We start from the raw sequence: 46090 nt of genomic DNA on the forward strand, positions 1-46090 counted from the left end.
CAAGGAAAAAAGAGAAAAGCGGTAGCGCCGACCCATGGTCGGCGAGCGCAGCGGGCCCTTGGCGGGAACATTCCGCCGACCATGGGTCGGCGCTACCGATGCCCGCAGGTTCCAAGGCCCCCATGGACCCGCCCCGCCAGCAAGCAGCCCTGCGGCTCTTGAGGTTGAAGTGGCTTCGGCTTGAAAACACAACCGCCGGGCGCAGCCCGGGCCACCCCTGCCATCAGTTGGTGACGCAGACCGCTTGCACTCTGAATCTGTGGTGTTATAGTTGACTACAACACCAGTCACCTGAGACAGGGGGAGCCGATGAATACGTCAGTCCAACGTCGCATGACCCGTACGGCCGCCAGCGCGGCGGGCCTGCTGCTCCTGTCTTTGTGGTTCGGTGCGGCGCACGGCGGCGCCGACCAAAGCGAAGCCGCCTCCGCCCTCGACAGCCTGCAGGACGCAGGCGTGCCGGACGCTGGGAATGCACCGCCGGCACCCTCCACCCCGCGGCGGCTGAACAGCTCGTTGTCCATGCCGTATTTTTCTTTCGCACAGTCGCTGAATCCCCGGAGCTGACCATGAGCGATATCCAGTGGAGCGATGGCGCCCCCATCTACCGTCAGCTGAAGGAGCGCGTGATTGCCATGATGCTTGATGGAATCATCAAGCCGGGCGATGCCCTGCCCTCGGTCCGCCAGGTGGCGGCCGATTACCAGCTCAACCCCATTACCGTGTCCCGTGCCTACCAGGAGCTGGCCGATGAAGGCCTGGTCGAAAAGCGCCGCGGCCTGGGCATGTTCATGACCGAAGAAGCGGCAACACAGCTGCGCAGCAGCGAGCGCGATCGCTTCCTCAACGAAGAATGGCCGGCCGTGCTCGAGCGCATCCAGCGCCTGGGCCTGGACGTGAACGAACTGTTGACCCAAGGGAGACTCTCATGAACGGCGCAGCACACCAGGATGTGATCACCGCGCGGGGCCTGCGCAAGGCCTACAAGCGCACCCTCGCGCTGGACAACACCAGCTTCAGCATTCCGGCCGGCCGCATCGTCGGGCTGATAGGCCCGAACGGGGCCGGCAAGACCACCGCGCTCAAGGCGCTGCTGGGCCTGACCTCGGTGGAAGGCGAGCTGAGCGTGCTCGGCAAGGACCCGCGCAGCCACCGCGATGAGCTGATGAACGACATCTGCTTCATCGCCGACGTGGCCGTGCTGCCGCGCTGGCTGAAGGTCCGCGAAGCTATCGATTTCGTTGCCGGGGTGCATCCGCGCTTCGACCGCGCCCGCTGCGAGCGCTTCCTGTCCACCACCAAACTGCAGCCCAGGCAGCGCGTGCGCGAGCTGTCCAAGGGCATGATCGTGCAGCTGCACCTCGCCCTGGTGATGGCCATCGACGCCCGCGTGCTGGTGCTGGACGAGCCCACCCTGGGGCTGGACATCCTGTACCGCAAGGAGTTCTACCAGCGCCTGCTGGAAGACTACTTCGACGAGCAGAAGACGATCATCGTCACCACCCACCAGGTGGAGGAGATCGAGCACATCCTGACCGACGTCATGTTCATCCGTGACGGCAAGGTCGTGCTCAGTGCCGAAATGGACGAGGTCGGCGAGCGCTACACCGAAGTGCTGGTCAACGCCGACCAGCTCGATACCGCCCGCGCGCTCAAGCCGATCGACGAACGCAGCCTGCCCTTCGGCAAATCCGTGCTGCTGTTCGACAACTTGCCGCGCAGCCAGCTGGCAACGCTCGGCGAAACCCGCAACCCCGGCCTGGCCGACCTGTTCGTCGCCATCATGAAGGGAACCTACGCATGAACGCCGTGAACCATCCGATCAGCAAGGCCGGCACGCTGCGCTGGCTGCTCAAGCGCGAATACTGGGAAAACCGCGGCGGTTTCCTGTATGCCCCGATCATCGCCGGCGTCGCCTCGCTGGTGATGAGCACCATCGGCATCATCATCGGCCTGTTCGTGCTGCGCCGCGCCGCCTCGCAGGGCGACCTGCACATCAACGACAGCGATATCCAGGTCAACGGCCTGGACCTGGACCTGCTGACCCGCCAACTGGATCCCAAGGACCTGGTGGACCTCGGCAACGGCCTGGATGCAACGCTGGCGCTGAGCTCGGCGTGGCCGTTCGTGGTGATGGCCTTCGTTGTGTTCTTCTACTGCCTGGGCGCGCTGTATGACGACCGCCGTGACCGCAGCATCCTGTTCTGGAAGTCGTTGCCGCTGTCGGACACCCAGACCGTGCTGTCCAAGGTGCTCAGCGCGATCGTGATCGCTCCGCTGATCGCGGTGGCCGCTTCGATACTGACCATGCTGTGCTTCCTGGGCGTCATTTCCATCGTCGCCCTGACCCACGGCGGCGACCCGATGTCGCTGATCTGGGGGCCGTCCAGCCCGCTGCTGCTGGCCGCTGGCCACCTGAGCTGGATCCCGGTGTTCGCCCTGTGGTCGCTGCCGACCGTCGGCTGGCTGCTGCTGTGCTCGTCGTGGGCCAAGAGCAAGCCGTTCCTGTGGGCGGTGATGCTGCCGCTGTTTGCCGGCATCGTGGTCAGCACCACCAAGGTGATGGGCCTGCTGGACATGACCAGCGGATGGTTCTGGCAGCACATCGTCGGCCGCCTGTTGCTGGGCACCGTGCCCGGCGTCGAACTGGCCTACCGCTCCGGTGTGGCCAGGGAATCCGGGTCCATCGTCCAGCTGCTGTCGCCGTCCAACCAGCTCGGTGCACTGGCCATGCCGGACCTCTGGATCGGCGCCGCGGTCGGCATCGTCTTCATCTTCCTCGCCATCCGCCTGCGCCGCCGCGCCGGCGAAATCTGAGCCACAAGGAGCCTGCCGCCATGCGTACCCTGCTTGCCTGCGCCACCCTGATGCTGCTGCCGCTGTCCGCCCTGGCCAACGACGCGCCCTGCAAGTTCACCGAGAGCCGAGACCTGAAGCTCGATCTGGCCGGCGCAAAAACCGTCGTACTGGAGGTCAACCAGCACGACCTGCACGTGGTCGCCGGCAGCGGTCCGGCGCAGTTGTCCGGCCGGGCCTGCGCGTCCAGTGCCGACTGGCTGCGCGACCTGACCCTGACCCAGCAGCGCAGCGGCGACAAGCTGGTGGTCAGCCTGCGCCGCGAGGGCAAGCAGGGCATCGTGATCGGCGACAACTACGCGTGGCTGGACATCCGTGGCAGCGTGCCGTCCGATGTCATGGTGCAGCTGAAGGTCGGTTCCGGTGATGCACATGTGGAAGGCGCGCGCTCGCTCAGCGTGGACGTGGGCTCCGGCGACGCGGATGTGCTGCGCACCCAGGGCAGCGTGCATGCCGCAGTCGGCTCCGGTGACCTGCTGGTCGACGGCGCCGACAGCCTGAACCTGCTGTCGGTGGGCTCCGGCGATGCGAAGGTATCCAACATCCGCCGCGACGTAACCGTTGGCAGCATCGGCTCAGGCGACCTGGAGCTGCGCGATGTCGGTGGCAACGTTGCCATCCGCACCATCGGTTCCGGAGACGCCGACGCCCGCCAGGTGCGCGGTAATGTGGAAATCGGCGTGCTCGGATCGGGCGATGTCGAGCTGCGTGATGTCGGCGGCAACCTGCTGGTCGGCAGCCACGGCTCGGGCGGGATCAAGGCCGACGGCGTGGGCGGCAACCTGACCGTCCAGCGCAGCGGCAGTGGCGATGTCCGCCACAGCGGCGTGCGCGGCACCGTCACCCTGCCGCGCGGCAAGTAACCCGACCGACACACGGAAGAATCGACCATGAAGATGCGAACCCTGCTGCCCACCCTGTTGCTGGCCCTGCCATTGGCGGCCTGTACCGACCATGGCACCGACGCGGCCAAGTCCATCAGCGATACCGGCAGCAGCATCGGCCGTTCGGTACAGCAAGCCACCGACAAAGCCCGCAAGGAGATGAGCACCGGCAACTTCAAACTGTCGGTCGATGGCCTGCCAACCGCCGAAATCACCCCCGCCGGCGCCCTGCTGATCGAGGGCAAGGACGTCGTGACCACACCCGCCCAACGCGCCCAGCTGCTGGAGTACCGCCACCAGGTGGAAGGTATCGCAATGGCCGGCATGGACATCGGCGTGGCCGGCGCGAACCTGGGCGTCAAGGCCGCTGGCGAGGCGCTCAAAGGCGTGTTTTCCGGGCAGACCGAGGGCATCGAACAGCGTGTCAATGCCGAGGCGGACAAGCTGAAGGTCCAGGCCAAGGGGCTGTGTGACAAGCTGCCGGCCATGCTGGCGACCCAGCAGGCACTGGCGGCCTCGCTGCCTGCCTTCGCCCCGTACGCGACGATGGACCAGACCGACGTGGACGGCTGCGACGAATGAGCGCACCCGGCCGTCGCCTGCGATCTGGCGGCGGCCGGCCCGCGCTGCGGGGATTACACTAACGCGTTCCCCCTTTCCCGTGGACCGCCATGAAGAAGCTGTTCCTGCTGCTGGCCGCCCTGTCCTGCCTCGTGCTTGCCGGCTGCGACCAGGAGTACCGCAACCACCGCGTCGAACGCAGCAAGCCGAAGATCACCGTCAGCGACAGCATGGTCACCGTGCGCCGCGCGCCTGCGCCGAACATCATCATCCTGGCCAACGGTCATATGAAGGTCGATGAGATCGAAATACCGCTGCGGGCCGACCAGCAGCAGATGCTGCAGCAGATGTTCGGCCACCTGCAGGTGCTGCGCCAGAACACCCTGGTCGACGCCCCGGCCGACCCGGACAGGAAGCCGGTGAAGATCGTGCCGCCGGCGGGAAGCAACCCGATCCCGGCCGACCTGGTGCAGGTGATCCCGGAGTTCAAGGACTACACCGAAACCTTCGGCAACCTGCAGGCTGATCGTCGCTGAGGATCATGGGTAGCGACGGCCGCTGGCCGTCGGTCCCTTGCCCTGGTGGGTGACGACCGTTGGTCGTCACGCAGATCCGTCGAGGCGGGGCATCAGCCGCCGCTGCCGCCGCCTGCGTGGATGCCACCGGCGGTGAGCGCCTTCGGATCCAGCAGCCGGCGCAGTTCGGCCTCGGCCAGGCCGCTGTCCTCCAGTGCGATCTCCAGCACCGGGCGCTGTTCCTTGTAGGCACGCTTGGCGATCGCCGCGGCCTTCTCATAGCCGATGATCGGGTTCAGCGCCGTCACCAGGATCGGGTTGCGGTCCAGCGCCTCGCGCACCCTGTCCTGGCGCACCTTCAGCCCGTCGATGGCGCTGTCTGCCAGCAGCCGCGATACATTGGCAAGCAGGGTGATGCTGTCCAGCAGGTTCACCGCGATCAGCGGCAGGGTGACGTTCAACTGGAAATTGCCGGTCTGCCCGGCCACGGTAATCGCGGTGTGGTGACCGATCACCTGTGCGCAGGCCATCACCGTCGCCTCCGGGATCACCGGGTTGACCTTGCCCGGCATGATCGAACTGCCCGGCTGCAGCGCCGGCAGTTCGATCTCACCCAGCCCGGCCAGCGGACCGGCGTTCATCCAGCGCAGGTCGTTGGCGATCTTGATCAGTGCCACCGCCAGCGCGTTGAGCTGGCCGGAAATCTCCACCGCATCATCCTGCGCCGCCAACCCTTCGAACTTGTTGGCGGCACTTTCGAACCTGACCCCGGTCGATGCCTTCAGCGCCTTGGCCACGCGTTCGCCGAAGCGCGGATCGGCGTTGATGCCGGTGCCGATCGCCGTGCCCCCCAGCGGCAGGCGACGCAGGCGCTTGAGGCTGTCATCGAAGCGCTGCTGCGCCGAGGCCAGCTGCGCCGACCATGCCGAAAACTCCTGCTCGAAGGTCAGCGGCATCGCGTCCATCAAGTGCGTGCGCCCGGTCTTCACCACCTTGCGCAGGCTGCGCCCTTTGCGGTCGATGACCTTGCGCAGGTGCGCCAGCGCCGGCAGCAGGTCTTCCTGCGCGGCCAGCGCCGCCGACACGCGCAGGGCGGTCGGGATCACGTCGTTGGAGCTCTGGCCCTGGTTGACGTGGTCGTTGGGATGCACCGGCGTGCGCCCGGCCTTGCCGCCGCGGTTGGCCAGCGTGGCGATGACCTCGTTGGCGTTCATGTTCGAAGAAGTGCCAGAGCCGGTCTGGTAGACGTCGATCGGGAAATGCGCGTCCCACTCACCGGCGGCCACTTCGGCGGCCGCGCCCTGCACCGCCTTGGCGATGTTCCTGGGCAGGTGGCCGAGTTCTGCATTGACCCCGGCCGCCGCGCCCTTGACCAGGCCGAGCGCGCGGATGAAGCCACGCGGCATGCGCTGGCCGGACACCGGGAAATTGTCCACCGCACGCTGGGTCTGCGCGCCCCACAGCGCATCGGCAGGCACCTGCAGCTCGCCCATGCTGTCACGTTCGGTCCGGAAACCGGGGGTGGAATTCGTGCTGGAACGCTTGCTCATCCGATCAACTCCGCATGCTTTCAGGGGGAAAGGGAAACTGCGGCTGGCATCGGGCAGGTTCCCCAGGCTGGCATCTGGTTTCAGGATACAGGGTCGGAACGGCCGCCGACGGCCACCTCGCCGCCGCTGCCGGTGTTTTCGACAGTCGAGCAGGCACGCCCCTACAATATGGCCCCCGCCGTCTCACAGCTGCCTGCCGACATGTCCGAATCCGCCCTGCTCGCCCTGTCCCCGCTCGATGGCCGTTATGCCGGCAAGGTCGATGCGCTGCGCCCGATTTTCTCCGAGTACGGGCTGATCAAGGCCCGCATCACGGTGGAAGTGGAATGGTTGCTGGCCCTGGGCGCGGAGCCCGGCGTGATCGAGCTGCCGGCCTTCTCTGCCTCCGCCACGGCGCGCCTGCGCGCGCTGGCCAAGGGCTTCAGCCCGGCCCAGGCCGCGCGGGTGAAGGAGATCGAGCGCACCACCAACCATGACGTCAAGGCGGTGGAGTACTTCATCAAGGAACAGCTGAAGGACGATGCCGAACTCGCCCCCGCGCTGGAGTTCGTGCATTTCGCCTGCACCAGCGAAGACATCAACAACCTCAGTTACGGGCTGATGCTGGAACAGGCCCGCCGCGAGGTGCTGCTGCCTACCCTGGATGGCATCGTCGCGTCCCTGCGCTCGCTGGCCCACGCACAGGCAGCCCAGCCGATGCTGTCGCGCACCCACGGCCAGACCGCCTCGCCGACCACCCTGGGCAAGGAGCTGGCCAACGTGGTCGCCCGCCTGGAGCGCCAGCGCCGCCAACTGGCTGCGGTGGAGCTGACCGGCAAGATCAACGGTGCGGTGGGCAACTACAACGCGCACGTTTCCAGCTATCCGGACGTGGACTGGCCGACCTTCGCCGAGCGCTTCGTCGAGGGCCTGGGACTGGTGTTCAACCCGTACACCACCCAGATCGAACCGCACGACAACATCGCCGAGATCGGCGATGCCGCGCGCCGCGCCAACACCATCCTGATCGACCTGTCGCGCGATATCTGGGGCTACATTTCGCTGGGTTACTTCAAGCAGCGCCTGAAGGAAGGCGAAGTGGGTTCCTCGACCATGCCGCACAAGGTCAACCCGATCGACTTCGAGAACGCAGAGGGCAACTTCGGCATCGCCAACGCTTTGTTCGAACATTTCAGCGCCAAGCTGCCGATCAGCCGTTGGCAGCGCGACCTGACCGATTCGACGGTGCTGCGTGCACTGGGCACGGCGTTCGGCCACACCCAGGTGGCGCTGGATTCGCTGGCCAAGGGCATCGGCAAGCTGGAAGTGAACCCGCAGCGGCTGGATGCCGACCTGGACGCAGCATGGGAAGTGCTGGCCGAAGCCGTGCAGACGGTGATGCGCCGCCATGGTCTGCCCAATCCGTATGAGCAGCTGAAGGCGTTGACCCGCGGCCAGGGCATCACCGCCGAGTCGATGCGCGCCTTCGTCGAATCGCTGGAGCTGCCGGCCGATGCCAAGCAGCGCCTGCGTGAGCTGACCCCGGGTGGCTACGTCGGCCTGGCAGCCGAGCTCGCCCGCGCGGTGTAAGGAGGGTGGCCGGGCTGCGCCCGGCACCTGCTTTTTCAAGCCGGAGCAACAGCACGAGCAGAAGCTGCAGGGCTGCCTGGTTGGCGGGTCCATGGGGGCCACAGAACCTTCGGTAGCGCCGACCCATGGTCGGCGGAATGTGCCAGCCAACGGCCCGCTGCGCTCGCCGACCATGGGTCGGCGCTACCGCTTTTTCTCTTTTTCATACGCGGGGGGCGGTGGGGCTGGGCGGGGGCGTTGAGCGCCATGGATGGCGCGAAACGAGGCCCGCATGGATGCAGTTTTTGCCGTCCCCCAACCAGCCTCCCCGCCCGGCCCACCCCAGATGCGGCTCTAGATCCCAGAGACACCCGCGAGGGGGTCCCACCGGTTCGACACCACCCCGTCCGAACGCGGACAATAGGCCATCAGCGGCTGCACAGGCCGCGCCCTGTCTCCGTTGCAAGGACCTCCCCCATGGCCGCACGCAAATCCCCTTCCACCGCCAAGACCTTCGCCATCGAAGTCCATGCCACCCCCGCCAAGCCGCTGGGCATGGCCCCGGCAACCTTCCTGCGCGACTACTGGCAGAAGCGCCCGCTGCTGATCCGCAACGCCTTCGCCGGCTTCCAGAGCCCCGTGCAGCCCGAAGACCTCGCCGGCCTGGCCTGCGAAAACGGCGTGCTGGCGCGTCTGATCGAACATGACCGCAGCACTGACGGCTGGCGCGTGCGCACCGGCCCGTTCCAGGAGTCGGTGTTCCCCGCCCTGCCGGAAAAAGACTGGACCCTGCTGGTGCAGGACGTGGACAAGTGGGACCCGGACGTGCGCGCGCTCATCGCCCACTTCGATTTCCTGCCGCGCTGGCGGATGGACGATGTGATGATCAGCTTCGCCGCCACCGGCGGCTCGGTCGGTGCCCACGTGGACCAGTACGACGTGTTCCTGCTGCAGGGCCAGGGCCATCGCCGTTGGCAGATCGATGCCAGCGAATCGACCAGGGGCAAGCGTCCGCCGCTGGATTTCCGCCCGGACATCGAGCTCAAGCAGCTCACGAAATTCAAGCCCAGCCATGATTGGGTGCTGGCGCCGGGTGACATGCTGTACCTGCCGCCGAACGTGCCGCACAACGGCGTGGCCGAAGATGCCTGCCTGACCTTCTCCTTCGGCATGCGCGCACCGGCATCGGCCGAACTGATCAGTGATTACCTGGACACCCTGGTGGTGGATGCCGATGAGGGCATCCGCTACCAGGACCCCGACCTGAAGCTGCCGGAGGATCCGAACGAGATCGACGTGGCGGCGATGAACCGCGTCGTGGCCGCGCTCAATGCCATCCGCATGAACGACCCGGACAAGCTGGGCGACTGGTTCGGCCGATTCATCACCACCTACCGCGCCGCTGGCGAAGTCATGCCGAGCGGCCCGGCGCCGTCGCTGGACGAGGTCGACCACGCCCTGGCCAACGGTCTGTTGCTGGAACGCCATCCCTGGGCCCGTCTGGCCTGGCGGCGTGCCAAGCGTGGCGCGAGCCTGTACTGCAGCGGGCTGGACCTGGCGGTGTCGGTCAAGGACGCCCAGCGCATCGCCGCCGCCGAGCGGCTTGACCTCGCCGCATGGAACGGCCTGACCGCCAAGGGTCGGCAGGCCCTGCAGGAACTGATGGTGCTGGGCTTCTACCAGCTGACCGATCCCGCTTTCGAAGACCAGGTGGAAGAGGTGCTGGACGCCGACGCGGAGATCGTGGTCGCGCGGGATACCGTGGACACCATCGAGGTTGACGATTTTTCCGATGACGTGCGCGAAGTGAACGTGCATGAGGATGGCGTGGAAGTGGTGGTCAGCTTCGACGAGGAGGACGAAGAGGACGAGCCGGAGGACGGCGCCGGCCAGCGCCGCCACTGAACATGGCCGCCTTCAGTGTCCAGCGGGCCGACCACGCCGCGCACCACGCGGCCATCCACGGCGTCCGCCAGCAGGTATTCGTGGTCGAACAGGGCGTGCCGGCCGAGCTCGAGCGCGATGCGTTGGATCCGGTCTGCACCCACGTGCTGGCACGCGATGCAGACGGGGCGCCGATCGGTACCGGACGGCTGTTGCCCGATGGCCGCATCGGGCGCATGGCGGTGCTGGCGGCATGGCGCAGCCGGGGCGTCGGCGAGGCCATGCTGGAGCAGCTGGTACGTGCCGCCACGGCGGCCGGGCTGCCGCACGTGCATCTGCATGCCCAGTTGCCGGCAGCTGATTTCTACGCACGTCAAGGCTTCATTCCCGAAGGCGGACACTTCGAAGAAGCCGGCATTGCGCACCTGCAGATGCACCGCACGCTCGGGGCCGCCGCGGCCATCGAAGGCCTGCAGCCGGCCGTGGCGGTGACCACCGCGGTCATCCACCGGGCGCGCCGCCGGCTGTGGATCCACAGCCGCCAGCTGGATCCCGGCCTGTTGGACGCCGCTCCCGTGCAGGCGGCCCTGCGCCGCTTCGCCACCCGTGCGCACGACAAGCAGCTGCGGGTCATCGTGCATGATGCGGCGGCGGTCCAGGCCGCAGGTGCGCCGCTGCTGGCCCTGCTGCAGCGCCTGCCCAGCGTGGTCCAGGTCCGCGAGGTGAGCGATCCGGTTGACCGGGCGCTGGCCTCGGCCTGCATCGCCAACGACGGCGGCGACTACTACTTTCGTCTGATGGGGCATCGGCTCGAGGGCGAAGCCGGCATCGCACTGCCTTCACGTTCGCAGCCGCTGGAGCAGCAATTGCAGCGCGTCTGGGACCGTTCGCGTGACTGCAGCGAGCTGCGCGCCCTCGGCATCTGAGCCCGGCGGCGCCGCGCAACCTGTCTGGCAGCGACACCGGGGGGCCTGATCGCGTCGCTGCAACGCCCCTTCCCCGGCGGATGGGGGTACAATTTGGGTGTTTGAACGCGCCCGTGCATGGCTATTCATCCAGTCGGCCGGGTACTTCCAGAGCCCTACCCCACAAAGCGAATAATCACTCTCCATCGTGGACAATCTACTGAAGCAGTTTGCGCAGTCATCGCAGCTCGCCGGCGGCAACGCCTCCTATGTCGAGGACCTGTACGAGCAGTACCTCGTCTCCCCGGACAGTGTCGATCCCAAATGGAAGGCCTACTTCGACGGCTTCCAGGGCCGTGAAGCGGGTGACATTCCGCACTCGGGCGTCATTGCGCACATCGCTGACGCCGCCAAGGGCGCGCTGAAGAGTGGCACCGGCGAAGGGGCCGGCGACGAGCGCGAGCGCAATGTCGGCCGCCTGATCACCGCCTACCGTTCGCGCGGTCACCTCGGTGCCCGCCTGGATCCGCTCGGCCTTGCCGAACCGACCAACCCGCCGGACCTGGGCCTGCCGTTCCACAGCCTGTCCGATGCCGATCTGAACGCCGAGTTCAGCACCGGCGGCGTGGGTGGCCAGCCGCGCATGAAGCTGCGCGACCTGCTGGCGCGCCTGAAGGCGACCTACACCGGATCGATCGGCGCGGAGTTCATGCACATCTCCGAAGTCGAGCAGCGCCAGTGGATCTACAGGAAGCTCGAACTCGCCGGTGGCGACTACGCGCTGGATGCAGATACCAAGCGCCGCACGCTGGAGCGCCTGACCGCAGCCGAAGGCCTGGAACGCTACCTGCACACCAAGTACGTGGGCCAGAAGCGCTTCTCGCTGGAAGGCGGCGATTCGCTGATCCCGATGATGGACACCATCATCCGTGACGCCGGCAAGGACGGGGTCAAGGACGTGGTGATCGGCATGGCCCACCGCGGCCGCCTCAACGTGCTGGTCAATACGCTGGGCAAGAATCCGCGCAAGCTGTTCGACGAGTTCGAAGGCAAGTTCGAGCACGACAACCACGCCTCCGCAGGCGATGTGAAGTACCACATGGGCTTCTCGGCCGACGTCAGCACCGACGGCGGCCCGGTGCACCTGGCGCTGGCCTTCAATCCCTCGCACCTTGAAATCGCCGACCCGGTGGTTGCCGGTTCGGTGCGCTCGCGCCAGGAGCGCCGCAGCGATACCGCGCGCAAGCAGGTGATGCCGATCCTGATCCACGGCGATGCGGCCTTCGCCGGCCAGGGCGTGGTGATGGAGCTGTTCCAGATGTCGCAGGCGCGCGGTTTCGCCGTCGGCGGCACGGTGCACATCGTGGTCAACAACCAGGTCGGCTTCACCACGTCCAATCCGGAAGACTCGCGCTCCACGCTGTACTGCACCGACGTGGCCAAGATGATCGCCGCGCCGGTGTTCCATGTGAACGGCGATGACCCGGAAGCCGTGGTGTTCGCCGCCAAGCTGGCCTTCGAGTTCCGGCAGAAGTTCGCCAAGGACGTGGTCATCGACCTGATGTGCTACCGCCGCTGGGGCCACAACGAGGCCGACGAACCGGCGATCACCCAGCCGCTGATGTACCAGGTGATCCGCAAGCACAAGACCACCCGCGAAATGTACGCCGAGCAGCTTGAACAGGCCGGCGTGATCGAATCCGGTGCCGGCAAGGCACTGGTGGATGGCTACCGCGTGAAGCTGGACAGCGGCGAGTACACCACCGAGCTGGCCACCGTGGAAAAGACCCCGCCGACCAGCCCGCTGTTCGTGGATTGGCCGAAGCTGCTGGACGGCAAGCTGTCGGACACGATCAGCACCGCCGTCGGCATGGAAAAGCTGACCGCGCTGGCCAGGCAGATCACCACCATTCCGGACACCGTGCAGGTGCATTCGCGCGTGGCAAAGGTGTATGAGGACCGCCGCAAGATGGCGGCCGGCGAAATTCCGGGCGACTGGGGCTTTGCCGAGAACCTCGCCTACGCCACCCTGCTGGACGAAGGCCACCGCCTGCGCCTGGTGGGCCAGGACGTCGGCCGCGGTACGTTCACCCATCGCCACGCGATCCTGCACGACCAGAACACCGACCAGTACTACCTGCCGCTGCGCGAGCTGGTGGATTCGCCGGAGAAGGCCACCATCATCGATTCGCTGCTCAGCGAAGAAGCAGTGATGGCCTTCGAGTACGGCTTCTCCACCACCGACCCGGGCACCCTGTGCATCTGGGAAGGCCAGTTCGGCGACTTCGCCAACGGCGCCCAGGTGGTCATCGACCAGTTCATCGCCGCCGGTGAAGCCAAGTGGGGCCGCCTGACCGGGCTGACCCTGCTGCTGCCGCACGGTTACGAAGGCCAGGGTCCGGAACACAGCTCGGCGCGCCTTGAGCGCTTCCTGCAGCTGTGCGCGCTGGAGAACATGCTGGTGGTCGTCCCGTCCACCCCGGCGCAGGCGTTCCACATGCTGCGTCGCCAGCAGCACCTGACCACCCGCAAGCCGCTGGTGGTGATGTCGCCGAAGTCGCTGCTGCGCCACAAGCTGGCCGTGTCGACGCTGGAAGAGCTGGCCAATGGCGAGTTCCAGCACCTGATCGGCGACGCCAAGGCCGACCCGAAGAAGGTCAAGCGCGTGGTGCTGTGCTCGGGCAAGGTGTACTACGACCTGCTGGAAGACCAGACCAAGCGTGGCCAGGAAGACGTGGCGATCATCCGCGTGGAGCAGCTGTATCCGTTCCCGCGCGCGCTGTTGGCTGCCGAACTGAAGAAGTACGGCAAGGCCACCGACGTGGTGTGGACCCAGGAAGAGCCGCAGAACCAGGGCGCGTGGTACCAGATCCGCCACCACCTGCAGTTCTGCGTCGCCGATGGCCAGAACCTCCATTACGCGGGTCGCGCGCGCTCGGCATCGCCGGCCGCCGGCCACATGGCTGACCATGTCATCGAGCAGCAGAAGCTGGTCGCCGATGCCCTGGTCAACCCGTTCGACGACTCGGTCGCCGAATAACCCTCCCCTATTCCAGAAATACGAACCCAGGAAGCTCCCGCATGGCCACCGAAGTCAAAGTCCCGGTTTTGCCCGAATCCGTCTCCGACGGCACCATCGCCACCTGGCACAAGAAGGTCGGCGACGCCGTCAAGCGTGACGAGAATCTGGTCGACCTGGAGACCGACAAGGTCGTTCTGGAAGTCCCGTCGACCGTCGACGGCGTGCTGAAGGAAATCAAGTTCCAGGAAGGCGACACGGTCACCAGCGCCCAGGTGCTGGCGATCATCGAGGAAGGCGCGGTGGCTGAAGCTGCTGCACCGGCCCCGGCCGCTGAAGAGAAGAAGGCTGAAGCCGTACCGGCGCAGGCCACCGAGGCACCGAAGGCCGCTGCGGCTGCCCCGGCCGCATCGAAGTCGGCTGCCGATTCGCTGCCCCCGGGCGCCCGCTTCTCGGCGATCACCGAAGGCGTGAACCCGGCCGACGTGGACGGGACCGGCCGTCGCGGCGCGGTGACCAAGGAAGACATCGTCAACTACGCCCGCAACGGCGGCGCCGGCAAGGCCGGTGGTGCGCGTCCGGAAGAGCGCGTGCCGATGACCCGCATGCGCAAGCGCATCGCCGACCGCCTGATGGAGTCCAAGAACAGCACCGCGATGCTGACCACCTTCAACGAGGTCAACCTCGCCAAGGTGTCGGCTGCGCGCAAGGAGCTGCAGGAAGAGTTCCAGAAGGCCCACGGGATCAAGCTCGGCTTCATGAGCTTCTTCGTCAAGGCCGCTGCCAACGCGCTGCAGCGCTTCCCGCTGGTCAATGCCTCGGTCGACGGCAGCGACGTGATCTATCACGGCTACTCGGACATCTCCATCGCTGTGTCCACCGACAAGGGCCTGGTGACGCCGGTGCTGCGCAACGTCGAACGCCAGTCGTTCGCCGACATCGAAAAGGGCATCGCCGACTACGCCAAGAAGGCGCGTGACGGCAAGCTGGGCCTGGACGACCTGCAGGGCGGCACCTTCACCGTGACCAACGGCGGCACCTTCGGTTCACTGCTGTCCACCCCGATCATCAACCCGCCGCAGAGCGCCATCCTGGGCATGCACGCGATCAAGGAACGTCCGATCGCCGAGAACGGCCAGGTCGTGATCGCGCCGATGATGTACCTGGCGCTGTCCTACGACCACCGCATCATCGACGGCAAGGATTCGGTGCAGTTCCTGGTGGACATCAAGAACCAGCTGGAAAACCCGGGCCGCATGCTGTTCGGCCTGTAAGACCCGCCGACCCCTCCCGCCTGCGGGAGGGGTCTGTCGTTCCGGGGCACGGCCAACGGCCCTGCCCGCCTCCCGGCGCACTGCGCCACCGGCCCGCTCGCACGGGTCGAGGAATGCATCAAGGACTTTCAAATGGCTGAACAATTCGACGTCGTCGTCATCGGTGCCGGCCCGGCCGGCTACCACGCCGCCATCCGTGCCGCGCAGCTGGGCCTGAAGACGGCCTGCATCGACGCCGCGCTGGGCAAGGACGGCAAGCCCGCCCTCGGCGGCACCTGCCTGCGCGTGGGCTGCATCCCGTCCAAGGCGCTGCTGGATTCCTCGCGCCAGTACTGGAACATGGGCCACATCTTCGGCGACCACGGCATCAGCTTCAAGGACGCCAAGATGGACGTCGAAGCGATGGTTGGCCGCAAGGACAAGATCGTCAAGCAGTTCACCGGCGGCATCGCCATGCTGTTCAAGGCGAACAAGGTGGCTGCGTATTACGGCTTCGGCGAACTGCAGAAGGACAACGTGGTCAAGGTGACCCAGCACGATGGTTCGATCATCGAGCTGAAGGGCACCAACGTGATCATCGCCGCCGGTTCGGATTCGATCGAACTGCCGTTCGCCAGGTTCGACGGTGAGACCATCGTCGACAACGTCGGCGGCCTGGACTTCACCGAAGTTCCCAAGCGCCTGGCCGTGATCGGCGCCGGCGTCATCGGCCTGGAACTGGGCAGCGTGTGGAAGCGCCTCGGCGCCGAAGTCACCATCCTGGAAGCACTGCCGGACTTCCTGGCCGCCGCCGATGCCGAAGTGGGCAAGGTCGCGCTGAAGGAGTTCAAGAAGCAGGGCCTGGACATCAAGCTGGGCGCCAAGGTGTCCAAGGCCGAAGTCACCGGCAAGGGCAAGAAGGCCGAAGTCGCGCTGACCTACACCGACGGCGAAGGCGAGAAGTCGCTGGTCGTGGACAAGCTGCTGGTGGCCGTCGGCCGTCGCGCCGCGACCAAGGGCCTGCTGGCCGAAGGCACCGGCGTCAAGATCAACGAGCGTGGCCAGATCGAAGTGGACGCGCATTGCCACACCGGCGTCAACGGCGTGTGGGCGGTCGGTGACTGCGTGCGCGGCCCGATGCTGGCGCACAAGGGTTTCGAGGAAGGCATCGCGGTTGCCGAGCTGATCGCCGGCCTGCCGGGCCACGTCAACTTCGACACCATTCCGTGGGTCATCTACACCGAGCCGGAGCTGGCCTGGGTCGGCAAGACCGAGCAGCAGCTGAAGGCCGAAGGCATTCCGTACAAGGCCGGCAGCTTCCCGTTCGCCGCCAACGGTCGTGCGGTGGCAATGATCGAGCCGAGCGGCTTCGTCAAGGTGCTGGCACACGCCGAAACCGATCGCATCCTGGGCATGCACCTGGTGGGCGCCAACGTGTCCGAACTGGTGCACGAAGGCGTGCTGACCATGGAGTTCAGCGGTTCGGCCGATGACCTGGCACGCATCTGCCACGCGCATCCGTCGCTGTCCGAAGTGGTGCACGACGCGGCCATGGCCGTGAGCAAGCGCGCGATCCACAAGGCGAACTGATATCGCCCTGCGGTAGTGACGGCTGCTGGCCGTCACGCCTGCAACCGAAAAACCCCGCCAAGGCGGGGTTTTTTGTTGCGCCGTTGCTTCATGCGGTCTGCGGCCGCCCTCCTCCCAGCAGCCTGGCCGGCAGCATCAACACTGCGCCGAGGAAAGCAAACAACGCCGAGAAGGTTACCCCGACCAGGCGGAACGGCAGGCTCAGCAGCCACACGAACGGCCATGCCAGCAGGGCGAGGATCGCCAATGGCCAGCACAGAACGAACAGCAGGCACCACACGCCCAGCGCGAACAAGGTCTTCATGACAGGTCTCCCTGGCGGCACCGTGCCGCCCTGGGGTCATCCTTGCTGCCGGACTGCAGCACCGCAACCGGTGTGCGACGAAACCCGGGATGGGCCGACGAACAGGGTTTGCGGGGGGAGAGCGTGACGACCAACGGTCGTCACCCACCATCGGTAGCGCCGAGCCATGCTCGGCGGGCGATCCGGTGTTACTCGAATGAACCCACCGAGTCGTGCGACAGGTTGTCGAAGCGGGTGTACTCGCCGAAGAACTTCAGCTTGCACGAGCCGGTAGGGCCACCACGGTGCTTGCCGATGATGATCTCGGCCAGGCCCTTGTCCGGTGAGTTTTCCTTGTTGTAATAATCGTCGCGGTAGATGAAGACGATCATGTCCGCGTCCTGCTCGATAGCGCCGGATTCGCGAAGATCGGCCATCACCGGGCGCTTGTCGGTACGCGTTTCCAGCGAGCGGTTGAGCTGGGAAAGCGCGATCACCGGCACGTTCAGTTCCTTGGCCAGGCCCTTCAGGCCACGCGAGATCTCGGAGATTTCCGTGGCGCGGTTTTCGCTGTTGCCCGGCACGCTCATCAGCTGCAGGTAGTCGATCACGATCAGGCCCAGGTCGTGCTCGCGCTTCAGGCGGCGGCACTTGGAACGCAGGATCTCCGGCGACACGCCCGGCGTATCGTCGATGAAGATCTTGGTTTCCTTCAGCATGCGGATCGCGCCGGTGACCCGGCTCCAGTCCTCGTCTTCCAGCTGGCCGGTACGCAGCCGCTGTGCGTTGATGCGGCCATTGGAGGAGATCAAGCGCATCGCCAGCTGCGAGGCCGACATTTCCATCGAGAAGATCGCCACGCCCTTCTTCGACTTGATCGCCGCGTACTCGGCGATGTTCAGCGCAAGCGTGGTCTTGCCCATCGCCGGACGGGCCGCCAGGATGATCAGATCGGTCGGCTGCAGGCCGGCGGTCATCGCATCGAAATCGTTGTAGCCGGTCGGCAGGCCGGTGATGTTGCCGCCGTTCTCGAAACGGTTGCGCAGCTCTTCGAAGGCATCCTTCAAGGCACCGGGCATCGCCACGAAATCGGTGCGCCCGCGCGCGCCCTGTTCGGCGATGGCGAACACCGATTTTTCCGCACTGGCGAGCAGTTCGCTGCTCTCGCGTCCTTCGGGCTGGAAGCCGTCGTTGACGATGTCCGTGCCGACCTGGATCAACTGGCGCAGCACCGCCTTGTCACGCACGATTTCCGCATAGGCCACGATGTTCGCCGCCGACGGCGTGGTGCTGGCCAGCTCGATCAGGTACGCACCATCGCCGACCAGCTCCATCTTCCCCTGCGATTCGAACCATTCGCCCAGGGTCACCGCATCGAACGGACGATCACGCTCGGACAGCTCGCGGATCGCGCGGTAGATCATCTGGTGGTCGCGACGGTAGAAATCGACGTCGTTCAACTGGTCGTTGACGCGGTCGAACGCGTCCGGTGCCAGCATCAGCCCGCCCAGCACCGCCTGCTCGGCTTCGACCGAATGCGGCGGCACGCGCAGGGAATCAATGCGCGATTCATCGCGTTCGAAGCGATCGGAACGCTCCCTGCGGTCGGACTTGAAGCCGGAACGAGCAGCCATGCGGCGGAATTTCCTACAGAAGTGGCGAGATCAGTGTAGGCATGCGGGCCACCCTGCCGCCATGGACAAGCCTGTGGATAAGCCGTGGAGAAACGGGGTATATCCGCCAATGCCCGGCCAGCGTGGCGCGGAGGCGTCGCACTACCTGCGACAGGCGCCATTGCGGCGCCTGCAGGACCATTATCGCAGATCGCAGGGGTCGGTCGCCCGCGCGGCAGCAGCCAGTTCAGGCGCCCTTGGCGTGCACCGCCACCAAGGTCAGGAAACGGTCGACGAAGCCCTGCAGGAACTCCTGCGTGCCAGCGTTGCTGATGCTGCCCGCTTCGTCGATCAGCCCTTCCTTGAAGTGCAGGAAGGCCTCCGGTTGGCCCAGCACCTGCATGTCCAGGTAGGCCAGGATGTTGCGCAAATGCTGCTGCGCCAACGCGGTGCCGATCACTCCGATGGACGCACCGATCACCGCTGCCGGCTTGCCGGCGAAGGCGCTGTCGCCGTACGGACGCGAGCCGATATCGATGGCGTTCTTCAACACGCCCGGCACCGAGCGGTTGTATTCGGGGGTGACGAACAGCACCGCATCGGCACTGCGGATCTGCTGCTTCAGCCGTGTGCCCTGCGCCGGATAGTCGGCGTCGAAGTCCTGGTCGTACAGTGGCAGGTCACCGATCTCCACGAAATCGAAGCGTGCCTTGCCCGCGGCGAGTTTCTCCAGCGCGCGCGCCAGCCGGCGGTTGATCGACGCCTTGCGCAGGCTGCCAACCAGCACGGCAATGGTGTACTCGGCCATGTGATCACCTCATCGTTCGGGGGCAGGCCAGACTAGACCCGGCGGCCTTCGGCGCCGGTGAAGGCCCGTTGCCGTGGCGCAGTCTGGCAAGCGCACGCGGCCTGCCAGGCGTATCACCGGCTCCGCCGCGCCTGCCACGCGGCACGGCTCTGTCCCCACACTTCCACCGGTTTGCCGGCATGCGGCGGCGGCAGTTCGTCGATCCGCAGCAGCGTGCTGCCCAGCTTGGTGGCCACTGTTTTCGAATTGACGTTGTCCGGGGCGATGGTGTGGATGACCTCCTCCCACCCCAGGCTGGCGAAGGCCCAGTCGATCGCCGCCGTCGCCGCTTCCGGGGCGTAGCCCAGGCCCCAGCTCTGGCGGCGGATGCTCCAGCCCACCTCCGTACCGGGCCAGTCCAGCGGCTGCCACGGCCCGAGCCGCCCCACCCACTGCCCCGTGGATTTTTCGATGACGCTGAACATCGACACGCCAAACAGGTGCCAGGCGCCGGACAGCGCGCAGAAGCTGCGCCAGGCCACCGATCGCGGCTGCACACCGCCCAGGTGGGACATCACCGCCTCGTCGGCACTGAAGTCGAGGTATGGCTGCAAATCGGCCGCCTGTGGTGGCCGCAGGATCAGGCGCTCGGTTTCAAGGCGGAGATCGAAGATGCTCATGCAAGTTCCTGGCCGCACAAAAGAGAACAGGCCGGCTTGCGCCGACCTGTCCTTGTACCGCACTCACGCGCGTTCGATGTTACTGGCGGGTAGTGCCCACATCGGCCGCGGCGGTCTGGGTGACCAGCTGCCCGTCGACCACCGGCAGGCGATCGCTGGCCGGCTTGTCGTTCATGCGGATGGTCTTCTCGGCACCGTCGTAACGGTAGGTCACGTCGTAACCCTTGACCACGTCGGTGTTGCCCATGGCGATCCGGTTGCCCGGCTTGCTGTCCATGCGCATGGTGCCGGTGGTGCCGTCTTCGTTGCGGTAGGTGACGTTGTAGCCGGTCACCTGGCTCGACTCGGAGGTCGTGGTTTCGGTATGGCACTGGCGCTCGGTACGGTTGACCACGCGGCCACCGACGTGGCGCTTGTCCACGTTGTTGCCGATCATGCCGCCGGCTACCGCGCCGGCCGCAGTGGCGACCTTGCGACCATTGCCGCCGCCGACCTGGTTGCCCAGCAGGCCACCGATGACCGCGCCGGCGACCGTGCCGCCGACGTTGCCGTCGCGCTCGGGCAGGCGTTCCTGCACCACCACGTCCTCGCACACTTCATGCGGAGTCTGCGTGCTGGAGGTCTGGCGTACCGCCTCGGTACCGATGACCGTGGCGTAGGCCTTCTCTTTCTGGGTGATCGGCGCGACCTTCAGCACGTCGGCATATTCCAGGCCGCGCCGGGCATTGACATCCAGCGCGTCGGTGCGCGCACCGTCATCAGCCACGCTGCCATCTGGCAGCAGCGTGCCGTCGGCGGCGGTCACGTAACCAGGAGAAGTGTCACCGCTTTTCATGAAGGCGGCGGTGGCGATGCCACCGACCAGCAGCGCGCCGGCGGCGACCAGGACAGTAGTAGTAGTTGATTTCATGACCTGCTCCTTGCGGACCACCCGCAACGTTCACGATGTGGATTGCAGCATGCGCTGCCTGAACGGAATATCGACAGAACCTTTAGATCCTGACTCCCATTCAGGAAACTGCCGGCCAAGGCCCATGGTAGCGTCTGCACTTGTCCGCACGGAACCCCACGATGGCCAATCCCATGCTGCTGCCCCTGCTCAACTGGGCGCGCCGACTGCGCTTCCCCACCCTGTTCAAACTCACCGCCGGCCTGTTCGCAATCACCCTGGTGGTCCCGGACCCGATTCTCTTCGTCGATGAACTGCTGCTCGGCATGGGAACGCTGCTGCTGGCCAGCTGGAAGACCCGGCAACCGCCCAAGCCCCCGCTGGAGCTGCGCTGACCGTGCTGGTGGACAGCCACTGCCACCTGGATGCAGGTGAGTTCGACCCGGACCGGGCGCAGGTGATCGCGCGCGCACGCGCAGCCGGCGTGCTGGCGCAGGTGGTGCCGGCCGTCACTGCGGCGAGCTGGCCGAAACTGCGCGAGGTATGCCTGCAGGCTCCGGGGCTGTATCCCGCTTACGGGCTGCACCCGGTGTTCCTGGCCGAGCACGCACGCGGACACGTGGACGGATTACGGGAGTGGATCGAACGCGAGCGTCCCTGCGCGATCGGCGAATGTGGCCTGGACTTCTTCCTCCAAGACCTCGACCGCGACCTGCAGCAGCACTATTTCGTGGCGCAGCTGGAGCTGGCACGGGAGTTCGACCTGCCGGTGATCGTGCATGCCCGGCGTGCGGTGGATGCAGTGATCGCTGCAGTGCGCCGGGTGGGCGGACTGCGCGGGGTCGTCCACAGTTTCTCAGGCAGCCCCGAACAGGCCGCACAGCTGCACAAGGCGGGTTTCCTGCTGGGACTGGGCGGGCCGGTCACCTACGACCGCGCGCAGCGACTGCATCGCCTGGTGCAGGCCATGCCGCTGGAACAACTGCTGCTGGAAACCGATGCCCCCGACCAGCCGGATGCGGGCATCCGTGGCCAGCGCAACGAACCGGCGCGGCTGCATAATATCGCCACGCACATCGCCGGACGGCGTGGCATCAGCCTGCAGGCGCTTGCCGAGGCGACCACCGTCAACGCGCAGCGGCTGTTCGGCCTGCCTGCCACGGCGGCTTGACCCCCCCCCTCGCCAGCAGGCCGGGCCCACGGGCCGGTCAGGTGGCCGTTCCAGCCGGCGGTTTCTTCGGCGCAAGCAGCATCTCCAGTGCCTTGGCCACCGCAGCGAAAGCGAACGCGCCGGTGATGTGGGTCGCCGCACCGAGGCCGGCGCCGCAGTCCAGCTTCAGCGCGGCATCCGGGCCCAGCTCCGGGCGTATGCCGCAGACGCTGCCGTCGGCCTGCGGATAGCGCACGTTTTCCAGCGAATAGATCGCCGGCACGCCGAAGTAACGCTTGGCATTCTTGGGGAAGTTGAACTCGCTGCGCAGCTTCTTGCGGATCAGTGCCAGCATCGCATCGTGTTCGGTACGCGATACATCACGCACCCGTACCAGGGTGGGATCGGTGCGGCCACCGGCGGCGCCGACGGTGAGCAGCGGCAGCTTGCGCCGGCGGCACCAGGCGATGGTTTCCACCTTGACCCGGAAACTGTCACAGGCGTCGATGACCAGATCGAAACCGCGATCCAGCAGCTCGACCATGTTGGCCGGGGTCAGGAACGCTTCGACCGCCTCCACGTCGATGCCCGGATTGATGGCGCGGCAACGCTCGGCCATCGCCACTGACTTGTTGCGCCCGTAGTTGCCCTCCAGGGCCGGCAACTGGCGGTTGGTGTTGGACACGCAGATGTCGTCGGCATCGATCAAGGTCAGGTGTCCGACGGCAGACCGGGCCAGCGCCTCCACCACCCACGAACCGACCCCGCCCATGCCGACCACGGCGACCCGGCGCGCTTGCAGGGTTTCCAGCGATCCGCGTCCATACAGCCGTTCCACGCCGGCGAAGCGTTCTTTGATCTGATCGTTCATCGCGCCATTTTAACGGCTCTTGGGCCTTGCCCGCGCAGGGGCCGTGGCGCCCGCCCGCAGGGCGCGGTTCATCCGCCAGCCATGAAAAGCGGGAAGGGTTGGCGCGCCGTTCACGTTCAAAGAAGGACGATCCCTCCACGCGCACCAGACGCATTACCACTCTTTCTGGCCAGGAGAACCACCCATGAAGATCCAGCTCATTGCCGCAAGCGCAATCGCCACCCTCGCCCTGGCCGGTTGTGCCACCTCCCCCGGTTACGGCGGCGGCGGTTACGGCAACAACAACAGCGGTTACAGCAACAACGGTGGCAACTACAACACCAACCGTTGCGCGGACTGCGGCATCGTGACCCGCATCAATACCGTGGCCTCCGGCCGCGCGGCGCCTTCGGCAACCGGCGCAGTGCTGGGCGGCATCGTCGGCGCGGTGGCCGGCCATGAAATCTCCGACCACACCGGCGGCAGCCGGGGCAACAAGAACATCGCGGCCGCGGCAGGCGCGGTGGGCGGCGCACTGGCCGGCAACCAGATCCAGAAGAACGTCACCAGCGATACCTACGACATCTCGGTGCGCATGGACGATGGCCGCACCATCGTGGTGAACCAGCGCGATCTGGGTGGCATCCGCGAGAACACCTATGTGCGTGTGGTGAACGGTCGGGTGGTACTGCGCTGATTGTCCCGGCGCCTACCGCGATGCAAACCAGAAGGGCCCGCTCACGCGGGCCCTTCTGTTGAAGCAGACGCGGCGCGTTCAATCAGAGCGGCTTGACCTTGTCGGCCTGCAGACCCTTCTGGCCGGTGACCACCTCGAACTCGACGGCCTGGCCTTCCTTCAGCGACTTGAAGCCCTGCGATTCGATGGCGCGGAAATGCACGAACACATCCTCGCCACTCTCACGGCTGATGAAACCAAAGCCTTTCGCATCATTGAACCACTTGACGGTGCCCTTCTCAGCCATCTTTGCTACTCCCTTACTGTCTTGTAATTGGTTACGCCCTGACAGGCGGCTGACGAGCAAGGAGGAAGCGAGGTACAACGATGTAGCGGATCGCTGGGATCTACCATCATCAGGCCACGATCCACGGTGACCTTGCCAAGCTCAGCGCGGTCACGTTAACCCGACATAAATCGAAATGCAACCGGTAGATTGATCGATGTGTCAACCCCTTTTCGTACTCCATACGGCATAGCATGGACCTCTCATTCATCTTGTACCTGATCGCCGCGCTGTGCATCGCGCTGGGCATCGCCGGGATCGTGCTTCCGGCGCTGCCGGGCATTCCGCTGGTGTTCCTCGGCCTGCTGCTGGCGGCATGGGCTGACGGCTTCGTCCACGTCGGCTGGCCCGTGCTTACCGTACTGGCTGTGTTGACCGTTCTGTCCTTCGTGGTGGACATCCTGGCGACAGTGGTGGGCGCGCAACGCGTGGGGGCCAGCCGCAAGGCTCTTTGGGGCACCTTCATCGGCAGCATCGCCGGGCTGTTCTTCATGCCGGTCGGGCTGTTCCTCGGCCCGTTGCTGGGCGCGCTGGCCGGCGAGTACTGGCACAGCCGCGAACTCGGCCGCTCCACCAGGGTGGGCCTGGCGACCTGGCTCGGCATCCTGCTGGGCATGGCCTTGAAGGTCGCCCTGCTGGTGGCGATGCTGGGGCTGTTCGCGTTCGCCTGGCTGCTCTGAACTCACTCCACTTTCACGCTGCCTCACGCACGCGACTGTCATAACCGCGCACTGGCCGGTCACGCCAGCGCACGCCACACTGCTCCACTTACTCCTATTCAGCCTCGTTCAAGGGCCCGCAGCAATGACCCTCATCTCCCCGCTTCCCCGCCTGGCCCCGTTGGTGCTGGCCCTGTCCAGTGCCCCGCTGGCCGCGCAGGAATTCACTGCTTCGCCTGCGACTTCACCCAGTGCGTGTGCCGCCATCACCACCGACGCGGCGCGGCTTGCCTGCTATGACCAGTTGTTCGGTCCCACCCAGGCCACCACCGCGCAGGCCGACGCCGCTGCCGAAGCCGCTGCGATGGCGCGCAAGGAAGAACGGCGCGAAGTCCGCGTCAGCGAAGGCGAGGAGAAGCTGCGCTCGCGCGTGGGCGACCTGTTCCGTCCGGCCCCGCACGATGCGGCGCTGGCCAACGCCGGCCGTGGTTCGCTGCTGGACGGCCGCTGGGAACTGGCCGAGGACTCCAAGCTGGGGCCGTTCCAGCTGCGCGCCTACAAGCCGGTGTACCTGCTGCCCGCCTTCTGGACCAGGAACAAGAACCTCACCCCGCAATCGCCGAACCCGGCCAACACGGTCACCACCCCGCAGCTGCTGGACAGCAACGAATTGAAGTTCCAGCTGAGCTTCAAGACCAAGATCGTGGAGAACCTGTTCGGCGACAACGGGGACATCTGGGCTGGCTACACGCAGAGCTCGCGCTGGCAGGCCTACAACGCGGACAATTCCCGCCCGTTCCGCGAAACCAACTACGAACCGGAAGTCATGGCGGTGTTCCGCAATGGCTACTCCATCGGCGGCTGGCGTGGCCGCATGAGCGCCATCGGCATCAACCACCAGTCCAATGGCCGTGCCGATCCGTTCTCGCGCAGCTGGAACCGGGTCATCGTCAGTGTCGGCCTGGACCGCGAGAACTGGGCGCTGACGCTGCGTCCCTGGTATCGCCTGCCGGAGTCGCGCAGCGATGACAACAACCCGGACATCGAAGACTACATGGGCCGCGGCGATGCCACCCTGGTATGGAACCGCAACGGCCATGAAATCGCGTTGATGGGGCGGCATTCGCTGCGCAGCGGCGACCGCTCGCACGGCGCGCTTCAGCTGGACTATGGCTTCCCGATCAGCAACCTGCTGCGCGGCCACGTCCAGGTGTTCGATGGCTACGGCGAAAGCATGATCGACTACAACCACAAGGCCACCTACATCGGCGTGGGCGTGTCGTTGCTGGAGTGGTTCTGATGTCCGTGACGCTGTGGCACAACACGGCCTGCAGCAAGTCGCGCAACGCGCTGAAGTTGATCCGTGATGCCGGGCTGGACCCGGTGATCGTGGACTACCTGGCCAATCCGCCGGACGTGGCGACCTTGCGCAAGGTGCTTGCCGATGCCGGCCTGCGCGCGTCGGAGCTGGTCCGCAGCAACGAGCCGGCGTTCGCCGAACTGGGCCTGGCCGGCGCCGACGAGGCGCAGCTGGTCGCGGCCATGGCCGCGAACCCGCGGCTGATCAACCGGCCGATCGTGATCACCGAAAAGGGCACGCGCCTGTGCCGCCCACCCGAACGGGTGCTGGACATCCTGTAACACGCGGCGGTGACGATCCACGATCGTCACCCACCGCGCGGGCCGCTTCAGGCCACCACGACCGGAATCTTGCCGATCCGTGCCTGCCATTCGCGCGGGCCGGTCTGGTGCACCGACTCGCCGGTCGAATCGACCGCCACCGTCACCGGCATGTCCTGCACGGTGAACTCGTAGATAGCTTCCATGCCCAGGTCAGCGAAGCCGACCACCTTGGCCGCCTTGATCGCCTTGGACACCAGGTAGGCCGAACCGCCGACCGCCATCAGGTAGGCCGACTTGTTGTCACGGATCGCCTCGATCGCCGCCGGGCCGCGCTCGGCCTTGCCGACCATGCCCAGCAGGCCGGTCTGTTCAAGCACCTGGCGGGTGAACTTGTCCATGCGCGTGGCGGTGGTCGGGCCGGCCGGGCCCACCACTTCATCGCGCACCGGATCGACCGGGCCGACGTAGTAGATGAAGCGTCCCTTCAGGTCGACCGGCAGCGGCTCGCCCTTGTCCAGCATTTCCACGATGCGCTTGTGCGCGGCATCGCGGCCGGTCAGCAGCTTGCCGTTGAGCAGCAGGGTCTGGCCCGGCTTCCAGCTGGCGACATCGGCCGGGGTGATCGTGTCCAGGTCCACGCGGGTACCCTTGGACGCGTCATAGGTGATCTTCGGCCAGTCTTCCAGCGACGGCGGATCCAGCATCACCGGGCCGCTGCCGTCCAGGGTGAAGTGCGCATGGCGGGTCGCCGCGCAGTTCGGGATCATCGCCACCGGCAGGTTGGCGGCATGGGTGGGGAAGTCCTTGACCTTGATGTCCAGCACCGTGGTCAGGCCGCCCAGGCCCTGTGCGCCGATGCCCAGTGCGTTGACCTTGTCGAACAGTTCCAGGCGCAGCTCTTCGGCGCGGTTGGACGCGCCGCGGGCCTTCAGTTCGTTGATGTCGATCGGCTCCATCAGCGATTCCTTGGCCAGCAGCATCGCCTTTTCGGCGGTGCCGCCAATACCGATGCCGAGCATGCCCGGCGGGCACCAGCCGGCGCCCATCGTCGGCACCGTCTTGAGTACCCAGTCGACGATCGAATCGGAAGGATTGAGCATGGCGAACTTGCTCTTGGCTTCCGAACCGCCGCCCTTGGCCGCAACGATCACCTCCACGTGGTCACCCGGCACCACCTTGACGTTGACCACGCCGGGGGTGTTGTCCCTGGTGTTCACGCGCTTGCCGGCCGGATCGGCCAGCACCGAGGCGCGCAGCTTGTTGTCCGGATGGTTGTAGGCGCGGCGCACGCCTTCGTTGGCCATGTCCTCCACGCCCATCGTGGCGTCGTCCCAGCGCACGTTCATGCCGATTTCAAGGAACACGGTGACGATGCCGGTGTCCTGGCAGATCGGCCGGTGGCCTTCGGCGCACATCCGCGAATTGATCAGGATCTGCGCCATCGCTTCCTTGGCCGCCGGGGATTCCTCGCGCTCGTAGGCCGCGGCCAGGCTCTTGATGTAGTCCACCGGGTGGTAGTACGAGATGTACTGCAGCGCGTCGGCGATGGACTGGATGAGGTCTTCCTGCTTGATCGATGTCACGGCTTGCTCGCTTGCTCGGGGCTGGCGGGGGGTAATCCGCCCATTTTACCCCGCGCGCCCGCCGCTGTAGCGCCGGGCCGCTGACGCTGCAGACGAAACCGTGTTCCACTGGCGGCACCTGTCACAGCGGCCCGCAGTGGGGCGTCCTGGGCACATGAACGCAGAATCGGCTTTCCATTCACATCGCCCTCGCCTGCTGGCACTGGCCTATCGGCTGCTGGGCAGCCGCGCGGATGCCGAAGACATCGTGCAGGAGGCCTGGCTGCGCTGGGCCGGCGCTGCGCATGCCGAGATCGCCGACCCACTGGCGTGGCTGGTGACTGCCACCACCCGGCTGGGACTGGATCGCCTGCGTGCGCTCAAGCGCCAGCGTACCGACTACATCGGCCCCTGGCTGCCCGAGCCCCTGGAAATCGCCCTGGAGCTGCCTGCAGCGCCCGACCCGGCGCAGGTACATGCCTTGGCCGAAGATGTGTCGCTGGCCTTCCTTGCGCTGCTGGAACAGCTGGCACCGGACGAGCGCGCCGCCTTCCTGCTGAAGGAGGTCTTCGACCATGACTACACGCAGGTAGCCGCACTGTTGGGCCACAGCGAGGCCAACTGCCGGCAGATGGTGCATCGGGCGCGCAAACGCCTGCGCGAGGGCCGTCCGCGCTTCGCAGCCGACGCAGGACAGCACCGGCAGCTGCTCGCCCGCTTCATGGACGCCTCCCAGCGCGGCGACAGCGAGGCGATCCAGGCCCTGCTGCACGCCAACGCCCGCCACGTTTCCGATGGCGGCGGGGTGGTCACGGCCGGCATCCGTCCGCTGCTCGGCGCCGAGCGGATCGGCCGCCTTTACTGGGCGATCGCCCGTCGCGGCGGCTCGTTGGCCGCACGCCTCGGCACGGTCAACGGAGAGCCGGCGATCCTGCGTTTCGATGGCCCGCGACTGCAGTCGGTGACCACGATCGTGGTGGAACACCGGCGCATCGTTGCGGTGTACAGCGTGCTCAATCCGGAAAAGCTCGGGGCGGCTGTCACAGGCCCGATCGCTGGGGCGTCCTTGTGGTGAAAGGCCGCCCATCCGGGCCGCCACTGGAGCCTGACGATGAATACCGTTGCCCCCCGCGTTGCCTACACCCGACTCGCCGCTGATGCCTTCAAGGGGCTGTTGGCAGTGAGCACGACCGTTCATGCCAGCTCGCTGGATCACGAACTGCAGGAGCTGGTCTATCTGCGCGTTTCGCAGATCAACGGCTGCGCCTACTGCCTGGACATGCATTCGACCGCACTGCGAAAGGGCGGCATCGAGCCGCGCAAGCTGGATACCGTGGCGGCCTGGCGCGAGAGCCGTTTCTTCGATGCCCGCGAGCGGGCCGCGCTGGGCTGGGCAGAAGCGTTGACGCGGCTGCCGGACGGTGCGCCGTCCGATGCCGCCTTCGATGCGCTGCGGCCGCACTTCGATGACAAGGGCATCAGTGACCTGAGCATGGCGGTGGCCGTGATCAATGCGTGGAACCGGCTGGGCGCCGGACTGCTGCCGCCGCTGCCCTGAGCCTGCGGCAGGGACAGGTAATTCCGGCCGCTGGCCGTCTGCTTCTGCTGTGGGTGGGTGACGACCATTGGTCGTCACGCTTCTGCCTGCCGCTGCGCTCGCCGAGCGTGGCTCGGCGCTACCCTGCACCTCGGTAGTGACGGCCGCTGGCCGTCTGCTCCTGCCTTTGGTGGGTGACGACCGTTGGTCGTCACGCTTCGCCTGCCGCTACGCTCGCCGAGCATGGCTCGGCGCTACCCTGCCCCTCGGTAGTGACGGCCGCTGGCCGTCCTGCCGTTGCCCCGGCACCACTGCCTTCTCACGCCGCGGCGGCGCACACTAGGCGCATGCCTGACACTCCCCCGTCCGCCCGCCCCAGCCTGCGCCAGCGCTTCTCTGCGATGCGCAACCTTCCCCCCTTCCTGCGCCAGGTCTGGCAGACCAACCCATGGCTGGCCAGCGCCAGCCTGGGGCTGCGCATCATCCGCGCCCTGCTGCCGGTGGCGATGTTGTACGTCGGCAAGCTGATCATCGATTCGGCCGTGCTGCTCAGCGAGCATGAGGCCGGTTTCCCGCCGTTCGGCGAGGCGCTGGCCAGCGGACTGCTCACCCCGCTGCTGTCCCTGCTGGCGCTGGAGTTCGGCCTGGCCATCGCATCGGACCTGCTGGGGCGCATCGTCAGTTACGCCGACTCACTGCTGTCGGAACTGTTCACCAACGTGACCAGCGTGCGCCTGATGGAGCATGCCGCCTCGCTGGACCTGGAAGACTTCGAGGACCCCGAACTGCAGGACAAGCTGGACCGCGCGCGACGCCAGACCATGGGCCGGATGAACCTGATGAGCCAGCTGTTCGGCCAGGTCCAGGATGCGATTACCGTGGCCAGCCTCGCGGTGGGCCTGCTGGTCTACGCGCCGTGGCTGATCGTGCTGCTGGCACTGGCGCTGGTGCCGGCGTTCATCGGCGAATCGCATTTCAATGCGGCTGGCTACAGCCTCAACTTCCAGTGGACCCCCGAACGCAGGCAGCTGGATTACCTGCGCCAGGTCGGGGCCAGCGTGGAAACCGCCAAGGAGGTCAAGATATTCAACCTCCACCGGTTCCTGATCGACCGCTACAAGCTGCTGGCCGATCGATTCTTCCACGCCAACCGCGCGCTGGCGCGCAAGCGCGCGTTCTGGGGCACGCTGCTGGCCGCATTGGGTACGCTGGGGTACTACACCGCCTATGCGTACATCGCCTGGCGCACCGTGCGCGGTGATTTCAGCATTGGTGACCTGACCTTCCTGGCCGGCAGTTTCCTGCGCCTGCGGCAACTGCTGGAAGGCCTGCTGATCGGTTTTTCGCAGGTGGCCAGCCAGGCGCTGTACCTGGATGACCTGTTCTCGTTCTTCCAGATCACCCCGGAAATCCACACCCGCCCCGATGCGGTGCCGGTACCGCGACCGATCCGCGAGGGCTTCGTGTTCGACAACGTGGGCTTCCGCTATCCGGATGCAGAGAGCTGGGCCGTGCGCCATCTCGACTTCCAGCTGCTTGCCGGCGAAGTGCTGGCGCTGGTCGGCGAAAACGGCGCCGGCAAGACCACCCTGGTCAAGCTGCTGGCGCGATTGTACGACCCGGACGAGGGCCGGATCCTGCTTGATGGCCGTGACCTGCGCGATTACGACCTGGACGACCTGCGCGCCAACATGGGGGTGATCTTCCAGGACTTCGTGCGCTACAACCTCACCGCCGGCGAGAACATCGGTGTCGGCCAGGTCGATGCGCTGGACGACACGCAGCGCATCCGCGACGCGGCCCGCCGCGGCATGGCCGAAGAGGTCATCGAGGCGTTGCCCGGCGGCTACCAGCAGGTGATCGGCCGCCGCTTCAAGCAGGGCGTGGATCTGTCTGGTGGCCAATGGCAGAAGATCGCCATCGCCCGTGCGTACATGCGCCAGGCCCAGGTGATGATCCTGGACGAGCCGACCGCCGCGCTCGATGCACGCGCCGAGTACGAGGTGTTCCAGCGCTTCCGCGAGCTGTCCGAACAACGCACCGCGGTACTGATCTCGCATCGGTTCTCCTCCGTGCGCATGGCCGACCGCATCCTGGTGCTGGCCGATGGCCGGATCGAGGCCAGTGGCAGCCATGCCCAGCTGATGGCCGAAGGTGGCCGCTATGCCGAGCTGTTCGAGCTGCAGGCTGCCGGTTATCGCTGAACCGTGGTCATGAACGCCTCTCATCACGGCCAATGAGAACCTGTCTCATTCGGGGTAGAATGTGCGGGACGATTTCCTGGATACGCTACCCCCATGTCTGCTGCTTTCGGCGCCGAGACGGTGCTTGAGGTCCGCCACTGGACCGATGCCTACTTCAGTTTCACCCTGACCCGTGACAGCGGGTTCCGCTTCGAGAACGGCCAGTTCGTGATGATCGGCCTGGAGACCGAGGCGCGGCCACTGCTGCGCGCGTATTCCATCGCCAGCGCGAACTGGGAAGAGAACCTGGAGTTCTTCAGCATCAAGGTGCAGGACGGCCCGCTGACTTCGCGCCTGCAGCACATCAAGCCGGGCGACAAGGTACTGGTCGGCAAGAAGCCGACCGGCACGCTGCTGATCAGCGACCTGCACCCGGGCAGGAACCTGTACCTGCTGGGCACCGGCACCGGCATGGCGCCGTGGCTGTCGGTGATCAAGGATCCGGAAACCTACGAGCGCTTCGACAAGGTGATCCTCACCCACGGCGTGCGTTACGAAAAGGATCTGGCCTACCGCGATTACTTCGAACGCGGACTGCGCGAGCACGAGTTCCTGGGCGAGATAATCGGCGACAAGCTGCTGTATTACCCGGCGGTCACCCGCGAGCCGTTCGCCAACCAGGGCCGGCTGACCTCGCTGCTGGAAAGCGGCGAGATGCAGCGCACCCTGGGCCTGCCGGAACTAGACCCGGCCAATGACCGCGCGATGATCTGTGGCAGCCCGCAGATGCTGGCCGATCTGCGCACGGTGCTGGACGCCAAGGGCTTCCAGGTCTCCCCGCGCATCGGCAGCCCTGGCCATTACGTCTTCGAACGCGCCTTCGTCGAGAAATAAGCGGGGCCCCGTGCCCTGTTCAGAGGTGGCGGCGGAGCTGTGCGGGGGTGGTGGTGGGCGCGAAGCGGGACTGCACCTGGCCATCGCGGTCGATCAGGAATTTGGTGAAATTCCACTTGATGCGCGCGCTGCCCAGCAGGCCGCGTTTCTGTGTGGACAACCACTGCCACAACGGGTCGGCGGCCGGGCCGTTGACCTCGATCCTGGCCGACAACGGGAAGCTCACCGGATAATCCAGCGAACAGAACGCACGGATCTGGGCGGCATCGCCGGGCTCCTGCGCACCGAACTGGTTGCACGGAAAGCCGATCACCACAAGACCGTGTTCACGGTAGTCCTGCCACAGCTGTTCCAGGCCGGTGTACTGCGGGGTGAAGCCGCAGCGGCTGGCCACGTTGACCAGCAGCAGCCGCTTTCCGCGATGGCACGACAGCGGAACGCGCTCGCCTTCCAGCGTGGTCATGTCGAAATCAAAGGCACTGGTCATCGGCCGGCCGCTGCAGGGAACAAGCCAGCAGCCTGAACGTCCATGCCTTTCGACACAAGCCCACTCGTCCGGGGCCGGGTTACCCTCGGGGACTTGTCTTCGTGGAGTACCTTGCCTTGACCACCCGCCTTGCCCTTGCCGTGGCCATGACCCTCGGCCTTGCCCTGCCCGCCTATTCCGCCGGCGCCGCCACCCCGGCTGCCAGCACCGCCGCGCAGCAGGCCAACCCGTTCTTCGCCGACAGCCCGCTGCCGCTGCACTATCCGCAGTTCGACAAGATCACCGACAGCGACTTCGCGCCGGCCTTCGACGCCGGCATGGCCCAGCAGCTGAAGGAAGTGGAGGCCATCGCCAACAACAAGGCCAAGCCGACCTTCGAAAACACCCTGATCGCGCTGGAGAAGAGCGGTGAGACGCTGGACCGCGCCACCACCGTGTTCTTTGCCCTGGTCGGTGCCGATACCAATGACACCCGCAAGAAGCTGCAGGCCGACTATTCGGCGCGCTTTGCCGCCCACGGTGATGCGATCGCGCTGAACGGCAAGCTGTTCGCCCGCATCCAGGCGCTGTATGACGACCGCGCCAAGCTGGGCCTGGACGCCGAAGGCGTTCGCCTGGTCGAGAAGTACTACGAGAACTACGTGCGCGCCGGCGCCAAGCTGTCCGAGGCGGACAAGACCAAGCTCAAGGAAATGAACGCCGAGCTGGCCAACCTGGGGACCAAATTCAGCCAGAACGTGCAGTCCGAAGTGAACGCCTCGGCGATCACCGTGGACGACGTCAAGGAACTTGACGGCCTGTCGCAGGAGCAGATCTCCGCCGCCGCCGAAGCGGCCAAGGCGCGCGGCCTGGACGGCAAGTACGTGATCACCCTGCTCAACACCACCGGCCAGCCGCCGCTGACCAACCTGGCCAACCGTGCGCTGCGCCAGAAGATCTACGAAGCGTCCACCACCCGCGGCAGCCGCGGCGGTGAGTTCGACAACACCGCGCTGGTGGCGCGCATCATGCAGCTGCGCGCCGACAAGGCCAAGCTGATGGGCTTCCCCAACTTCGCCGCCTACAACCTGACCAACCAGACCGCCAAGACCCCCGAAGCGGTCAACGCGATGCTGGGCCAGCTGGCCCCGGCCGCGGTGGCCAACGCCAAGCGCGAAGCGGCCGACCTGCAGGCGATGATCGACCAGGAACAGAAGGCTGCCGGCAAGCCGACCTTCAAGCTGGAAGCCTGGGACTGGGCGTTCTACAGCGAGAAGGTGCGCCAGGCCAAGTACAACTTCGACGAATCCCAGCTCAAGCCGTACTTCGAAATGAAGACGGTGCTGGAAGACGGCGTGTTCCATGCCGCTGAACTCGAATTCGGCCTGACCTTCAAGCAGCGCACCGACCTGCCGGTCTACCACGAAGACGTCACCGTGTACGACGTGTTCGATGCCGACGGCAGCCAGCTGGCGATCTTCATCTTCGACCCCTATGCACGCGCGTCCAAGCGTGGCGGTGCATGGATGAACTCCTACGTTTCGCAGTCCGGACTGTCCGGCTTCAAGCCGGTGGTGGCCAACCACCTCAACATCCCCAAGCCGCCGGCCGGAAAGCCGACCCTGCTGACCTGGGATGAAGTGACCACCACCTTCCACGAGTTCGGCCATGCGCTGCACGGCATGTTCTCCAACGTGAAGTACCCGTATTTCTCCGGCACCTCGGTGCCGCGCGACTTCGTCGAGTTCCCCTCGCAGGTCAACGAGATGTGGGCTGACAATCCGGTCATCCTGAAGAACTACGCCAAGCACTACCAGAATGGTTCGGCGATGCCGCAGGCGCTGCTGGACAAGGTGGTCGCCGCGGCCAAGTTCAACCAGGGCTTCGCCACCACCGAATACCTGGGTGCGGCGATGCTGGACCAGCGCTGGCACCAGATCAGCGCGGACCAGGTCCCGGCCGCCGCCGAGGTGATGAAGTTCGAAGCCGCCGCACTGGCCAAGGACGGCATCTTCTACGCGCCGGTGCCGCCGCGTTACAAGACCCCGTACTTCAGCCACATCATGGGCGGCTACTCAGCCGGCTACTACGCCTACATCTGGTCCGAAGTGCTCGACGCCAACACCCAGAAGTGGTTCAACGAGAACGGCGGCCTGAGCCGCAAGAACGGCGACCACTTCCGCAAGACCCTGCTGTCGCGCGGCGGCAGCGTGGATGCGATGCAGCTGTTCCGCGACTTCGCCGGCCATGAGCCGCAGATCGAGCCGCTGCTGGAGAAGCGTGGCCTGACCGGTGCCGGCAAGTAAACAGCGCCTGCAGCAACGTTGAATGGAAAACGCCCGGGTAACCGGGCGTTTTTTTTTGCAGGCGGCCTCAACGCGGCGCCACGTACCCGCCCGGCACGCCTTCCGGCGACAGCACCAGTTGCCACAACTGGGCATGCCGGCAGCGGAACGCGGCCATCGAACCGGCCAGGTAGAAGCGCCACATGCGCTTGAAGCGCTCGTCGTAACGCTGCCGATCCAGCCGCGGCCAGGCCGCTTCCACGTTGCGCCGCCATGCCTGCAGCGTCAGGTCGTAGTCGGTGCCGAAGCCATGCCAGTCTTCAAGCACGAAGCGGCCCTCGAACGCGCGCGTGATCTGCGCCGCCGAAGGCAGCATCGAGTTGGGGAAAATGTAACGGGCGATCCATGGATCGGTGCGGTGGCCGCTGAAATTTCGCCCGATGGTATGCAGCAGCAGCAAGCCGTCCGGCGCCAGGCAACGCCGGGCCACGTCGAAGAACGCGCGATAGTTGCGTTCGCCCACGTGTTCGAACATGCCGATGGAGAACACCGCATCGAAGCGCTCATCCAGCGCGCGGTAATCCTGCAGCCGGATCTCCACCGGCAATCCTGCGCAGCGCCCGCGCGCATACGCGGCCTGTTCTTCGGAGATGGTCACACCCACGCCACTGACGCCGTAGCGTTCGCAGGCGAACTTCAACGCTTCCCCCCAGCCGCAGCCGATGTCGAGCACGCGCTGGCCGGGACGCAGCGCCAGCTTGCGGCAGACAAGGTCCAGTTTGGCTTCCTGTGCGGCATCCAGGTCCTGGGCCTGCCGCCAGTACCCGCAGCTGTACACCAGGCGCTGTCCCAGCATGGCCGCGTACAGGTCGTTGCCGAGATCATAGTGGCGGCGCCCGACTTCGAAACTGCGCTGCCCGGCCTGCACGTTGACCAGGCGTGCGCGGACCGCATCGGCCAACTCACGCCAACTGTGCACGCGCTCGTCCAGGTGGGCCTGCAGCAGGTGCAGCAGGAAGCAATCGAGCTGGTTGGCATCCCACCATCCATCCATGTAACTCTCGCCGAGCGCCAGCGACCCGCCCGCCAGCACCCGCGCGTGGAAGCGCGGGTCATGGACGTGGATATCCTGGGGCCGCGCGCCGCCGAGGGTGACGCCGGCTTCCTGCATCAGCGCGGTGAGCCGAACCTGCAGCGCGGCGTCCACCGTCACCTCCCTGCTCAGCCGTGGGCGAACAGTCCGGCGTACTCCGGCGCCACATGCGGCACCAGCACGGACGCCGGTACCTCGGCGGTCTGGGTGCCTTCGGAGTAGGGACCGACCTGGTAGGGGGGGAACACGAACCGCAGTCCGGTCACCTTGCCGGCGGCATCGGTCATCGGTTCGAACTGGCGGAAGTTGTCCGGCCGGGCGCCGGTGCCTTCGTTGATCATCCGCGAGGCGCTGCGCAGCGATTCCTGCAGCTCGCCCGGCTCCATGTCCTCGCTGCTCAGGCGCGTCGCTACGCGCTCGCGCAGCTGGTCGGCCACGAAGTCACTGATCGCCTTCCACCCCTTGGCGTCCGGCACCAGGTGGTCGGCGGTCAGCATCTGCTGCGGGCCGGGCAGCCAGACGAAGCGGGCGACCAGCGGCTCGCCGTGGGCACCGCCGGTGTAGCGGCTGCCCTCGGCGCGCACCGCCACCAGCTCCGGGGTTTCCAGCTGCTTTTCAAACGCCAGCGACAACTCGTACGGCATCGTCGGCTTGTCGTTGCCCAGCCCATCGAGGGCCTGCTGCAGCTCGCCACGCGCAGCGGCAGCGTAGTCCTGCAGCGCCTTGGCCAGCCCCGGATACTGGTCCAGCCCGGCTGCATAACTGATGCCGACCACCGCCTGCGGGCTGGTCTCGATCACATCGGCAAGCGCTACCGGTGCATCGGCGGGTGCTTCGGCCACCGGCGCCGGCAGCTGCCCGGCGGTATCGGCGGCGGCAGGCTGGGGCCCAGCGCTGTTGCCATCCTCGCGCCCACACCCGGCCAGCAGCATGGCCGCGATGGCCACGCCCAGCACCCCGGCGGCAGGCAGTTTATGGCGCAACGACTTCATCGATTTCCCCTGGACTGGCAGCGACATGTATCGGTTTCCTTTCTGGAACGAACCCCGTCGGCCGATCAGGCCAGCAGGTCATTGAATTCTTCGTGACGTTCAAAGAACGCCTCCGCGTAAGCGCACGCGGGAACCACTTTGTATTTGTTGTCGCGCGCCCAGCGCAGCGCCACGCGGGTCAGTTCCCCGGCGATGCCGCGCCCGCCGATGGCATCGGGTACCTCGGTGTGGGTGATCACCATGCGGCGCCGCTTGAGCTGGTAATCCAGCAACGCCAGATGACCTTGCACCCGTGCGGTGAAGCGGTGCGCAGCCACCTCATGGGTGACCTCGTAAGCCAATCCGGGGGGCGTGACCGAAGCCATGGGACCGATCTCCTGGGGCAGCACCGCTGATGGTGCGCAGCCTGCCGCCATGATCGTGTGAAGCCTGAACAGGGGCAAGCGCTATCTGCCCCGGACACATCGACCGCTAAAGCGTGGCCGGCCGCGGCCGATACCCCTGTCGACGGGGCGCACTGGAAGGCCCTGCCGGGTCCGCCCGCCCCTTTCCCAGGAGGTTCCCATGCGACACCCCCCTGCTCCGTCCGCCGATGCGGCCGCCACCGATGACGCGCTGCTGGAAGGCCTGCTGCAGCTTGCCGTGGAGGGTCACACCGAGCAGACGCAGTTCCAGCAGATCGGCGAAGAAGTCTTCACCCGCCTGCTGGATACCTATGGCGTGGACAGCGGGACCCCGCGGACGCGCTAGCCGCCCGCCGGTCGCCGCGCGCGCCTCAGCCGCCCAGGCCGAAGCGCGGGTTGGACAGCTCGCGCAGGAAGTGGTTGAAGATGCCCGGGTTCATCGCCAGCAGGAACAGCACGCCGAATGCCGCACCGGCCAGGTGCGCGCTGTGGTTGATGCGGTCCCCGCCCTTCTTGTCCATCCAGATGCTGTAGCCCACGTAGAACACCGCGTACAGGATGGCCGGCGCCGGGATGAAGAACACCAGGATGATCGTCCACGGGCTGAGCAGGATGAAGGCGAACAGCACCGCCGACACCGCCCCTGACGCGCCCAGGCTGAGGTAGTTGGGATTCTTCTGGTTCTTGATGTAGCTGGGCAGGATGGACACCACCAGCGCCCCCAGATAGAACGCCGGATAGGTCAGGTAGCTGCCGGACAGCTGCACCATCACCGTTTCGATCTGGCCGCCGAAGAAGAACAGCGTGATCATGTTGAAGATCAGGTGCGGCCAGTCGGCGTGGATGAAGCCGTAGGTCACCAGCCGGTCGTACTGGCGGTGGCGATCCACCGCCGGTGGCCACAGGATCAGCCGGTCGGCCAGCTTGCGGTTGTTGAACGCCAGGTAGGAAACGATGGCGGTGATGGCGATCAGCAGGAGGTTTACGGGCGTCATGTCAGGCTCAGGCGGCGCGGTAGTTGTCGACCATGCGGTAACGGCGCGCATACCAGCCAAAGGCCAGTGCGGCGACGAACGCGAAGCCAGCGAAGAAGAACATCAGGAACGCCGCTTCGCTCAGCCCGGTACTGGCGATCTGGTGGGTCACCGTATCGTTGCGCACCGCGGCGTTGGACAGCAGCACCCACAGGTTGCCGATGGTGGTGGTCAGGTTCCAGAAGCTCATCACCACCCCCTTCATAGCCTGCGGCGCCTGGCTGTAGGCGAATTCAAGCCCGGTCGCCGACACCAGCACTTCACCGAAGGTCAGCAGCGCGTACGGCAGCATCTGCCAGAAGATCGACATCGCGTTGCCGCCGTCCATCACCACCTGGATGCCGCCGACCACGATCCACGCCAGGCCGCTGAAGGCGATGCCGGCGGTCATCCGGCGCAGCGCGGTGGGTTCGAAGCCGAAACGGCGCAGCGCCGGGTACAGCACCAGGTTGTTGAACGGAATCAGGATCATCACCAGCAGCGGATTCAAGGCCTGCATCTGCGAGGCGGTGAACCAGCTGGGCATCTGCATCTGCTGGCCCTGCAGCACCCAGGTGGAGGCCTTCTGGTCGAACAGCGAGAAGAACGGCGTGGTCAGCGCGAAGATCACCAGCACGCGCAGCACCGAGCGCACGCCTTCGACGGCCTCGGCCGGATGCACCGCACGGGCCCGGTCCAGCTGCATCCAGGTGCCGCCACCGATGCCTGCCAGCACCGAGACCAGCGCCAGGCACAGGCAGATCACGATTCCCAGCGTGCCGACCAGCCCGAACGAAGCAATCGCCAACACCACGCCTGCAATGGCCAGCCCCAGGCCAGGACGGCCACGGCCTTCGACGCGCGCGGTCAGTGCCGTGCGCACCACGTTGGCGAACGAATGCGGGTCCTTCGGTGGCAGCGGAGTCAGCACGTAGCGCTTGCGCCCCAGCCAGAACACGAAGGTCGCGATGAACATGAGGATGCCGGGGATGCCGAAGGCCCACTGCGGACCCCAGTTCTTCAGCACCAGCGGAATCAGCAGCGAGGCGAACAGCGAGCCGAAGTTGATGATCCAGTAGAAGGCATCGAAGACCAGTTTCGCCAGGTGCTTGTTGCCCTGGTCGAACTGGTCGCCCATGAACGAAGCAACCAGCGGCTTGATGCCACCGGCGCCCAGCGCGATCAACCCCAGGCCGAAGAAGAAGCCGCCGCGACTGCCTTCGAACAGCGCCAGGCACAGGTGGCCGACACAGTAGATCAGGCTGAACCACAGGATGGTGTGGTACTTGCCGAAGAATCTGTCGGCCAGCCAGCCACCGAGCAGCGGGAAGAAATACACGCCGATCATGAAGCTGTGCATGATGTCCTTGGCTTCACCGGCACGGCCTTCGGCGGTGATCTCCTGCAGCAGCAGCGAGGTGATCAGGAACTGCACCAGGATGTTGCGCATGCCGTAGAAGCTGAAGCGCTCGCAGGCCTCGTTGCCGATGATGTACGGGATCTGGCGCGGCATGGATCCCTTGCCGGCGGGGGCGACTGCGTTATGGCTCATCCTGTAAGGCTTTCCTGCGGACACTAAAGCGCCAAGGTTACCGGAATCAAGGCACCCAGCGCACGCTGCAGGGCTGCATGACAGCGCTTTAAAAGCATGGCAGAGACGCTGCGGGGTCACGACGCCTGCACGGCGCAAGCGTAAACTTATCGTTATGCGCACCCCTCCTTTCCCCCTGTTGCTGTGCGTTGGCCTGTTGTTGGCTCCCCTGGTGGTCCGTGCCCAGCCGGCGGCGGCAAGCCCGCTTGCCGAACTCAGCGTGGCCAGCCTGCAGCTGCCCGCACAGGAGGATCCGGGCTGGGAGCATCGTCGCGAAGCGATCGCCCAGCTGCTGGCCACCCTTCGACCGGACGTGATCACGGTGCAGTCGGTACTGCAGGAGGGTCGTCGCAACCCGGCCTGCTGGCTTGCCAGCCGGCTGCGCTACAGCTGCGATTTCATCACCTCCGATCCGCCCAGCCAGGCCCAGCGACACGGCAGCGCGATGCTCAGCCGGCTGCGCGTGGAGGAAGACGGCGTCACCCTGCTGCATCCCCCGGGACGCTTCAGCGCTGCGGGCATGATGCGCGTCGCCGTCGGCGAGGGGCAGGTCAACATCTATGTGGCACGGTTGCGGCCAGAGCCGGATACCGCGGTCAACCGCCAGCACCAGACCAACGACCTGATGGCCTGGATCGCCGCGACCTCCGACGGCCACCCGAGCCTGGTCGCCGGTGATTTTTCCGCCAGCAGCAGCGAGGTGGTGCGCGGCATGCCCGGCTTCCAACCGGCGCGGCGCAACCCCTCGGCACGGGCGGAAAAGCCCGGCGCGGCGAACGGCAGCGTCGACAGCCACGGACTGGACGTGCTGTTCCAGGTCAAATCCTTCAGCGGAAAGCGCCAGCAGCGCATCGAACTGCCGGCCGAGGGTGAAATGCCGCTGCTGCCACTTGGCGTGATGGCCGTGCTGCGACTGCAGGCTCCGGCCGGCTGACGCGACGCTGCGCACCGGCGCAACGAAAAAGGGCCGCGCTGGAATGCGCGGCCCTGCTGGTTCTACCGGAACGCTGTTGCGATCAGGCAACTGCTTCCTGGTAACGACGCTCGACTTCATTCCAGTCGATCACGTTGAAGAACGCGCCGATGTATTCCGGCCGACGGTTCTGGTACTTCAGGTAATACGCGTGCTCCCAGACATCCAGGCCGAGGATCGGCGTGTTGCCTTCCATCAGCGGGCTGTCCTGGTTGCCGGTGCTTTCCACCACGACCTTCTTGTCCGGGGTAACGCTCAGCCACGCCCAGCCGCTGCCGAAGCGCGTCAGCGCCGCCTTGGTGAAGGCGTCCTTGAACTTGTCGAAGCCACCGAGATCGCTGTCGATCTTCTTGGCCACCTCACCGACCGGATTGCCGCCGGCGCTGGGCGCCATCACGGTCCAGAACAACGAATGGTTGGCATGGCCGCCCCCGTTGTTGCGCACCGGGCCCTGCAGGTTCTCCGGCAGCGACTTCAGCTTCTTGACCAGCTCTTCAACCGGCAGGTCGGCGTACTCGGTGCCTTCCAGCGCTGCGTTGACGTTGTTGATGTAGGTCTGGTGATGCTTGGTGTGGTGGATCTCCATGGTGGCCGCATCGATATGCGGTTCCAGGGCGTCATAGGCGTAGGACAGCTTGGGCAGGGTGTAGGCCATGGTGCATCTCCTCGTAGCTTGGGGACCTGGCTGACGCCAGGTGGTGCACGGTAAATGATGGGGACAGGTGTGAAGATTACCAAGAGGGATGTAAAGGAAACTTCGTCCTGCAGGTGACCGTGGTGCGACAGCGTGGCCCTCATGCGCGATGCAGTCCGGCGGCGTTACAGTGGCCACTGTTTCCACGCCTGCCATCGCCATGCGCAATCCCCGCCTGCTGATTACCGCCATCGCCCTGCTGCTGCTCGGGCTGGTGGGCAACCATTTCCTGCAGCGCCCGGCCAAGCCGCAGTTCGCGCCCAGCCTGTCCGGCACGCCGGCGCCGGCGGCCACCTCGGCCGCGCCGGCGGCCCATGCCGCGCTGCCGGGCTTCCTGCCCGCCGAAGCGCGCCAGACGATCGCGCTGATCCAGCGCGGCGGCCCGTTCCCGCATCGCCAGGACGGCAGCGTATTCGGCAACCGTGAGCAGCGGCTGCCGCAACGCGAGCGCGGTTATTACCGCGAGTACACCGTGGAAACGCCGGGCGCCGGCAACCGCGGCGCACGCCGCATCATCACCGGCGGCAAGCCACCGGATGCCTGGTATTACACCAGCGATCATTACGAAAGCTTCCGCAGCTTCAATGTACCCGCGCAGGGGGCCGTGCCATGACCCACGATGCCTTCGGCCTGGGCCTGCATGACCTCAACAACGCTGGCGTGTATGCGATAGGAGAGGGCGACGAGGCCGCGCTCGCCGCCGCCATGCGCGATGCCGGCCTGCTGGTGCGCCGGGTCGATCTGGAAGGCGTCGCAGACAAACGCACGCTCCTTGCACGACTTGCCGCGCAGCTGGATTTCCCCGCCGGGTCCGGCGGCAACTGGGACGCGCTGTATGACAACCTGCGCGACCTGTCGTGGCTGGGCGCCGCAGGCGGGCACGCACTGTTCCTGGACCGCATCGACGTCCTGCGTGCGCAGGACGCGGCCAGCTTCGACACCCTGCTGGAGATCCTCGACGAAGCCAGCCAGTACTGGGCCGAGCAGGACCTGCCGCTGTGGGCGTTCCTGTCCAGCGGATACTGAGCGGTCAGCGGACGCTGCCGTTGTCTTCCTGCAGCTCTTTCTTGAACGGAATGTCCGGCGGCGGACGCGCGATGGCCGGCTGGTCCTGCATGTTCGGATCGTTGAGGCCGCACCCACCGCCGAACTGCAGCACCGAAATCACGCAGGAAATCTTCGTGCTGGTACCCGGCAGCGGGATTTCGACCGACTGCACGCCGCGCCGCACCCACTCGGCAAGCAGCGATTCATTGGGCACCCAATACTTGTCGAACGAGGTCGGGGTGTAGTCATACGGCGGTCGCTTGAGCCAGGTGCCGGACTGCGCGATGCGGTCGCGGCTCCAGCCATCGTTGTCGCCGCCAGGCGCACCGCGATCGGTGTTGCTGGCGCCGTCCTGGCCGGGAACGCGCACGCTGCCGTCCGCGTTGAAGACGCCGCTGCCCTGCCCGGCATCACGATTGGCCTGCGCGCCCGCACTGCTGCCGGGACGATCACGGGTGGATGCACCCCAATCATCACCGCGCGCCGGCGTGGCCCAGTTGCCCGGCGTGGGACGCGCCTGCGCACCCGCCTGGCCCGGCGCGCGCGATGCGGCGGTAGATGCCGAAGCCGCTGCAGCCGCTGAAGAAGACGATGAGGCCTGGGCAGCCGCGGTCGCTGACGGGCGCGGGCTGGCGCTGGCAGCGGCGTTGGCAACGGCACGTTCGCGCACGGTCGGCTCGGGACTGGGTCGCGTGCGCAGCGCCGGCTCGCGCCCCGGCACCGTCGGCACGCTGATCGCAGGCGCGGTCACGGCAGTTACTTCGCGTTCGCGCACGACGGTGGGCTCACGCGGGGCAACCTGCACCGTCACCTCGGACGGCGGCAGTCGCATCGGCGCCGGCGCCTGCACCGCAAGCGGGACCTCGCGCTCACGCACCTGCACCATGGTTTCAGACGGCGCACGGGTGCGCACGGGCGTTACCGGACGCGGCGTGACCACGACCGGGGCCTGCACGACCTGCACCTCGCGTTCGCGAACCGACGGTGCCGCCTGGCGCGGGACCACGGTGACTTCGGTACGCGGCACGCTGACCGGCGGCACCACGAAATCGGTTGTTGCCTCGGCCACGTCCGTCGCCTGTACCGGCGGCGTCGGCAGCGGAGGCGTCGGTGCAGGCGGCGTCGGCTCGGCAGGCGTGGGTTCGGACACCATCGCAGGCGCGGCAGCGGCTGCGGCCGGGGCCGGCTGCGCCGCTGCGGTGGACGCTGCCGACGCGCTGTCCCGTGCTTCGGACGGGGGTGCCGCTGGGCCGTCCGCCGAAGCCGCACCGGCCTCGGCAGCTGCTGCGGCCTCGCTGCCGGGCTGCTCGCCGCCACCTTCCTGCGCGCCTTGCCCGATGAAGTCCACCTGCACCCGCTCGCCCTCCCCACCCTGGGTATCCGGCTGCGAAGAGCGCACCAGTGCCACCCACAGCAGCAGGAAGGCAAACAGCAGGTGCAACAGCAGGCTCACCCCTGCCGAAGTCCAGCGCATCCAGCGCTGGTCGCGCGGGGCCGGATCCCATTGCTGCCATCCCAGGCGACGCAGCGCCTGCCACATCGTCAGTCCCGGCAGGCGCCCACTGCTGGCCGGTAGTGGCCGCGGCAGCAGCACCGCAACCAGCTCACGCGCATGCTGGGGACGCGGCAGCGGCGGACGCGCGCGCAGCCAGATGGCCCACCCATACGGCAGGCCGGTCTTCTTTTCCAGAATGGGCGGCTCCTGCTGGCGCGCCAGCAGGGCCTCGATCCACTGTGCAGCCCGGGATGACGGCACGCAGCGGGCGTCAGGCGACGTTGCCGCGCGGCATGTACGGCGCCTGCCCACTATCGTGGTCGGTGGCATCACGTACCGCCGTGATGCCCGGAACCCGGCCCATCAGCGTCTTCTCGATTCCCTGCTTCAACGTGACATCGGCCATCCCGCAGCCCTGGCAGCCGCCACCGAAGCGCAGCAGTACCACGCCGTCGGCGGACACTTCCTGCACCGCGACCTTGCCACCGTGCGAGGCAAGCTGCGGATTGACCTCGTTCTCCACCACCCAGTGCACGCGCTCCACCAGCGAGGCCGCATCACCGGGTGCTTCCCCCTTTATGCGCGGCGCCTTGATGGTCAGCTGCTGGCCGCCGGCGTTGCCGGTGACGATGTCGATCTCGGCGCCGTCCAGCCAGCCCACGCTGTCGGAGGCCACGTACAAGGTGAAGCCGTCGCAGTCCACCGCCCACTCGTCGCCGAGCAGGTCGGCCGGTTCGGCGAACTCAAGCCGGGCATCGGCGCGGGGGGTGCCGGGGTCGACCGCGGACACGCGCACGCCCATGCCAGGCACGCCTTCGCGTTCGATCAACTTGCGGAAATGGGTCTGGGCGGTGTCGGAGATCTGGATCATCGGGCTATTCTAACGAAGTACCTGTTACGCGATCATTCGGTTTATACACTGGACCGCGCAATGTTCAGTCAACGATTTCAGAGGTAGAGCATTCCATGAACGATCTGGTCCCGCTGGAACAGGCCCATTGCATCCCCCGCCGGGGCAACGAGCACCGCCTGGGGCAGGCCAGGCTGGCGGAACTGCTGCCGCAGGTGCCCGGCTGGGAACTGGTCGAGAACGGCCAGGCCCTGCAGCGCACCTTCCGCTTCAAGGACTATTACCACACGCTCGCCTTCGTCAATGCGCTGGCCTTCATCGCCCACCGCGAGGACCACCACCCGGACCTGGGGGTGCATTACGACCGCGCCGTGGTGCGTTATTCCACGCACGACGTGGGCGGGCTGAGCGAGAACGATTTCATCTGCGCTGCCAAAGCATCGGCCCTGACGGAGTGACTGCCATGACCCTGCGCCTGTTGATCCTGCCCCTGCTCGCCACCGGCCTGGCCGCCTGCGGTGGTTCCGGCGAGCCGGCGACCCCGGCCGCGCCGGCCACCCCGCCGACCGAAGTCGCCGCGGTCAAGACCCCGCCGCCGCAGTACCCGATCGAACTGGCCTGCAGCGGCGTGGGCGGCACCACCACCCTGAAGGTCGTGGTAGGAGTGGAAGGCAAGCCCACCGAAGTGACCCAGCTGACCAGCAGCGGCAACCCGCAGCTGGACGAACAGGCGCGCACCGCCGTGCAGGGCTGGCAGTTCAACGCCGCCAGCCGCAATGGCCAGAAGATGCCCGCCACGATCCAGGTGCCGGTGAGTTTCAACCCGCCGCAGCCGCGCCCGGATGAATGCTTCGCGGTGGAAGCTGGCTCGTATACACATCTGACGCTGC

At 66.4% G+C, this 46090-nt stretch carries 48 protein-coding genes; 30 read left to right on the plus strand and 18 right to left on the minus strand.

Annotated features, from left to right (window positions below; all coding sequences use genetic code 11):
• The first annotated feature begins 309 nt into the window (after window positions 1-309).
• The 7 genes from CXG43_RS02390 (at window position 310) to CXG43_RS02420 (ending at window position 4837) form a co-directional block, all read left to right on the plus strand.
• Window positions 310-567 (plus strand): hypothetical protein, encoded by a 258-nt coding sequence (locus tag CXG43_RS02390; protein ID WP_101098530.1) that lies wholly within the window; start codon window positions 310-312, stop codon window positions 565-567.
• A 2-nt stretch (window positions 568-569) separates the two neighbouring features.
• Window positions 570-932 carry a GntR family transcriptional regulator gene (locus CXG43_RS02395; protein WP_101098531.1) on the plus strand — a complete coding sequence of 121 codons (363 nt, stop codon included), beginning with the start codon at window positions 570-572 and terminating at the stop codon, window positions 930-932.
• Window positions 929-1804: an ABC transporter ATP-binding protein gene (locus CXG43_RS02400; RefSeq protein WP_101098532.1), complete on the plus strand. Its 876-nt coding sequence runs from the start codon at window positions 929-931 to the stop codon at window positions 1802-1804. Before CXG43_RS02395 ends, CXG43_RS02400 begins: the two co-directional genes overlap by 4 nt.
• Complete coding sequence (locus CXG43_RS02405; RefSeq protein WP_101098533.1) at window positions 1801-2817, plus strand: ABC-2 transporter permease; 1017 nt, start codon at window positions 1801-1803, stop codon at window positions 2815-2817. The genes CXG43_RS02400 and CXG43_RS02405 overlap by 4 nt, the downstream gene beginning before the upstream one ends.
• A gap of 20 nt (window positions 2818-2837) precedes the next feature.
• On the plus strand, window positions 2838-3719 hold the full coding sequence (locus CXG43_RS02410; RefSeq protein ID WP_101098534.1) for a hypothetical protein: 882 nt from the start codon (window positions 2838-2840) through the stop codon (window positions 3717-3719).
• 27 nt (window positions 3720-3746) lie between these two features.
• Window positions 3747-4322: a hypothetical protein gene (locus CXG43_RS02415; RefSeq protein ID WP_101098535.1), complete on the plus strand. Its 576-nt coding sequence runs from the start codon at window positions 3747-3749 to the stop codon at window positions 4320-4322.
• 89 nt (window positions 4323-4411) lie between these two features.
• A complete protein-coding gene (locus CXG43_RS02420) occupies window positions 4412-4837 on the plus strand; it encodes a hypothetical protein (RefSeq protein WP_042615505.1) in 426 nt (141 codons plus the stop codon).
• Window positions 4838-4929: 92 nt separating this feature from the next.
• On the opposite strand, the gene CXG43_RS02425 is transcribed toward CXG43_RS02420, so the two are convergent.
• Complete coding sequence (locus CXG43_RS02425) at window positions 4930-6366, minus strand: class II fumarate hydratase (RefSeq protein WP_101098536.1); 1437 nt, start codon at window positions 6364-6366, stop codon at window positions 4930-4932.
• A gap of 201 nt (window positions 6367-6567) precedes the next feature.
• On the opposite strand from CXG43_RS02425, the gene purB reads away from it, so the two are divergent.
• The 6 genes from purB to lpdA all read left to right on the plus strand — a co-directional run bounded on the left by purB (window position 6568) and on the right by lpdA (window position 16565).
• Window positions 6568-7935 carry an adenylosuccinate lyase gene (purB, locus tag CXG43_RS02430; protein ID WP_101098567.1) on the plus strand — a complete coding sequence of 456 codons (1368 nt, stop codon included), beginning with the start codon at window positions 6568-6570 and terminating at the stop codon, window positions 7933-7935.
• A gap of 456 nt (window positions 7936-8391) precedes the next feature.
• Window positions 8392-9819: a cupin domain-containing protein gene (locus CXG43_RS02435; protein ID WP_101098537.1), complete on the plus strand. Its 1428-nt coding sequence runs from the start codon at window positions 8392-8394 to the stop codon at window positions 9817-9819.
• A 2-nt stretch (window positions 9820-9821) separates the two neighbouring features.
• Window positions 9822-10724 (plus strand): GNAT family N-acetyltransferase, encoded by a 903-nt coding sequence (locus CXG43_RS02440; protein ID WP_101098538.1) that lies wholly within the window; start codon window positions 9822-9824, stop codon window positions 10722-10724.
• Between the two features lie 187 nt (window positions 10725-10911).
• Window positions 10912-13743, plus strand: coding sequence for a 2-oxoglutarate dehydrogenase E1 component (locus CXG43_RS02445; protein ID WP_101098539.1), 2832 nt, complete (start codon window positions 10912-10914; stop codon window positions 13741-13743).
• 41 nt (window positions 13744-13784) lie between these two features.
• Window positions 13785-14996 (plus strand): dihydrolipoyllysine-residue succinyltransferase, encoded by a 1212-nt coding sequence (gene sucB, locus CXG43_RS02450; RefSeq protein ID WP_101098540.1) that lies wholly within the window; start codon window positions 13785-13787, stop codon window positions 14994-14996.
• 132 nt (window positions 14997-15128) lie between these two features.
• On the plus strand, window positions 15129-16565 hold the full coding sequence (lpdA, locus tag CXG43_RS02455; protein WP_101098541.1) for a dihydrolipoyl dehydrogenase: 1437 nt from the start codon (window positions 15129-15131) through the stop codon (window positions 16563-16565).
• 88 nt (window positions 16566-16653) lie between these two features.
• Here the strand turns inward: lpdA and CXG43_RS02460 are convergent, their stop codons facing one another.
• From CXG43_RS02460 to CXG43_RS02480, 5 genes are all read right to left on the minus strand, one after another.
• Window positions 16654-16869: a hypothetical protein gene (locus tag CXG43_RS02460; protein ID WP_101098542.1), complete on the minus strand. Its 216-nt coding sequence runs from the start codon at window positions 16867-16869 to the stop codon at window positions 16654-16656.
• Window positions 16870-17057: 188 nt separating this feature from the next.
• Entirely contained in the window at window positions 17058-18482 is a 1425-nt protein-coding gene (locus CXG43_RS02465) for a replicative DNA helicase (RefSeq protein ID WP_042615386.1), read from the minus strand.
• Window positions 18483-18708: 226 nt separating this feature from the next.
• Complete coding sequence (locus tag CXG43_RS02470; RefSeq protein ID WP_101098543.1) at window positions 18709-19269, minus strand: NAD(P)H-dependent oxidoreductase; 561 nt, start codon at window positions 19267-19269, stop codon at window positions 18709-18711.
• Window positions 19270-19382: 113 nt separating this feature from the next.
• Window positions 19383-19928 (minus strand): GNAT family N-acetyltransferase, encoded by a 546-nt coding sequence (locus CXG43_RS02475; protein WP_101098544.1) that lies wholly within the window; start codon window positions 19926-19928, stop codon window positions 19383-19385.
• A 79-nt stretch (window positions 19929-20007) separates the two neighbouring features.
• Window positions 20008-20838 (minus strand): glycine zipper 2TM domain-containing protein, encoded by an 831-nt coding sequence (locus CXG43_RS02480; protein WP_101098568.1) that lies wholly within the window; start codon window positions 20836-20838, stop codon window positions 20008-20010.
• A gap of 161 nt (window positions 20839-20999) precedes the next feature.
• Between CXG43_RS02480 and CXG43_RS02485 the strand changes: the two genes are divergently transcribed.
• Entirely contained in the window at window positions 21000-21212 is a 213-nt protein-coding gene (locus CXG43_RS02485) for a DUF6116 family protein (RefSeq protein ID WP_101098545.1), read from the plus strand.
• Complete coding sequence (locus CXG43_RS02490; RefSeq protein WP_101098546.1) at window positions 21209-21988, plus strand: TatD family hydrolase; 780 nt, start codon at window positions 21209-21211, stop codon at window positions 21986-21988. The genes CXG43_RS02485 and CXG43_RS02490 overlap by 4 nt, the downstream gene beginning before the upstream one ends.
• A gap of 37 nt (window positions 21989-22025) precedes the next feature.
• Here CXG43_RS02490 and CXG43_RS02495 read toward each other — a convergent pair whose 3' ends face one another.
• Window positions 22026-22838, minus strand: coding sequence for a tRNA threonylcarbamoyladenosine dehydratase (locus CXG43_RS02495; protein ID WP_101098547.1), 813 nt, complete (start codon window positions 22836-22838; stop codon window positions 22026-22028).
• 184 nt (window positions 22839-23022) lie between these two features.
• Between CXG43_RS02495 and CXG43_RS02500 the strand changes: the two genes are divergently transcribed.
• Entirely contained in the window at window positions 23023-23514 is a 492-nt protein-coding gene (locus tag CXG43_RS02500) for a glycine zipper 2TM domain-containing protein (protein WP_042615391.1), read from the plus strand.
• An 82-nt stretch (window positions 23515-23596) separates the two neighbouring features.
• Here the strand turns inward: CXG43_RS02500 and CXG43_RS02505 are convergent, their stop codons facing one another.
• Window positions 23597-23800, minus strand: a complete 204-nt coding sequence (locus CXG43_RS02505) for a cold-shock protein (protein ID WP_019185917.1) — start codon at window positions 23798-23800, stop codon at window positions 23597-23599.
• Between the two features lie 233 nt (window positions 23801-24033).
• Here CXG43_RS02505 and CXG43_RS02510 point away from each other — a divergent pair, with 233 nt between their 5' ends.
• From CXG43_RS02510 to arsC, 3 genes are all read left to right on the plus strand, one after another.
• Entirely contained in the window at window positions 24034-24519 is a 486-nt protein-coding gene (locus CXG43_RS02510) for a DUF456 domain-containing protein (RefSeq protein ID WP_101098548.1), read from the plus strand.
• A gap of 124 nt (window positions 24520-24643) precedes the next feature.
• On the plus strand, window positions 24644-25798 hold the full coding sequence (locus CXG43_RS02515) for a phospholipase A (protein WP_101098549.1): 1155 nt from the start codon (window positions 24644-24646) through the stop codon (window positions 25796-25798).
• Window positions 25798-26139 (plus strand): arsenate reductase (glutaredoxin), encoded by a 342-nt coding sequence (arsC, locus tag CXG43_RS02520; RefSeq protein ID WP_101098550.1) that lies wholly within the window; start codon window positions 25798-25800, stop codon window positions 26137-26139. The genes CXG43_RS02515 and arsC overlap by 1 nt, the downstream gene beginning before the upstream one ends.
• Before the next feature lie 47 nt (window positions 26140-26186).
• On the opposite strand, the gene CXG43_RS02525 is transcribed toward arsC, so the two are convergent.
• A complete protein-coding gene (locus tag CXG43_RS02525; protein ID WP_101098551.1) occupies window positions 26187-27704 on the minus strand; it encodes a fumarate hydratase in 1518 nt (505 codons plus the stop codon).
• 154 nt (window positions 27705-27858) lie between these two features.
• On the opposite strand from CXG43_RS02525, the gene sigJ reads away from it, so the two are divergent.
• The 4 genes from sigJ (at window position 27859) to CXG43_RS02545 (ending at window position 32297) form a co-directional block, all read left to right on the plus strand.
• Window positions 27859-28758, plus strand: a complete 900-nt coding sequence (gene sigJ / locus CXG43_RS02530) for an RNA polymerase sigma factor SigJ (protein ID WP_101098552.1) — start codon at window positions 27859-27861, stop codon at window positions 28756-28758.
• 36 nt (window positions 28759-28794) lie between these two features.
• Entirely contained in the window at window positions 28795-29241 is a 447-nt protein-coding gene (locus CXG43_RS02535; protein WP_101098553.1) for a carboxymuconolactone decarboxylase family protein, read from the plus strand.
• Window positions 29242-29567: 326 nt separating this feature from the next.
• On the plus strand, window positions 29568-31424 hold the full coding sequence (locus CXG43_RS02540) for an ABC transporter ATP-binding protein (protein ID WP_101098554.1): 1857 nt from the start codon (window positions 29568-29570) through the stop codon (window positions 31422-31424).
• A 93-nt stretch (window positions 31425-31517) separates the two neighbouring features.
• Window positions 31518-32297: a ferredoxin--NADP reductase gene (locus tag CXG43_RS02545; RefSeq protein WP_101098555.1), complete on the plus strand. Its 780-nt coding sequence runs from the start codon at window positions 31518-31520 to the stop codon at window positions 32295-32297.
• A gap of 19 nt (window positions 32298-32316) precedes the next feature.
• Here CXG43_RS02545 and CXG43_RS02550 read toward each other — a convergent pair whose 3' ends face one another.
• On the minus strand, window positions 32317-32784 hold the full coding sequence (locus tag CXG43_RS02550) for a glutathione peroxidase (protein ID WP_101098556.1): 468 nt from the start codon (window positions 32782-32784) through the stop codon (window positions 32317-32319).
• A 116-nt stretch (window positions 32785-32900) separates the two neighbouring features.
• On the opposite strand from CXG43_RS02550, the gene CXG43_RS02555 reads away from it, so the two are divergent.
• Window positions 32901-35069 (plus strand): M3 family metallopeptidase, encoded by a 2169-nt coding sequence (locus tag CXG43_RS02555; protein ID WP_101098557.1) that lies wholly within the window; start codon window positions 32901-32903, stop codon window positions 35067-35069.
• A 67-nt stretch (window positions 35070-35136) separates the two neighbouring features.
• Here the strand turns inward: CXG43_RS02555 and cfa are convergent, their stop codons facing one another.
• From cfa to CXG43_RS02570, 3 genes are all read right to left on the minus strand, one after another.
• Entirely contained in the window at window positions 35137-36255 is a 1119-nt protein-coding gene (gene cfa / locus CXG43_RS02560) for a cyclopropane fatty acyl phospholipid synthase (protein ID WP_101098569.1), read from the minus strand.
• Window positions 36256-36269: 14 nt separating this feature from the next.
• The gene (locus CXG43_RS02565) at window positions 36270-37133 is read right to left on the minus strand and encodes a DUF3298 and DUF4163 domain-containing protein (RefSeq protein ID WP_101098558.1); all 864 of its coding nucleotides are present in this window, start codon (window positions 37131-37133) and stop codon (window positions 36270-36272) included.
• 65 nt (window positions 37134-37198) lie between these two features.
• Window positions 37199-37498, minus strand: coding sequence for a GNAT family N-acetyltransferase (locus CXG43_RS02570; protein ID WP_101098570.1), 300 nt, complete (start codon window positions 37496-37498; stop codon window positions 37199-37201).
• A gap of 199 nt (window positions 37499-37697) precedes the next feature.
• Between CXG43_RS02570 and CXG43_RS02575 the strand changes: the two genes are divergently transcribed.
• Window positions 37698-37883 (plus strand): hypothetical protein, encoded by a 186-nt coding sequence (locus tag CXG43_RS02575; protein WP_101098559.1) that lies wholly within the window; start codon window positions 37698-37700, stop codon window positions 37881-37883.
• A gap of 25 nt (window positions 37884-37908) precedes the next feature.
• Here the strand turns inward: CXG43_RS02575 and CXG43_RS02580 are convergent, their stop codons facing one another.
• On the minus strand, window positions 37909-38532 hold the full coding sequence (locus CXG43_RS02580) for a rhomboid family intramembrane serine protease (RefSeq protein WP_042613285.1): 624 nt from the start codon (window positions 38530-38532) through the stop codon (window positions 37909-37911).
• Window positions 38533-38539: 7 nt separating this feature from the next.
• Window positions 38540-40102, minus strand: coding sequence for an oligopeptide:H+ symporter (locus tag CXG43_RS02585; protein ID WP_101098560.1), 1563 nt, complete (start codon window positions 40100-40102; stop codon window positions 38540-38542).
• Window positions 40103-40256: 154 nt separating this feature from the next.
• Here CXG43_RS02585 and CXG43_RS02590 point away from each other — a divergent pair, with 154 nt between their 5' ends.
• Window positions 40257-41075, plus strand: a complete 819-nt coding sequence (locus tag CXG43_RS02590; protein ID WP_157825004.1) for an endonuclease/exonuclease/phosphatase family protein — start codon at window positions 40257-40259, stop codon at window positions 41073-41075.
• 82 nt (window positions 41076-41157) lie between these two features.
• On the opposite strand, the gene CXG43_RS02595 is transcribed toward CXG43_RS02590, so the two are convergent.
• A complete protein-coding gene (locus CXG43_RS02595) occupies window positions 41158-41769 on the minus strand; it encodes a superoxide dismutase (RefSeq protein WP_101098562.1) in 612 nt (203 codons plus the stop codon).
• Window positions 41770-41968: 199 nt separating this feature from the next.
• Between CXG43_RS02595 and CXG43_RS02600 the strand changes: the two genes are divergently transcribed.
• Both CXG43_RS02600 and CXG43_RS02605 read left to right on the plus strand, forming a co-directional pair.
• Window positions 41969-42421, plus strand: coding sequence for a ribonuclease domain-containing protein (locus CXG43_RS02600; protein ID WP_101098563.1), 453 nt, complete (start codon window positions 41969-41971; stop codon window positions 42419-42421).
• Window positions 42418-42834, plus strand: a complete 417-nt coding sequence (locus CXG43_RS02605) for a barstar family protein (protein ID WP_101098564.1) — start codon at window positions 42418-42420, stop codon at window positions 42832-42834. The genes CXG43_RS02600 and CXG43_RS02605 overlap by 4 nt, the downstream gene beginning before the upstream one ends.
• A gap of 4 nt (window positions 42835-42838) precedes the next feature.
• On the opposite strand, the gene CXG43_RS02610 is transcribed toward CXG43_RS02605, so the two are convergent.
• Window positions 42839-44611 carry a hypothetical protein gene (locus tag CXG43_RS02610; protein ID WP_101098565.1) on the minus strand — a complete coding sequence of 591 codons (1773 nt, stop codon included), beginning with the start codon at window positions 44609-44611 and terminating at the stop codon, window positions 42839-42841.
• Window positions 44612-44621: 10 nt separating this feature from the next.
• Window positions 44622-45221 carry an NfuA family Fe-S biogenesis protein gene (locus CXG43_RS02615; RefSeq protein ID WP_101098566.1) on the minus strand — a complete coding sequence of 200 codons (600 nt, stop codon included), beginning with the start codon at window positions 45219-45221 and terminating at the stop codon, window positions 44622-44624.
• A gap of 95 nt (window positions 45222-45316) precedes the next feature.
• Between CXG43_RS02615 and CXG43_RS02620 the strand changes: the two genes are divergently transcribed.
• Window positions 45317-45658 carry a 4a-hydroxytetrahydrobiopterin dehydratase gene (locus tag CXG43_RS02620; RefSeq protein WP_042613277.1) on the plus strand — a complete coding sequence of 114 codons (342 nt, stop codon included), beginning with the start codon at window positions 45317-45319 and terminating at the stop codon, window positions 45656-45658.
• Window positions 45659-45663: 5 nt separating this feature from the next.
• Window positions 45664-46090 (plus strand): energy transducer TonB (locus tag CXG43_RS02625; RefSeq protein WP_101098571.1); only part of this gene is annotated, 427 nt, incomplete at its 3' end.

Source organism: Stenotrophomonas sp. Bg11-02, assembly GCF_002836635.1.
GTDB classification, from domain to species: Bacteria; Pseudomonadota; Gammaproteobacteria; order Xanthomonadales; family Xanthomonadaceae; genus Stenotrophomonas; species Stenotrophomonas lacuserhaii.

What these genes read in the sequence shown, in the direction of transcription:
- CXG43_RS02620 (WP_042613277.1), top strand. Translation starts at nt 45,317, where the DNA reads ATGAACGATCTGGTCCCGCTGGAACAGGCCCATTGCATCCCCCGCCGG.
- CXG43_RS02460 (WP_101098542.1), bottom strand. Translation starts at nt 16,869, where the DNA reads ATGAAGACCTTGTTCGCGCTGGGCGTGTGGTGCCTGCTGTTCGTTCTG.
- CXG43_RS02505 (WP_019185917.1), bottom strand. Translation starts at nt 23,800, where the DNA reads ATGGCTGAGAAGGGCACCGTCAAGTGGTTCAATGATGCGAAAGGCTTT.
- sucB (WP_101098540.1), top strand. Translation starts at nt 13,785, where the DNA reads ATGGCCACCGAAGTCAAAGTCCCGGTTTTGCCCGAATCCGTCTCCGAC.
- CXG43_RS02440 (WP_101098538.1), top strand. Translation starts at nt 9,822, where the DNA reads ATGGCCGCCTTCAGTGTCCAGCGGGCCGACCACGCCGCGCACCACGCG.
- sigJ (WP_101098552.1), top strand. Translation starts at nt 27,859, where the DNA reads ATGAACGCAGAATCGGCTTTCCATTCACATCGCCCTCGCCTGCTGGCA.
- purB (WP_101098567.1), top strand. Translation starts at nt 6,568, where the DNA reads ATGTCCGAATCCGCCCTGCTCGCCCTGTCCCCGCTCGATGGCCGTTAT.
- CXG43_RS02540 (WP_101098554.1), top strand. Translation starts at nt 29,568, where the DNA reads ATGCCTGACACTCCCCCGTCCGCCCGCCCCAGCCTGCGCCAGCGCTTC.
- CXG43_RS02410 (WP_101098534.1), top strand. Translation starts at nt 2,838, where the DNA reads ATGCGTACCCTGCTTGCCTGCGCCACCCTGATGCTGCTGCCGCTGTCC.
- CXG43_RS02480 (WP_101098568.1), bottom strand. Translation starts at nt 20,838, where the DNA reads ATGAAATCAACTACTACTACTGTCCTGGTCGCCGCCGGCGCGCTGCTG.
- CXG43_RS02535 (WP_101098553.1), top strand. Translation starts at nt 28,795, where the DNA reads ATGAATACCGTTGCCCCCCGCGTTGCCTACACCCGACTCGCCGCTGAT.
- CXG43_RS02415 (WP_101098535.1), top strand. Translation starts at nt 3,747, where the DNA reads ATGAAGATGCGAACCCTGCTGCCCACCCTGTTGCTGGCCCTGCCATTG.
- CXG43_RS02510 (WP_101098548.1), top strand. Translation starts at nt 24,034, where the DNA reads ATGGACCTCTCATTCATCTTGTACCTGATCGCCGCGCTGTGCATCGCG.
- CXG43_RS02475 (WP_101098544.1), bottom strand. Translation starts at nt 19,928, where the DNA reads ATGAGCATCTTCGATCTCCGCCTTGAAACCGAGCGCCTGATCCTGCGG.
- CXG43_RS02550 (WP_101098556.1), bottom strand. Translation starts at nt 32,784, where the DNA reads ATGACCAGTGCCTTTGATTTCGACATGACCACGCTGGAAGGCGAGCGC.
- CXG43_RS02470 (WP_101098543.1), bottom strand. Translation starts at nt 19,269, where the DNA reads ATGGCCGAGTACACCATTGCCGTGCTGGTTGGCAGCCTGCGCAAGGCG.
- CXG43_RS02585 (WP_101098560.1), bottom strand. Translation starts at nt 40,102, where the DNA reads ATGAGCCATAACGCAGTCGCCCCCGCCGGCAAGGGATCCATGCCGCGC.
- CXG43_RS02435 (WP_101098537.1), top strand. Translation starts at nt 8,392, where the DNA reads ATGGCCGCACGCAAATCCCCTTCCACCGCCAAGACCTTCGCCATCGAA.
- CXG43_RS02590 (WP_157825004.1), top strand. Translation starts at nt 40,257, where the DNA reads ATGCGCACCCCTCCTTTCCCCCTGTTGCTGTGCGTTGGCCTGTTGTTG.
- CXG43_RS02545 (WP_101098555.1), top strand. Translation starts at nt 31,518, where the DNA reads ATGTCTGCTGCTTTCGGCGCCGAGACGGTGCTTGAGGTCCGCCACTGG.
- CXG43_RS02405 (WP_101098533.1), top strand. Translation starts at nt 1,801, where the DNA reads ATGAACGCCGTGAACCATCCGATCAGCAAGGCCGGCACGCTGCGCTGG.
- CXG43_RS02580 (WP_042613285.1), bottom strand. Translation starts at nt 38,532, where the DNA reads ATGACGCCCGTAAACCTCCTGCTGATCGCCATCACCGCCATCGTTTCC.
- CXG43_RS02575 (WP_101098559.1), top strand. Translation starts at nt 37,698, where the DNA reads ATGCGACACCCCCCTGCTCCGTCCGCCGATGCGGCCGCCACCGATGAC.
- CXG43_RS02615 (WP_101098566.1), bottom strand. Translation starts at nt 45,221, where the DNA reads ATGATCCAGATCTCCGACACCGCCCAGACCCATTTCCGCAAGTTGATC.
- CXG43_RS02465 (WP_042615386.1), bottom strand. Translation starts at nt 18,482, where the DNA reads ATGGCTGCTCGTTCCGGCTTCAAGTCCGACCGCAGGGAGCGTTCCGAT.
- CXG43_RS02515 (WP_101098549.1), top strand. Translation starts at nt 24,644, where the DNA reads ATGACCCTCATCTCCCCGCTTCCCCGCCTGGCCCCGTTGGTGCTGGCC.
- CXG43_RS02400 (WP_101098532.1), top strand. Translation starts at nt 929, where the DNA reads ATGAACGGCGCAGCACACCAGGATGTGATCACCGCGCGGGGCCTGCGC.
- CXG43_RS02500 (WP_042615391.1), top strand. Translation starts at nt 23,023, where the DNA reads ATGAAGATCCAGCTCATTGCCGCAAGCGCAATCGCCACCCTCGCCCTG.
- CXG43_RS02605 (WP_101098564.1), top strand. Translation starts at nt 42,418, where the DNA reads ATGACCCACGATGCCTTCGGCCTGGGCCTGCATGACCTCAACAACGCT.
- CXG43_RS02565 (WP_101098558.1), bottom strand. Translation starts at nt 37,133, where the DNA reads ATGAAGTCGTTGCGCCATAAACTGCCTGCCGCCGGGGTGCTGGGCGTG.
- CXG43_RS02420 (WP_042615505.1), top strand. Translation starts at nt 4,412, where the DNA reads ATGAAGAAGCTGTTCCTGCTGCTGGCCGCCCTGTCCTGCCTCGTGCTT.
- CXG43_RS02595 (WP_101098562.1), bottom strand. Translation starts at nt 41,769, where the DNA reads ATGGCCTACACCCTGCCCAAGCTGTCCTACGCCTATGACGCCCTGGAA.
- arsC (WP_101098550.1), top strand. Translation starts at nt 25,798, where the DNA reads ATGTCCGTGACGCTGTGGCACAACACGGCCTGCAGCAAGTCGCGCAAC.
- lpdA (WP_101098541.1), top strand. Translation starts at nt 15,129, where the DNA reads ATGGCTGAACAATTCGACGTCGTCGTCATCGGTGCCGGCCCGGCCGGC.
- CXG43_RS02395 (WP_101098531.1), top strand. Translation starts at nt 570, where the DNA reads ATGAGCGATATCCAGTGGAGCGATGGCGCCCCCATCTACCGTCAGCTG.
- CXG43_RS02495 (WP_101098547.1), bottom strand. Translation starts at nt 22,838, where the DNA reads ATGAACGATCAGATCAAAGAACGCTTCGCCGGCGTGGAACGGCTGTAT.
- CXG43_RS02570 (WP_101098570.1), bottom strand. Translation starts at nt 37,498, where the DNA reads ATGGCTTCGGTCACGCCCCCCGGATTGGCTTACGAGGTCACCCATGAG.
- CXG43_RS02485 (WP_101098545.1), top strand. Translation starts at nt 21,000, where the DNA reads ATGGCCAATCCCATGCTGCTGCCCCTGCTCAACTGGGCGCGCCGACTG.
- CXG43_RS02390 (WP_101098530.1), top strand. Translation starts at nt 310, where the DNA reads ATGAATACGTCAGTCCAACGTCGCATGACCCGTACGGCCGCCAGCGCG.
- CXG43_RS02600 (WP_101098563.1), top strand. Translation starts at nt 41,969, where the DNA reads ATGCGCAATCCCCGCCTGCTGATTACCGCCATCGCCCTGCTGCTGCTC.
- CXG43_RS02425 (WP_101098536.1), bottom strand. Translation starts at nt 6,366, where the DNA reads ATGAGCAAGCGTTCCAGCACGAATTCCACCCCCGGTTTCCGGACCGAA.